50 protein-coding genes are annotated in these 57671 nt (G+C 63.9%); 25 read left to right on the top strand and 25 right to left on the bottom strand.

Features of this window, described 5'->3' with window-relative positions; all coding sequences use genetic code 11:
* Positions 1-16: 16 nt before the first annotated feature.
* From C404_RS31155 to C404_RS31075, 17 genes are all read left to right on the top strand, one after another.
* Positions 17-1132: a collagen-like triple helix repeat-containing protein gene (locus tag C404_RS31155; protein WP_374754734.1), complete on the top strand. Its 1116-nt coding sequence runs from the start codon at positions 17-19 to the stop codon at positions 1130-1132.
* A gap of 574 nt (positions 1133-1706) precedes the next feature.
* Positions 1707-1892, top strand: coding sequence for a Flp family type IVb pilin (locus C404_RS31150; RefSeq protein ID WP_021192583.1), 186 nt, complete (start codon positions 1707-1709; stop codon positions 1890-1892).
* Positions 1893-1984: 92 nt separating this feature from the next.
* Positions 1985-2449 (top strand): A24 family peptidase, encoded by a 465-nt coding sequence (locus C404_RS31145; RefSeq protein ID WP_031328643.1) that lies wholly within the window; start codon positions 1985-1987, stop codon positions 2447-2449.
* Between the two features lie 62 nt (positions 2450-2511).
* Positions 2512-3006 carry a TadE/TadG family type IV pilus assembly protein gene (locus tag C404_RS31140; protein WP_031328642.1) on the top strand — a complete coding sequence of 165 codons (495 nt, stop codon included), beginning with the start codon at positions 2512-2514 and terminating at the stop codon, positions 3004-3006.
* Positions 3007-3063: 57 nt separating this feature from the next.
* Entirely contained in the window at positions 3064-3990 is a 927-nt protein-coding gene (cpaB, locus tag C404_RS31135; protein WP_021192580.1) for a Flp pilus assembly protein CpaB, read from the top strand.
* Positions 3983-5350, top strand: coding sequence for a type II and III secretion system protein family protein (locus C404_RS31130; protein ID WP_021192579.1), 1368 nt, complete (start codon positions 3983-3985; stop codon positions 5348-5350). Before cpaB ends, C404_RS31130 begins: the two co-directional genes overlap by 8 nt.
* Before the next feature lie 9 nt (positions 5351-5359).
* Positions 5360-6715: an AAA family ATPase gene (locus C404_RS31125; RefSeq protein WP_021192578.1), complete on the top strand. Its 1356-nt coding sequence runs from the start codon at positions 5360-5362 to the stop codon at positions 6713-6715.
* Positions 6712-8073, top strand: coding sequence for a CpaF family protein (locus tag C404_RS31120; protein WP_021192577.1), 1362 nt, complete (start codon positions 6712-6714; stop codon positions 8071-8073). The genes C404_RS31125 and C404_RS31120 overlap by 4 nt, the downstream gene beginning before the upstream one ends.
* Entirely contained in the window at positions 8066-8992 is a 927-nt protein-coding gene (locus C404_RS31115) for a type II secretion system F family protein (protein WP_021192576.1), read from the top strand. The genes C404_RS31120 and C404_RS31115 overlap by 8 nt, the downstream gene beginning before the upstream one ends.
* A 13-nt stretch (positions 8993-9005) precedes the next feature.
* Positions 9006-9995, top strand: coding sequence for a type II secretion system F family protein (locus C404_RS31110; protein WP_021192575.1), 990 nt, complete (start codon positions 9006-9008; stop codon positions 9993-9995).
* Between the two features lies 1 nt (position 9996).
* Positions 9997-10917 (top strand): tetratricopeptide repeat protein, encoded by a 921-nt coding sequence (locus tag C404_RS31105; RefSeq protein ID WP_031328640.1) that lies wholly within the window; start codon positions 9997-9999, stop codon positions 10915-10917.
* A complete protein-coding gene (locus tag C404_RS31100) occupies positions 10914-11246 on the top strand; it encodes a DUF3613 domain-containing protein (protein ID WP_021192573.1) in 333 nt (110 codons plus the stop codon). The genes C404_RS31105 and C404_RS31100 overlap by 4 nt, the downstream gene beginning before the upstream one ends.
* Positions 11247-11268: 22 nt before the next feature.
* The gene (locus C404_RS31095; protein WP_235180602.1) at positions 11269-12993 is read left to right on the top strand and encodes a TadG family pilus assembly protein; all 1725 of its coding nucleotides are present in this window, start codon (positions 11269-11271) and stop codon (positions 12991-12993) included.
* A 15-nt stretch (positions 12994-13008) separates the two neighbouring features.
* Complete coding sequence (locus C404_RS31090) at positions 13009-14427, top strand: sigma-54-dependent Fis family transcriptional regulator (protein ID WP_021192571.1); 1419 nt, start codon at positions 13009-13011, stop codon at positions 14425-14427.
* A 107-nt stretch (positions 14428-14534) separates the two neighbouring features.
* The gene (locus tag C404_RS31085) at positions 14535-15335 is read left to right on the top strand and encodes a DUF2968 domain-containing protein (RefSeq protein WP_031328638.1); all 801 of its coding nucleotides are present in this window, start codon (positions 14535-14537) and stop codon (positions 15333-15335) included.
* A 148-nt stretch (positions 15336-15483) separates the two neighbouring features.
* Entirely contained in the window at positions 15484-18723 is a 3240-nt protein-coding gene (locus tag C404_RS31080; RefSeq protein ID WP_021192569.1) for a bifunctional cytochrome P450/NADPH--P450 reductase, read from the top strand.
* Positions 18724-18891: 168 nt separating this feature from the next.
* Positions 18892-19179 carry a hypothetical protein gene (locus C404_RS31075; protein ID WP_021192568.1) on the top strand — a complete coding sequence of 96 codons (288 nt, stop codon included), beginning with the start codon at positions 18892-18894 and terminating at the stop codon, positions 19177-19179.
* A 43-nt stretch (positions 19180-19222) separates the two neighbouring features.
* Here the strand turns inward: C404_RS31075 and C404_RS31070 are convergent, their stop codons facing one another.
* The 3 genes from C404_RS31070 to C404_RS31060 all read right to left on the bottom strand — a co-directional run bounded on the left by C404_RS31070 (position 19223) and on the right by C404_RS31060 (position 22039).
* Complete coding sequence (locus tag C404_RS31070) at positions 19223-20377, bottom strand: Gfo/Idh/MocA family protein (RefSeq protein WP_021192567.1); 1155 nt, start codon at positions 20375-20377, stop codon at positions 19223-19225.
* Between the two features lie 137 nt (positions 20378-20514).
* On the bottom strand, positions 20515-20859 hold the full coding sequence (locus C404_RS31065) for an antibiotic biosynthesis monooxygenase family protein (RefSeq protein WP_021192566.1): 345 nt from the start codon (positions 20857-20859) through the stop codon (positions 20515-20517).
* Between the two features lie 49 nt (positions 20860-20908).
* Positions 20909-22039, bottom strand: a complete 1131-nt coding sequence (locus tag C404_RS31060; RefSeq protein WP_021192565.1) for a cytochrome P450 — start codon at positions 22037-22039, stop codon at positions 20909-20911.
* Positions 22040-22141: 102 nt separating this feature from the next.
* Between C404_RS31060 and C404_RS31055 the strand changes: the two genes are divergently transcribed.
* A complete protein-coding gene (locus C404_RS31055) occupies positions 22142-22846 on the top strand; it encodes an ArsR/SmtB family transcription factor (protein ID WP_031328636.1) in 705 nt (234 codons plus the stop codon).
* Between the two features lie 13 nt (positions 22847-22859).
* Here the strand turns inward: C404_RS31055 and speG are convergent, their stop codons facing one another.
* The 3 genes from speG to C404_RS31040 are packed head-to-tail and all read right to left on the bottom strand — an operon-like array spanning position 22860 to position 26762.
* Positions 22860-23402, bottom strand: coding sequence for a spermidine N1-acetyltransferase (gene speG, locus C404_RS31050; RefSeq protein ID WP_021192563.1), 543 nt, complete (start codon positions 23400-23402; stop codon positions 22860-22862).
* Positions 23403-23458: 56 nt separating this feature from the next.
* Complete coding sequence (locus C404_RS31045) at positions 23459-24607, bottom strand: PepSY-associated TM helix domain-containing protein (RefSeq protein WP_021192562.1); 1149 nt, start codon at positions 24605-24607, stop codon at positions 23459-23461.
* A 22-nt stretch (positions 24608-24629) separates the two neighbouring features.
* On the bottom strand, positions 24630-26762 hold the full coding sequence (locus tag C404_RS31040; RefSeq protein ID WP_031328635.1) for a TonB-dependent receptor: 2133 nt from the start codon (positions 26760-26762) through the stop codon (positions 24630-24632).
* 248 nt (positions 26763-27010) lie between these two features.
* On the opposite strand from C404_RS31040, the gene C404_RS31035 reads away from it, so the two are divergent.
* Together C404_RS31035 and C404_RS31030 are read left to right on the top strand one after the other, a co-directional pair.
* Positions 27011-28111: an oxidoreductase gene (locus C404_RS31035; protein WP_031328634.1), complete on the top strand. Its 1101-nt coding sequence runs from the start codon at positions 27011-27013 to the stop codon at positions 28109-28111.
* Complete coding sequence (locus tag C404_RS31030; RefSeq protein ID WP_021192559.1) at positions 28108-30243, top strand: cation:proton antiporter; 2136 nt, start codon at positions 28108-28110, stop codon at positions 30241-30243. The genes C404_RS31035 and C404_RS31030 overlap by 4 nt, the downstream gene beginning before the upstream one ends.
* A gap of 6 nt (positions 30244-30249) precedes the next feature.
* On the opposite strand, the gene C404_RS31025 is transcribed toward C404_RS31030, so the two are convergent.
* The 4 genes from C404_RS31025 to C404_RS31010 form a co-directional block, all read right to left on the bottom strand.
* Positions 30250-31509: a DUF3734 domain-containing protein gene (locus C404_RS31025; protein WP_021192558.1), complete on the bottom strand. Its 1260-nt coding sequence runs from the start codon at positions 31507-31509 to the stop codon at positions 30250-30252.
* Positions 31510-31522: 13 nt separating this feature from the next.
* Positions 31523-32308 (bottom strand): 3-hydroxybutyrate dehydrogenase, encoded by a 786-nt coding sequence (locus tag C404_RS31020; RefSeq protein ID WP_021192557.1) that lies wholly within the window; start codon positions 32306-32308, stop codon positions 31523-31525.
* Positions 32309-32342: 34 nt separating this feature from the next.
* Complete coding sequence (locus C404_RS31015; RefSeq protein WP_021192556.1) at positions 32343-33086, bottom strand: acetoacetate decarboxylase; 744 nt, start codon at positions 33084-33086, stop codon at positions 32343-32345.
* A 363-nt stretch (positions 33087-33449) separates the two neighbouring features.
* Positions 33450-34862 carry an aminotransferase-like domain-containing protein gene (locus C404_RS31010; RefSeq protein WP_037010793.1) on the bottom strand — a complete coding sequence of 471 codons (1413 nt, stop codon included), beginning with the start codon at positions 34860-34862 and terminating at the stop codon, positions 33450-33452.
* Positions 34863-35013: 151 nt separating this feature from the next.
* Between C404_RS31010 and C404_RS31005 the strand changes: the two genes are divergently transcribed.
* Together C404_RS31005 and C404_RS31000 are read left to right on the top strand one after the other, a co-directional pair.
* Complete coding sequence (locus C404_RS31005) at positions 35014-36351, top strand: aspartate aminotransferase family protein (RefSeq protein ID WP_021192554.1); 1338 nt, start codon at positions 35014-35016, stop codon at positions 36349-36351.
* A gap of 1 nt (position 36352) precedes the next feature.
* Positions 36353-37876: a CoA-acylating methylmalonate-semialdehyde dehydrogenase gene (locus C404_RS31000; protein ID WP_021192553.1), complete on the top strand. Its 1524-nt coding sequence runs from the start codon at positions 36353-36355 to the stop codon at positions 37874-37876.
* A gap of 76 nt (positions 37877-37952) precedes the next feature.
* On the opposite strand, the gene C404_RS59005 is transcribed toward C404_RS31000, so the two are convergent.
* Both C404_RS59005 and C404_RS30995 read right to left on the bottom strand, forming a co-directional pair.
* Entirely contained in the window at positions 37953-38159 is a 207-nt protein-coding gene (locus C404_RS59005) for a cold-shock protein (RefSeq protein ID WP_039598639.1), read from the bottom strand.
* A gap of 204 nt (positions 38160-38363) precedes the next feature.
* Entirely contained in the window at positions 38364-38567 is a 204-nt protein-coding gene (locus C404_RS30995; RefSeq protein WP_021192552.1) for a cold-shock protein, read from the bottom strand.
* 353 nt (positions 38568-38920) lie between these two features.
* Between C404_RS30995 and C404_RS30990 the strand changes: the two genes are divergently transcribed.
* On the top strand, positions 38921-40816 hold the full coding sequence (locus C404_RS30990; protein WP_031328630.1) for a potassium transporter Kup: 1896 nt from the start codon (positions 38921-38923) through the stop codon (positions 40814-40816).
* Positions 40817-40830: 14 nt separating this feature from the next.
* On the opposite strand, the gene fdhD is transcribed toward C404_RS30990, so the two are convergent.
* From fdhD to C404_RS30970, 4 genes are read right to left on the bottom strand one after another with little or no spacing between them, the layout of a single operon-like run.
* Positions 40831-41646 (bottom strand): formate dehydrogenase accessory sulfurtransferase FdhD, encoded by an 816-nt coding sequence (gene fdhD, locus C404_RS30985; RefSeq protein ID WP_021192549.1) that lies wholly within the window; start codon positions 41644-41646, stop codon positions 40831-40833.
* A complete protein-coding gene (locus tag C404_RS30980; RefSeq protein ID WP_021192548.1) occupies positions 41643-41888 on the bottom strand; it encodes a hypothetical protein in 246 nt (81 codons plus the stop codon). Before C404_RS30980 ends, fdhD begins: the two co-directional genes overlap by 4 nt.
* Positions 41888-44227 carry an FdhF/YdeP family oxidoreductase gene (locus tag C404_RS30975; protein WP_021192547.1) on the bottom strand — a complete coding sequence of 780 codons (2340 nt, stop codon included), beginning with the start codon at positions 44225-44227 and terminating at the stop codon, positions 41888-41890. The genes C404_RS30980 and C404_RS30975 overlap by 1 nt, the downstream gene beginning before the upstream one ends.
* A gap of 27 nt (positions 44228-44254) precedes the next feature.
* Positions 44255-45910, bottom strand: coding sequence for an OFA family MFS transporter (locus C404_RS30970; RefSeq protein WP_021192546.1), 1656 nt, complete (start codon positions 45908-45910; stop codon positions 44255-44257).
* A gap of 360 nt (positions 45911-46270) precedes the next feature.
* Here C404_RS30970 and C404_RS30965 point away from each other — a divergent pair, with 360 nt between their 5' ends.
* Positions 46271-47683: an APC family permease gene (locus C404_RS30965; protein ID WP_021192545.1), complete on the top strand. Its 1413-nt coding sequence runs from the start codon at positions 46271-46273 to the stop codon at positions 47681-47683.
* Here C404_RS30965 and C404_RS30960 read toward each other — a convergent pair.
* The 5 genes from C404_RS30960 to C404_RS30940 all read right to left on the bottom strand — a co-directional run bounded on the left by C404_RS30960 (position 47680) and on the right by C404_RS30940 (position 54505).
* Positions 47680-48123 carry an Hpt domain-containing protein gene (locus C404_RS30960; protein WP_031328628.1) on the bottom strand — a complete coding sequence of 148 codons (444 nt, stop codon included), beginning with the start codon at positions 48121-48123 and terminating at the stop codon, positions 47680-47682. The genes C404_RS30965 and C404_RS30960 overlap by 4 nt on opposite strands.
* A gap of 173 nt (positions 48124-48296) precedes the next feature.
* Positions 48297-51392, bottom strand: a complete 3096-nt coding sequence (locus C404_RS30955; protein WP_021192543.1) for an efflux RND transporter permease subunit — start codon at positions 51390-51392, stop codon at positions 48297-48299.
* Between the two features lie 2 nt (positions 51393-51394).
* The gene (locus C404_RS30950; RefSeq protein WP_021192542.1) at positions 51395-52555 is read right to left on the bottom strand and encodes an efflux RND transporter periplasmic adaptor subunit; all 1161 of its coding nucleotides are present in this window, start codon (positions 52553-52555) and stop codon (positions 51395-51397) included.
* Positions 52556-52559: 4 nt separating this feature from the next.
* Positions 52560-53813 (bottom strand): TolC family protein, encoded by a 1254-nt coding sequence (locus C404_RS30945; protein WP_037010787.1) that lies wholly within the window; start codon positions 53811-53813, stop codon positions 52560-52562.
* 305 nt (positions 53814-54118) lie between these two features.
* Positions 54119-54505 (bottom strand): MerR family transcriptional regulator, encoded by a 387-nt coding sequence (locus C404_RS30940; RefSeq protein ID WP_021192540.1) that lies wholly within the window; start codon positions 54503-54505, stop codon positions 54119-54121.
* An 84-nt stretch (positions 54506-54589) separates the two neighbouring features.
* Here C404_RS30940 and C404_RS30935 point away from each other — a divergent pair, with 84 nt between their 5' ends.
* A complete protein-coding gene (locus C404_RS30935; protein ID WP_021192539.1) occupies positions 54590-55012 on the top strand; it encodes a hypothetical protein in 423 nt (140 codons plus the stop codon).
* Here the strand turns inward: C404_RS30935 and C404_RS30930 are convergent.
* From C404_RS30930 to bufB, 4 genes are all read right to left on the bottom strand, one after another.
* Complete coding sequence (locus C404_RS30930; RefSeq protein WP_031328625.1) at positions 55009-55446, bottom strand: BON domain-containing protein; 438 nt, start codon at positions 55444-55446, stop codon at positions 55009-55011. The genes C404_RS30935 and C404_RS30930 overlap by 4 nt on opposite strands.
* A gap of 84 nt (positions 55447-55530) precedes the next feature.
* Positions 55531-56016: a DoxX family protein gene (locus tag C404_RS30925; protein ID WP_021192537.1), complete on the bottom strand. Its 486-nt coding sequence runs from the start codon at positions 56014-56016 to the stop codon at positions 55531-55533.
* Positions 56013-56792: an HvfC/BufC N-terminal domain-containing protein gene (locus C404_RS30920; RefSeq protein ID WP_021192536.1), complete on the bottom strand. Its 780-nt coding sequence runs from the start codon at positions 56790-56792 to the stop codon at positions 56013-56015. The genes C404_RS30925 and C404_RS30920 overlap by 4 nt, the downstream gene beginning before the upstream one ends.
* A complete protein-coding gene (gene bufB / locus C404_RS30915; RefSeq protein ID WP_031328624.1) occupies positions 56779-57648 on the bottom strand; it encodes an MNIO family bufferin maturase in 870 nt (289 codons plus the stop codon). The genes C404_RS30920 and bufB overlap by 14 nt, the downstream gene beginning before the upstream one ends.
* Positions 57649-57671 lie beyond the last annotated feature (23 nt).

The following is a 57671-nucleotide window of genomic DNA, read 5'->3' as shown; positions in this document are numbered from 1 at the left end:
CGCCGTTGCTGCTCTCATGCTGGCAGCGTGCTCTTCGGGTGGTGGCGGTTCCGGCAGCTCGCCGAACCCCAGCCCGAACGATCTGACGGGTGTGACGCCTGTCGGCAAGGTCGCCAACGGCACCGGCAACACCGTTGTGGCGACGGGGCAGGCTATCAGCAGCCTCGGCACGACCCTGCAGAACGCGAATATTCCGGGCCTTTCCGACCAAGCCAAGGCTGGCCTGGGCGGTACGGTCAGCAACGCCGGCAAGGCCGTCAGCGATCTGGGCCTGGGTGTACAAACCGGTCTGGGCAAGATGGGCCAGAACCCGAATCCGATCGGCACGACCGTGGCCAGCACCGGCAACGTCGTGACAGACCTCGGCCAAACCACGGTTAGCGCCGGTACGCTTGTGCAGGGCCTGGGCCAAGGCTCGGGCGCGCCGCTTGCACCGATCACTCAGCCGGTCGGCGGTGGCGTGCAGCAGGTTGGCCAAGCGCTGATTGGCGGCGGCACGTTGCTGGGCAGCGCGCTGTCGTCTGGCGCGGTGCAGCAAGTCACGCAGCAGGCCAGCTCGGCCATCGTGCCGGTCACCACGCAAGTGACTAATGCAACGCAAATGCTGGGTGATGCGACTGGCCTGGGCGGCGGTCTCAATACCTTGCTGGGTGCGGTTGGCGGCGGCGTGGCTGGTGCCGGTAACACCATCACCGGGACTGGCGTGCCGGTAGTTTCAACCCTGGGCCCGGTGGTTTCCTCTGTTGGGGTTACGGTGGCTGCCCTGGGTGGCGTAGGCACTGCAGGCGGCTCGTCTGGCGGCAATCCGCTGAGTGGCTTGCTCGGCGGCGTGGGTGGTGCCGCGGGCGGCGGCAATCCGCTGGCACCGTTGACCGGCTTGCTGGGCGGTGCGGCCGGTGGCTCCAACCCCTTGGCGCCCATTACCGGCCTGCTGAGCGGCGCCGCTGGCGGCAGCAACCCGCTTGCGCCCGTTACCGGCTTGCTAGGCGGTGCCGCGGGCGGCTCCAACCCCCTGGCGCCTGTCACTGGCCTGTTGGGCGGCGTGACCAGCGCAGCCGGCGGTGCATCGGGCGGCAATCCGTTGGCGCCTGTTACGAACTTGCTGGGCGGCGTAAGCAGCCTGGCGCACTGAGCAGTACCTGTCTGTGCTCTTGAAGGTGCGCGGGCGTGTTCCCGTCGCTCGCGCATCCTTTTTTTGCCAGGACAGAGAATGGGGAGCGTTCAGATCAGCCCTTGGATTAATGGAGAACCCGTCCACTTAATGGATGTAATCTGCGGATCATTAAGGGATTTCCATTAGTTTTCAGGGGGTTGACGAGGCTTTAATAAAATTAAATAGAGACTTAACTCTAATTGAGTGCAAGTACCTCACTTGAGTTATTTTGTTTGCGGCGCCGCACGCCTATAAAACCGTTACGGAACGTTACGTGACATACGTGACATTCTGATGGTGAGGTAACGGGTTGGGGTGTGCGGTGACCATCGGGTGTTTTTGCGGGACCAGGATCACCTGATGGCGTTTGAGCTTTGCTTTGTTGGTAAAGCGAAGATGATGCAGCGAAAATATTTTATTTCGATCGTGTCATCGCTATAAATACCCAAGCGTTTTATCCGTTATTAGCCAATATGAACTGGTCGCGGCCGGAGCACCGCAGGCTGGTCAAGATCAACAGCATCCGTGGGCGAGTGCAAACAGGAGAGCAATCATGAAAAACGCCGTTTTGAAATTTCTTCGCGATGAACAAGGTGCCACAGCCGTCGAGTACGGCATGATCGCGGGCCTGATCGCAGCAGCGATTGCAGCCACGATCAAAGCGTTGGGTACCGACCTGACGAACGTGTTCAACAACATTTGCGGTGCGATCAGGGGCGGTGGTGCCACCACGTGCTGACGCACTGGTATGGCCATATAGATACCGCAGGCTGGGTCAGTGTCGTAGTTTTCGCCATTCTTGCCATCACGCTGGACTTTCGCTCACGGCGCGTGCCGAACTGGCTCGTCGCCGCTGGCGTGGTGCTGTCTATCGTGCTGATCGAGTTTGGCGGCGTGACAGCACTTGCCTATGACTGGCAGGACTTCTGGCTCGGTGGGGCGATCGCGTTCGTCTGCTTCCTGCCGCTTTATGCGCTGGGTTGGATGGGCGCAGGTGACGTCAAGTTTTTCACAGTGGCCGGGTTGCTGGCTGGCTGGCATGGCCTAGTTGCCTTGTGGCTTGTCTCCAGCATGATTTCTGGGCTGCATGCGCTTGCGATCATGGCACTGCGTCAGCTCGACGCGTCGTCGCCCTCTGCCTGGCTAGTGATGCGAGTGTGTCCGGCGATCACCCGCTGGGATACCGCGCAGGCTGGACGCCGAGGCATTCCTTACGCAGCGCATATGGCCATCGGCTTGCTGAGCCTGCCCTGGGTGCCCGCCGCGATGCGGATGCCGTGGCTGCCTGGCATGTAGCCGGGACAGTTGAAGAGCTGAAAAAGAGCCGCCAAGCGGCCTGATAAGAAAAGGAGTCGGCCATGCCGACATTGCAATGGGAACGGGAGAGTGCACGGCTGCACTCTGGCGTGCGTATGTTTGCGGCCAGGCGGCGCCGTAGCCGCGGCGCGACGGCGGTCGAGTTTGCCGTTGTCCTGCCTGTGCTTCTGGTGCTCATGCTCGGGATCGTGTACTACGGCGTAATCCTGGCCATGCAGCAAGTGCTGACGCTGGCGGCTGAAGAGGGTGCCCGAGCTGCTCTGCGCTACCAATCTTCCAATATCCAACGCGTGACCGCTGCTTACACGGCTGTCAACGCAGCGCTGCCTGTTTCCATTCGCTCGCAGGTCACAACCAACCAAAGCGGATCGCCGTTGGTTACGTGCCCAACCATCGCGAGCATGCAATGTCTGAGCGTCGTGCTTACGCTGCCGGTTACCACTGGCGCCACCCCGCTTTTGCCTTCCATTCCACTGCTGCCAGTGCCGTCTACGCTGACGGGTTCGGCGATCGTGCAGCTTGTGCCGGGCTCTTGAGGCGTAACGGCCCACCAGTTCTTCTCTACTTAGCGATTGCATCGACAGGCTGCCTAGATGACCAGCAAACATCTCCAGATCTTCGCCGCCGTGCTGTTGCTGCTTGCGGCCATTCTTGGCGCTGTGGCATGGAAGAGTGCGCATCGTCCGCCCGCGCCGGTAGCCGTGCAGAAAGACGGCAAGACGGCCTACCCGATTGTTGTCACGGTCAAACCGCTGGAGCCTGGCAAGCCCATTACAGCGGACCAACTGGGCATTGAGCAGTTGCCGATCAATCCGGCCGAGGCGTTCTCCGATGTGTCCAAGGTGGTGGGGCGCGAGCCGATTCTCCCGGTTGGCGTGGGCGTGCCGCTGCTTGCCTCCCAACTTGCATCCGGATTGGCGCAGCAGGTGGTGGCGGGGCAGCGCGCGATTGCGATCACCGTTGATGAGGTGATCGGCGTTGGCAACCGCGTGACGCCGGGTGACTACGTGGACGTGTTCCTCGTGGTGCGCAAGGATGGCCAGGAAATCGAGGACAGCCAGGCGCATCTGTTGTTGCCGCATCTGCGCGTGCTGGCGTTCGGACCGCTGGCGGTCAATGAGGGGCCGCAAAAGCAGCCGGATGGCAACACGGTCACGCGAAAGGTCGACCAGGCTAGGACAGCCGTGCTGGCGGTGCCTGTGGAAGCCGTCAGTCAACTGGCGATGGCTCATCAGAGCGGCCGCCTCCTGCTTGCCTTGCGCAACCCAGGGGACGATGCCGAACCCACGGTGAAACCGCAGGACGCCGCATTGTTGGCTGCTGCCAATCGCAACCCGATGGACGTGGCACAGGCTGGCGTCTTGATGTCCAGCCTGACAGGGTCGCCGCGCCGCCCTGTCCTGACGCAGCCAACACCGTTGCCCGCAATTGCGGCAGCACGCACGACTGTGCGCAGCAGCACTGCCAGCACCGGTGTCGAGATCATCCGTGCAGGTAAACGTGAGGAGCAACATGACTGATGCCGCCGTGGTTCGCGGTTGGGCGGGCGCACTCGCGTGGGGCTGCGCCGCTTTCGTATCGACTGCATTTGCCGAGACGGTGCCGGCTGGGCAGACGCTGCATCTGCTGACCGGCAGTCAACGCGAGGTACGCCTGGGCAAGCCGCTCGAGCGCATTGCGATCGGCAATCCCGAGATTGCGGACGCGCTCTTGCTCAAAGGGCGCGGTGCGGCGAACAGCCTGTTGATCATCGCCAAGAAGCCGGGTGCGGCCAGCGTCATGGTCTGGACGCAAGGCGGCGCCGCCACGACCTACAACGTTCAGGTTGATGCTGCGGTGTCTGAGCCAGGCGACCCCAATGTGACTACGCAGGGCGACACCGCCGTGGTGTCTGGTCAGGCCAAAGATGTGTATGCGCTGGCACGTGCCCGCCGCTCGGCCGCGGCTGCCAGCGGAGGTGAAAAGCCAAAGAATGGCAACGTGATCGACAACACCTCGATGAATGTGCCCGGCACGGTGCAGGTCGACGTGCGTGTGGTGGAGTTCAGCAAGACGGTGCTGAAGGAGTCGGGCCTGAACTTCATGCGCACAAAAGGGGGATTCTCGTTTGGCACGTTCTCACCGTCGTCGCTTACACAGGCCACGTTTAGTCCGTCGACGGGGCTGAGTGCGCAATCGACCATGCCGCTCAGTTCGGCTTTCAACCTGCTGGTCGGCTCTGTTAGCAAGGGCATTTTCGCCAACCTGAGCCTGATTGAATCGAACGGCATGGCACGCGTGCTGGCCGAGCCCAGCCTGGTCGCGCTCTCAGGGCAGAGTGCCAACTTTCTGGCTGGTGGTGAGATTCCGATTCCCGTGCCGCAGGCATTGGGCACGACCACCATCGAATACAAGCCATTCGGTATCGGACTGACGGTGTCGCCCACCATCCTGTCGGAAAACCGCATTGCCCTGAAGGTGGCGCCAGAGGCCAGCGACCTCGACTTCAGCCGCGGCATCACGCTTAACGGTGCGACGGTGCCGGCCATCGTCACACGTCGCGCGGATACCACTGTGGAGCTGGGCGACGGCGAAAGCTTCGTCATCGGCGGGCTGGTCAGCCGCTCCACGCTTTCCAACGTCGACAAGGTGCCGTTCCTAGGCGACGTGCCGATCATCGGGACGTTCTTCAAGCGCCTGAACTACAACCAGGAGGAGCGTGAACTGGTGATCATCGTGACGCCGCATCTGGTCAAGCCGATGGCACGCAACGCGCCCATCGAGAAGATGTTGCCCGGCCAGATTGGCGGCCAGGATCGTGACACCGCAGGCGAGGCCGTCTGGCGCCCGTTTGCACTGGGGGTGGCGGATCCGGCCACCATGCCCGGCTTCTCGCAGTAAGGGGCGGGCATGGACTACTTCCTTCTGCACGGTGGCGCACGTGGTGGTGTGCAGGGCGATGCACAGGCGGCGGGCGTGCACCGCTGGCTGGCCGCTGCGATTCGCGAACTGGGTGTACTGGTGGCAGAGACCACCGGTCACGACGCGTTTCTGGAGCAGATCGGCTCGGTGAACCCCGAAGTGGTGTTCGTGCGCTTTGCGTCGTCCCCCACACTGATCGACGTGCCAGACCAGGATCAGAAGCTGGGCGAGGGCGCTGACGACATTGGCGAGGCGACGCAACTGGTCGGACAGCTCTCGCGCTTGTTTCCGGGGCTGCCGCTGGTGGCTGTCGGCTCGGCCACCGACGGCCGTGCCATGCTGGCTGCACTGCGCGCTGGCGTGAAGGATTTCGTTGACGTGGAAGGCGCTCCCGCCGAGGCCGTGCGCGTGGTGCGCCGCCTGCTGGCCGAGCGCGCCTCCACTGAGCCGACACGTCGTGGCCGCGTGCTGGCCGTGCTCGGCGCACGCCCCGGCGTGGGCGCCACAACGCTTGCCACCAATCTGGCCACGCTGGTGCGCCGCACATCGGCCAGTGATGTGATGCTGATGGACCTCGGCCAGCCGCTGCGTGACGGTGCGCTGTACTTGAACGTGCAAGCCAACTTCCATTTTGTGGAAGCCGTGCGCAACCTGCGCCGTTTTGACCAGGTGTTTGTACAGACGGCCCTGTCGCGCCATCCAAATGGACTGGCGGTGCTCCCGCTGCCGATCTCGTTGGCGGAAATGCGCGACATTTCGTTCTCCGAGGCACTCGGGCTGCTAAACCGCCTGCGTACGTTCTTTGATCTGCAGGTGGTTGACCTGGGCGGTTTCGGCAACATCGACTTCATTGCCCAACTGGTCAAAGCCGCCGACGACGTGATGCTGGTGACAGAGCAGAGTGTGGGTGCGATTGTCTCGGCAGCTGAGTTGATGCAGGAGCTCAAGAAACGCGAGATTGATCGCGATCACCTGCATCTGACCATCTCGAAGTTCGACACGCGTCTTTCACTGGACGCAGCACAGATTGCCGAACGACTAGAGATCCCCTCGGTACTGACTGTACCGAGCCGCCGTGAGGCACTGGTGATTGCCTCCAACCAAGGCGCAATGCTGGCGGAAACCCACCCGACCGACGTCTACGTGAAGGCGCTGGCCCACATTGCGCAGACACTGGGCTATGCGCAGCAGAGCGAGCGTGCTTCGGGCATGTCAGGTTGGGTGGCGGGTGCACGTGCGCGCTTGGGAGGGCGGCTCAGCAAAGGCCGGGCCGAGCGCCTCAAACGTAAATCGTCAGACCAGGACGAACTGGATCTGGGCACCACTGGACGGAACGCGACATGACACAACCCATCGAGTTTTCCAACCAGGCGGACGCAGGTAACGGCGCGTTTGCTGTCACGCAGGCCTTCCAGGACATCAAGGAAGCAGCGCACGAGCATTTGCTCACGCGCATTGAGGAGCTGGGTGCAGAGTTCGGGCGCTGGTCGCGTACGGCTATCCAGCGCTTTGTCGATCTGGAAGTTGAGGGCTTTACGCGCATGCGCCGCATTCCCGTCAACGAGACGGAGGTGCGGCAGATTGCCGAGGCGCTGACCAAGGAACTGGCGGGCTTCGGCCCGATTGAGGATCTGCTGGCCGACCCTGCGGTGGAAGACATTCTCGTCAACGGCCACCTGGATGTGTACGTGTCGCGCCACGGCGTGCTGGAGCGCATTCCGGTGCGTTTTGCCGACAACAACCACCTGCTGCGTATCGTGCGCCGCATCCTCGCGCCGATTGGCCGCCGGCTGGATGAATCCAACCCGATGGTGGATGCGCGCCTGCCGGACGGCGGCCGTATCAACGTGGTCATTCCGCCGTTGGCGCTGGAAGGGCCGGTGGTGTCGATCCGCAAGTTCCGCAAGGACCCGCTCAAGCCCGAAGACCTGCTAGGCCTGGGCACCATGAATGAAGAGATCGGCGCGCTGATCGAAGCCGCCGTGCGGGCACGCTGCAATATCCTGGTGAGCGGCGGCACGAGCTCGGGCAAGACCTCGCTGCTCAACGCCATGGCGTATCACATCCCGACCACCGAGCGCGTGATCACCATTGAAGACACGGCGGAGTTGTCGCTCAACCACCCGCACGTGGTACGGCTGGAAAGCCGGCCCGGTGGTTTTGAGGGCACTGGTGTGGTGACGATTCGCGAGCTTCTGCGCAACAGCCTGCGTATGCGCCCGGACCGCATCATCGTGGGTGAAGTGCGCGGTGGCGAAGTGCTGGAAATGCTGCAGGCCATGAGTACCGGCCACGATGGCTCGATGGGCACCATCCACGCCAGCAGCCCGCGTGAATGCCTGTATCGGCTGGAAATGCTGGCGGGCTTCGCCGGCTTCCAGGGAAGCGAGGTGAGCCTGCGTCGCCAGATCACCAATGCCATCGATTTCATCGTGCAGATCGGGCGCTTGTCCAACGGCAAGCGGCGCATCCTGTCGATTACGGAAGTCACGGGGCTGGGCGACAACATCATCTCTACGCAGGAGCTGTATCGCTACGAGCCTTATACCGGCCCGGACGGCGAAGAGGTTGATCGCTGGACGGCGCTCGGCCTGCAACCGCATTCCCCCAAGCTGGCACGCATGCGCAACAGCGGTGTGGAGGGCGGTGGCATGGACGGTGGGATGAGCGGATTCGGAAACGGAGGCCGCTTCCATGTCTAACGCGACGCTCTGGTTCGGCTGCCTGGCACTCCTGCTGATGGGCGCATCGCTCATGCTGTGGGCGGAGTCCGTGCGCCGACGTGAGCGCGAGGCATCGCGCAGTTTTGTGCGCGCGCAGACCGAGCAGATCAATGCACGCTATCTGCCTAATGCAGAGGCGGTGCCCGCCAGCGTGCCCGACTCCATCACTCGGGCCTGGAATGACGCGCTGCGCCGCGCCGACATCGAGCCGGGTCGGCGCTTCTACATGCTGTTGATTGTCCCGGCGCTGGTCATCGTACTAATTGCATGGGCCGTGTCGGGCCTGCTGTCTGCGGTGATGGCGCTTGGGCTGTACGTTCTTATTGCTGTCTTCCTCTTCTGGAACCGCACACAGAAGATGAATGAACGCCTGCTGCAGCAACTGCCGGGGTTCCTGGATGGCGTGGTGCGCCTGATGAGCATCGGCAGTGCGGTGCCGGCGGCATTCCAGGCTGCCAGTGGCAATACCGAGCAGCCATTGCGCTCATGCCTGATTGCCATTACGCAGATGCAGCGTGCTGGCAAGGATCTTGATGCGGCGGTATTGGCAGTGGGCAAGCAGTACCGCGTCAATGAATTGGTTCTGCTGTCGTCTGTGCTGCGTTTGTCACTGCGTTATGGCGGACGCGCAGACATTGTGATGGAGCGAACCGCGGCTTTCATGCGTGACCGCCAGCAGGCGCAGCGCGAACTGTTCGCATTGTCGGCTGAGACGCGCATGTCGGCATGGATCATCGGGCTGCTGCCGGTGGTGGTTGGGGGCCTGATCATCATGTCCAACGCCGGTTACATCATGTCGATGTGGCGTGATTCGTTCGGTAAGACGTTGATCCTGACGGCGTTTGGCATGGAAGTGCTTGGTGCGATCTTGCTCGCTAGGCTGGCGAAATCGGTTTAGGGAAGGGGACGACATGGACGATGCGCTCATTACCCTCAGCCTTACTGCCGCAGCCGCCGGCGTGCTGGTTTTCGGCGGATTGGCATTGCGAGCAACGCTTACCCGCCATCGCAGCGCGCGCAAGCTGGATACGGCTTTGTCCAATATGCGAGCGACGACGGCCCAACCAATCGCCGCTTCGGCAACGCCGGCGATGCCGCCAGTGGCCAAGGCGAGCCCCCACGGCGCGCGTGAGGCTCAGCAGATTCAGCAGCAGATTGCCAAGGTGGGCCAGCGCTGGATTGACACTGCCCTGGGGCGCCGAATCGTCACCGATGAAGACCGCAAGCTGCTGGAAGAGTGTGGCTACTACGGAGAGCACGCTCGCACCGTGTTCGGCGGTACGCGCATCGTTCTGCCTCCATTGCTGGCTGTTGTCGGTGTGCTGCATGCGTCTTCGATACTGTTTGGATTCATATGGGGTTTCGTCGGCTTTGCGCTGGGCTATCTGGGGCCAAAGTGGTTGCTCGGGCGCCGTAAGGAAAGCCGCCGTCGCTGCGTCGATGAGGAGTTGCCCGTGATGGTCGATATGCTGCGGCTCTTGCAAGGCGTAGGTTTGTCGATCGACCAGAGCCTGCAAGTGATTGCCAATGAGTTTCACAGCATGCTGCCTGTGCTGGCTGGGGAGTTCGGCCGGGCCAACCAGCAGTTTGCGTCGGGCCGTCCGCGCGAGCAGACACTGCTGCGTATTGCCCGGCTGTTCGACAACGAGGATCTGAAAGGCCTGATCACGCTGCTCACCCAGGTTGACCGTTTTGGCGGCGCCGTGCAGGAGCCGCTGCGGCAGTTCGGCGGTCGCCTGCAGGAGAATCGCCGCGCCCGCCTGAAAGAGCAGGTGGGCAAGCTGACCGTCAAGATGACCATGATCATGGTGATAACACTGCTGCCAGCGCTGCTGATCATCACCGCAGGGCCGGGCTTCATGAGCGTGATGCGCAGCCTGCAACAAACCGGGGGACATTGAGATGACACGAATCCCGAAGGCGGTCCACATACGGTTGGCTGGCTTCTCCATCCTGACGGTGCTGATGGCCGGTTGCGGCTCGATGGCCACCTCTGACATGAGCCTGCGTGCTGATGCCGACATTGAAATGGCACGTCAGCGCCAAAGCCAGGAGAAGGCAGAGATCACCAACCCGGCGACGTATCTGTCATTGATCCGCCGGATGCAGGAGCAGGGGCTGTATTACGCGTCGTTGGCGCATATCGATGCTTATCAGCAGCGCTATGGCCGCACGCCGGAGGTGATGCTCTTGCATGCCGATGCGTTGCGCGAGACCGATCAGCTTGCAGCGGCTGACGGCGAATACCGCGCGGTGGTGGGGGCGACCTCCGCCATGGGAGCGGGCACGCAGGGCGCATTGCTCAATGCCGGCGCCTGGCGCGGGTTGGGTATCACCGCAGGCCGCCAGGGCAACTTTGTTGAGGCTGCGCGCCGGCTGCAGGTGGCGGCCCAAGCCAACCCAACCGACCCCAACACCGCAAGCGACTACGGCTATGCCCTGATGCGCGCTGGCGAGGTCGAGCAAGCCCGCGTGCCCCTGATGCAGGCGCAACAGATGGCTGCCGGTAGCCCGAAGATTTCCGGAAACCTTGTGATCTGGCTGACCGTGAACGACCGCAAAGACGATGCCGCATCGCTGGCTTCCCATGCGCAATTGACACCGTCGGCGCGCAAAGCCATCGACGACGACGTGGTGCGTGTACGTAGCGCTTGGCGTGATCGCCGCATTGCTCGTGAGACTGCACCGGTGGCCCCGCGAACTGTGGCGGCAGCTTCGTCGACGGGGGCACCTACCGCGGCTGCCAATGCTGTTCGCACTTCGGTCGGCCCGTTGGCGCTACAGCGCGGCCGCCTGCTCGATACCTTGGAGGCGGCGCAATGATCGATCGCATTTTGATGGCTGCCGGTTTGACGGCATGGTTGGCGTGTGGCATGGCTGCCGCCCAGGGTTTCTCTGGGGCAGACGCGCAGAGTGCTGCATTAACGGCTCCCAAGGTCGGAACCAACGTCAATGACGCCACGCGCGCGTTACTTAAAGCCCAGCGCGATGGGGCATATGCGGGCGAATTGGTGCCGTTGCGAGGTGAGCAGGCTGCGCTGGCTTACCAGCGCTACCTCAATTCATTCAACCAGCCGATGCCAAGCCTGGCCGCGCAGAGCACAGGCACGCGTGCTTCTACCCAGAGCGCGGCACAGCCGTCGACGCGTTGAGCTGCAATCAGTCCCCGACGTGATGCGATCCACCACCCGCCTTCGTCGACCCGCCACTCCATTGCGCCGCATGCGCGGTGCCGTGAGCGTGATGACGGCCATTTTTGTCGCCACCGTTGGTTTGGCGGTGCTGGTGTCGATCGACATTGGCAATCTCTTCTATACGCAGCGCGCGCTGCAGCGTTCCGCTGATCTTGCGGCAATGGCAGCAGTGCAGCGGCTGGATTTGCCCAATGCAGCGCAGCAGTCGGTGGTGCAGAACGGTCTGACCGTCGACGGCACCAACGTCACGCTGACGGTCGTACCCGGGGTGTGGGATGCCAGCGCCGGTACAGCACCGACGTATTTCACCGCGCAAGCTGCCGTAGACGGCAACACCAATGCAGCGCAAGTGACGATCACCAAGAAGGTGCCGTACTTCTTCCTCGTCGGAAATAGGCAGTTGCAGGCCACCGCAATCGCAAAGAACACGTCCATCGTGTCGTTTTCACTCGGCTCTGGGCTGGCGTCCATCAACAACGGATTGCTGAACCAGTTGCTCGGGTATTTGCTGCACACCAACCTCAACCTCGACGCTGTCTCGTATCAGGGGCTCGCCACGACCAACATCCGCCTCGCGGATCTGGCCGTGGCGCTCGGCGCGGGGTCCATGCAGCAGTTGCTGGCGCTGTCGCCCAATCTGGGGACGTTCTTCAATGCGGTCATTTCCGTTGCGTCGCAATCCGGGCTGGCGGGTGTGTCAGTGGGCGGGGCAGGGGCCAGCAACACGCTGTCGTTTGGCAACGACTTGAATTTGCCAATCAACATTGGCGATGGCGGAGCGTCGTCTCCGGGGTTGCTCTCGGTGCTTGCCCTCGCTGGCAATGAGCAGGCCGCGCTCGATGCCACGGTCAATGTGCTGGACTTGCTGACGACCGCCGCACAAATTGCCAACAGTCAATCGGCGGTGAGCGTGGCGCCGGTCACGTTGAACCTTCTCAACCTGGGGGCGGTGACGCTGTCGCTGAAAATCATCGAGCCCCCGGTTATTGCTGTTGGGCCACCGGGGCAATTCCTTTCGGGGCCAAACGCGGGGCAGTGGAAGACGCAGGCGCGCACGGCCCAAGTGCGGTTGGGGTTGGACGTGAACGCCAATCTGCTCCTCGCAGGCCTTGATTTGCCGATTGGTCTACAGGTGGCTGGTGCACAGGCACACGCAAAATCGACCAGTTGTACAGTCCCTCGCAAGAATTCGACTGCCACCATCTCAGCCCAACCTCAGCCTGTGTCGTTATGCATCGCAGCGGGCGCGGCTACCGCAGTGAATGGCGCAATGAACTGCGCAGCAGCATCGCCTGCGCCTTTGGTGGACTTGGGCCTTTTGGGAGCAGTAACTATCAAAGCCAACGTATCGCCCACCGCCAATTCCAACTGGAGCGACGAAACCATTGCCGCATCCCAGATCGGATTGAATCCTCAAACGGATACGAGCGGTAACTCTCCACCGCGCGTTGCGACGCAATCTGTCTTCGGCTCAATCTTGAACAGCAATCTGAATCAACTTCAGTTGAACGCCACACTCCCGCTTGTGGGAACCATTCCGCTCGGTGCGGCGGGCGCGGCCATCCTTGCGCCGGTAGTGGCGTCGATCGGCCTGACGCTCGATACCGTTCTCACACCTCTGCTCGAACTACTCGGCATCCAACTCGGCTATGCCGACATCAAACTCCTCTCGCTCGACTGCGATTCCGTCGAGCTGGTTTTCTGACATGGAAGCGATGACATGAAAACCGATCGCTGGGCGTACGAAACGCTCGATATCTTTGTCTGGGAAGGGCGCTACGACATTGCCGATCGTGTGGCGCGCTTCATGGCGCCGTTTGGTGCGGAGGTGATCCGCGCAGGCGGTATCGACTTCCAGCCGGCTGAGCCACGCGCCAAGCCTAGCGTCGCCATCATCAGCGCGTCGGTGGTGGAAAGCGGCGGCTTTACCGTGCTGGATTGGCAAGCCGCGCAGGGCATGCCCGTGATCTGGGTGGCGGCGGACACGCAGCACGATTCGAGCCGCTTCCCGCCCGAATACACCTACGTGCTTGGGCCGGATTTTGGCGCCACCGAGCTGCGCGCGCAGATCAGCAAGGTCTTGCCGTCGATGTCGTCGGCGCAGGAACAGGCGCCCGACCAGAGCGATCTCGTCGCGGCATCGCCGGCCATGCACGGGCTGCTGGAGCAGGTCGACACTTTTGCCGACTGCGACAGCAACGTCATGCTCTACGGCGAGACTGGCGCCGGCAAGGAGCGCATCGCCCGCCTGCTGCACGACAAGAACCGTATGTACGGCAAAGGCCCATTCGTGGCGGTCAACTGCGGCGCCATTCCCGATGGGCTGTTCGAATCGCAGTTCTTTGGTCATGCCAAGGGCGCGTTCACCGGTGCCATGTATGCGCACCGCGGGTATTTCGAGCAGGCCAACGGCGGCACGCTGTTCCTCGATGAACTGGGCGACCTGCCGCTGTATCAGCAGGTGAAGCTGCTGCGTGTGCTGGAAGACAGCGAGTGCACGCGGCTGGGCTCGACCGTGCCCGTGAAGCTGGATTTCCGTCTGGTGGCGGCCACCAACAAGAACCTGCGCGAGATGGTCGCCAGAGGGCAGTTCCGGGCAGACCTGTACTTCCGTCTGGCTGTGATCGAGCTGCGGATCCCCAGCCTGGAGCAGCGCGGCCCAGACGACAAGGTGGCGCTGCTGCTGTCGTTTCTGCGGCATTTGCTGGGTGACAAGACCTACGAGAGCATGCCGCCGGTGCCGGAATGGGTGAGGGCGTCAGTCGGCCGCGCGTACTTTGCCGGCAATGTGCGTGAGCTGCGCAACCTGGCTGAACGTCTCGGTATCACCCTGCGCCAGTTCGGCCGCTGGGACGAGGCTCGCATCCTGCCCCTGTTTGCCGGCCTCCAGCGCGACGCATTCGAGCGCGAGACCAACGGCGGCAACGGTGGCAATGGCGGCAACGGCCATGATCGCAGTGGTGGCAACGGCAGTGGCGGCGATGAGGAACGCCGCCGCATCCTGGCCGCGCTGGATGCCAACAACTGGCGCCGCCAGGACACCGCCGCCACCTTGGGCATCAGCCGCAAGGTGTTGTGGGAGAAGATGCGCAAATACCAGATCGCTGACGGCGAAGCCGAGTTGCGTGAGATGGAGTGACGCCATACAACACCCTCCCACCCGACGGGACCCCCGGCACGCCACTCGGGCAGCGGATCGCGTATAGTTTTCGGCTGCAACACCTGCGCAGAATCCACAGGGTCGAGATGACAACAACAAAACAGTCAGGGAAAGCGTCGCAACAGGCGTTTCAGAGGGGATTGGCCATCGCGGCCGCGGTGGCAGTCATGGTGGGCGGTACCGCCTGCACATCTGCCGTGGCGCAGAGCCCGGCTGCAGCACCCACCGCCATCGCGCCGATTGCCGCAGCCGCGCCGGTGCCAGCACTGACCGCCACCGTTGGCCAGACCACCGCAACGGCTGCCACCAGCACGCCTGCAGCCAGCAACAGCACCGCCCGTGCCGAGAGCCCGGCCAGCAATGGAGCCGGCAACAGCACCGTGCTGGATCTGCAGCGCCGCATGCAGGCTCACGAGTTGTCGGAGCTGCGCACGACCTACAACGGCGCCTACGGCGCCAGCCTGCTGTTTGCCCAAAGCGACCTGACGTATTACGTGACGCTGTTCCAGCAGAAAGACCTCTGGCGCGTCATCAAGACCACCAACGAAGCCGCTGCAGAGCGCCTCTACAACGACTTCGCCAAGCAGACGCGCACGATGGCCGATCTGGAGCTGCAGCGCATTCGCCTCGAAGCCCAGAAGGAGCGCTCCGAGCGCCAAATTGCAGCGCAGGAAGAAAAGCTGCGCGGCCTGAAGACTGACCTGGACATCCAACGCCAGCAGCAGGCCCAGGCGCAGGAGCGCCAAAAGGTTGCCCGCTCCGAGGCCGACACGCTGGATGTGGAGCGCCGCGCCGCCCGCGCCCGCGTGGACGAACTGCAGCGCCAGATCCGCGCGCTGGAAGCGCAGGTCAACGCGCCGTTCAATTCATTGCAGCGCAATCGCTGATCACCACATCGCAGTACCCCAGATCGGGCGACCCACGGGTCGCCCGATGCGCTTTTAGGGGGCGGCATTCAAACACGGCAATGGCGTTTGATACTGCGCCGGGCGGCGCGTACATTGGCAGACAACCCATTTTCGCAGTCGACCGCGCATGCGTTCTGCCTCTGAGTTGCCCTCCAACGCCTCCTCCGCAGCGGCGGAGCCCATCCCGCAGCCCAAGGGCCTGCCGTGGCTGGGCAACCTGCTTCAACTACCCAAAGACCGCGTAGCCCAGACGTTTCTGGAGATCAGCCGGCAGTTTCCCCAAGGTCTGTACCAGCTCGACTTTGTCGGCCGCTGCGTCCCGTTCGTCTATTCCGCCGACTTGGTGGCCGAGCTGTGCGATGAAACCCGCTTTCGCAAGCTGATCGGCCCGCCACTGTCCTTCCTGCGTGCCGGGGCAGGCGACGGCCTCTTCACCGCACATCAGGACGAACCCAACTGGGGCAAGGCCCACCGCATCCTGCTGCCGGCCTTCAGCCAGCGCGCCATGAAGGGCTACTTTGACGTGATGCTCGAAGTGGCCAGCGCGCTGGCCGATAAATGGACGCGGCAAGGCCCCGACGCCGACATCTCCGTCGCCGACGACATGACGCGGCTCACGCTCGACACCATCTCGCTGGCCGGCTTCGGATACCGCTTTGACTCGTTCAAGACGCCCGCGCTGCATCCATTCCTGGAAGCCATGGCGGGCGTGCTGTCCGAGGCGATGGGCAAGCTCACGCGCTTGCCGTTCAAAGACCGGTTCATGCATGAGCACCATCGCCGCTTCGAGCGGGATGTGGCCGCCATGCATCAACTGGTGGACGAGGTGATCCGCAAGCGCCGCCACGCGCAGGATGGCGGCACGGGGGCAAGCGACCTGCTGGGGTTGATGCTGAATGCGCGCGATCCGGTGACGGATCTGCCGCTGGACGACACCAACATCCGCTTCCAGGTCATCACCTTCCTGATTGCCGGGCATGAGACCACGAGCGGGCTGCTGACGTTCGCGCTGTACATGCTGCTGCGCCACCCGGCCGTGCTGGCGCAGGCGTATGCCGAGGTTGATCGCATACTCCCGGGCGACACCGTGCCGCAGTACGCGCACCTGGCGCAGCTCGACGTGATTGAGCGCGTGCTGAAGGAAACGCTGCGCCTGTGGCCGACCGCACCGAGCTTTGGCGTGGCGCCGTACGAAGACACGCGCATCGGTGGGCGCTATGCCATCCGCAAGGATCAGCGTGTGGTGACGCTACTGATGGCGCTGCACCGCGACCCCGCCGTATGGGATCGCCCCGAAGTGTTCGACATCGATCGCTTCCTGCCCGAGAACGAAGCCCGCATCCACCCGCATGCCTACAAGCCCTTCGGCAACGGCGAGCGCGCGTGCATCGGCCGCCAGTTCGCGCTGACCGAAGCCAAGCTGGCGCTGGCCGTGATTCTGCAGCGTTTTGCGCTGTCCGATCCGCACGACTATGCGTTCCACATTAAGGAAACGCTGACACTCAAACCGGACGGTTTTCGCCTGCGTGCGCGGCTGCGCAACGCGCGGGAGCGGCTGCTGGTTTCGGTGCCGTCGCAGGCCGACTTGACGGTGGATGCCGATACACAAACCACGCTGGCCGGCGGTGGGGAGCCGATGCATGTGCTGTACGGCGGCAGCCTCGGTACCTGCCAGGACATTGCCGAGCAGATTGCCGCCACCGCATCGCGCGCCGGCTTTGCTGCCAAGGTGGCGCCGCTGGATGCCATTGCCGATGCGTTGCCGCAGCAAGGCACGCTCGTCGTCGTGGCGGCGACTTACAACGGCCGTGCGCCGGACAGTGCCCGCACGCTGGAAGGGCGCCTCGATTCTGCCGATGCGCTGGTCCGGCTTGCGCCCGGCTTGCGCTATGCGGTGCTGGGTTGCGGTAACTCGCAGTGGCCGGCGTTCCAGGCGTTTCCCAAGCGGGTGGACGCCATGCTGGCCGCCGCGGGTGCACAGGCCGTCGTGCCGCGCGGTGAGGCCGACGGCAATGGCGGTTTCGATACGGCCGTCGATGCCTGGACGCGCAGTCTGTGGGCGGCCCTTGGCGCGCGGCAGGTGCAGGCCGACGCTGCCGCTGTCAGCGTGCAATACCTCGCGCCGGATGCCGTACGTGCCACCGTATTGCCGGCTGCCGCACGCAGCATGACGGTGCTCGCCAATGAGGAACTCGTCTGCGATCCCACCGGCCTGTGGGATTTCACCCGTGAGGCGCCGCGTGGCCCGACGCGTCATCTGACCGTGCGGCTGCCCCAAGGCGTGACCTATGCCACCGGCGATCACCTCGCCGTCTATCCGCGCAATGCCGATGATCGTGTTGAGGCGGCCATCGCCCGGCTCGGCCTGGAAGGCGAGGCGCTCGTCACGCTGACGGCGCAGCACGCCCATGTGCGGCACTTGCCGCTCAACCAGCCAGTGACCGTGCGCCAACTGCTGCGCGACTTTGTCGAGCTGCAGGACACGGCCACCGCGCGTGACATCACCGCATTGCATGCGATAACGCGCTGCCCGTTCACGCGCAGCCAGCTTGCCGTGTGGATCGACGGGGAGGCGGCAGCACAGCGTTTCGATCAGGACATCCAGGCTGCACACGTGAGCGTGCTGGATCTGCTGATCCGCTTTCCGGCCATCGAGCTGACGCTGGAGGGCTTTCTCGCGCGTCTTGGGGCGATGCGCCCGCGCTTCTATTCGATTGCCTCATCGGCGCGCGTCTCGCCGGATGTGGCAGCGCTGACGGTGGGCACGGTGTCGGGGCCGGCATGGTCGGGCGTCGGCACGTATCGCGGTACAGCGTCGAACTACCTGACGCAGTTGCCGGCCGGCGCGGAGATCGCTGCCACCGTACGAACCCCCAATCCGCCATTCGCGCCCGATGTGGATGCCAGCAAGCCGATGGTGCTGATCTGCGCCGGCACGGGCATCGCGCCGTTCCGGGGTTTTCTGGAGGAGCGAGCCGCACAGCAGGCGGCAGGTGAGGCCGTTGCGACATCGCTGCTGTGTTTTGGCTGCCGGCATCCCGAGCACGATTTCCTCTACCGCGATGCCCTACGCGCCTGGGAAGACGCTGGCGTGGTGCAGGTCTTGCCCGCGTACTCATGCGTAGACAGCCACCCGCATCGCTTCGTGCAGCACGCCCTATGGGATCCGCGCGAGGCAGTCTGGGCCGCATTCGACGCTGGCGCCACGTTGTACGTTTGCGGTGACGGCCGCGCCATGGCACCGGCCGTGCGCGACACGCTCATCCGTATGCATCAGGCGCGCTACGGGAGTGATCTGGCCACCGCATCGGACTGGCTGACCGAGCAGATGCAGTCCGGACGCTACCGCCAGGACGTATTCAACTGAGGTCGCAGAGGGCGCTTGCGCATCGCTGCACCGCCGCACCGTCCGGGCCGCCGGACAGAGGCGGGCACGCCGCATGTTACGATTTGCGTTTGAAGCACCGCGTTTTTTGAGCTTGGCGACGCACTGTCTGACGCGTCCGGCGCGGCGCTTCTGCGAGGAGAAATGACAATGTGGCGCCGAATCAAAGCGTCCTGGATGGCGATCCTGGTAATCACCCTGTTGGGTCTTGGGTACTTGTGGATGTACCGGTTTGAACCGCTGCTCTCCGGCGAGGCCGGCAGCGATGTGTTCGTGTGGGACCGCTGGACCCACCGCGTCTGCGCGCTGACTGAGAGCGGTGCAGCCACCGAATGGCGCTGCGACAACGCCATGGAAACCGATGGCGGCAATAACAACAACTCCGACGTTTCCACCCGCCTGCGCATGCGTGACGCTGTGCAGCGCATCAAGCTGTAACTCCCTGCGCCTGCCGTTCGTTGCGGGCGCGGTTCCTTCCGCTTCAACCCACGCTTGGCTCTGCCGCATCCACCAGTTCCGGTGCCGACACGGCCGGCAGCTTGCGCACCTGTGCGGCCTCCATGCGGCCGTGGCGATGAAACGGCCCCAGGCTTTGCGGTTGCCCTGATTCCAACGCACGCTCGATGGCGGCCAGGATGCGCACGTCGGCCAAGCCTTCCTCGCCGTTCGGTTCCGGCTCCAGGTCGTTCAGGATGCAGTCGGAGAAGTACTGCAGTTCGCCGCCAAACTGGTTGGTGGCATCGAATGCGCGTTCCTGCGTCTGGCCGGTGAGCGTGAGGCGGTGCCGCAAGCCCGATCCAAACGTAAAACCCGGTGAGACTTCCAGGTCGCCTTTGGTGCCGAGAATGCGGTATTGGTCCACCCACGTTGCGCTGTAGCTGACGGTGAATTGCGCGACGCGATGGTCGGCAAAGCGCAGCGTCACGGCCACCGTGTCGTCAAAGTTGAAGGTCAGGTCCGGATCACGCACACCGACGGCGGCCACTTCCACGGGTTCTTCACCAAACAGATTGCGGACAGCGTTAATCGGGTACACGCCCATGTCGGATACCGGCCCCGCCCAGTAACCGTGGCGGGCGCGGTGATTGGACGGCGCAACCGACTGGCTGAACACCGCCGAGAACGCACGGATGCGCCCCAGCGTGCCTGCACGCACCAGTTCGATGGCGGCCAGCGTGGCCGGCTCGAAATGCAGCCGGTACGCGATCATCAGCTTGGCGTTGCCTAGGCGGGCTGCTTCGATCATGGCTTCGCAGTCGGCCTCGCTGGTGGCCATGGGTTTTTCCAGCAGGACATGGATGCCGCGCTGCAGCGCGGGCAGCGCGTACTGCCGGTGCATGTCGTTGGGCAGGGCGAGATAGATGGCGTCGATCTCTCCGCCGGTCAGCAGGTGCTCATAGTCGGCATAGTCGCAGACGTGCTCGATGCCATAGCGCCTGGCCAATGCGTTGGCCTTGGTGGCGTCGCCTGTGACCAGTGCGGTGACAACGGAGTTGCCGCTATGCGCCACGCCCGGCAGGAAGGCGGCCTGGGAGATCCAACCGGCCCCCACCACGGCATAGCGTACTGGCCGTTGCGTGGTGCGGGCGGATGTGGCCTGCTGAGCAGGTTCGGCCTCGTGAAAAGCGGTAGACATGACAACTCCTTTGCAATCGTTGCGCACGGATGTGACGCGGGATGGTGCGATGCGTCATTCCGTGCCGGCTCCGCAATGAAGCAGCAAAGGAGATGCCCACGGACGCCCGAGGGCGCCACACAGGGCTTGGCGGCAGGTCAGGCGTGTTCGGTGCGGCTGTCGGCAGGAGCCTGTTCGCGCTCGTTCAGGCCGTAGTCGCGCACGACGTGGGCGATGCGCAGGCGGTAGTCGGCAAACGCGCTCTCGCGGCCGACGTGCTGCGCGCTGCGGTGTTGCTCCAGATTGCGCCAGGCCTTGATGGCCTCTTCATCGCGAAAGAACGACAGCGAGAGCAACTTGTCGGGGTTGGTGAGGCTCTGGAAACGCTCGACCGAGATGAAGCCGTCGATCTGCTCAAGTAAGGGCTTCAGGCGCGCGGCGATGTTGAGGTAGGTATCGCGCTGGCCCGGGGCGGGTACGACTTCAAAGATGACGGCGATCATGGTGGGGCTCCTGTGGAGAATCGAATCGTTGCGTTGTCGAAACGTCAGATCAGGCTTGGAAGACGGGGATGCGTGCGTTGGGAGATGGCCGGTACGTGATCTCGCCCAGGTTGGCGAGCCATCGCGCAATGCCGGGCAGACGCAATAGATGTTGTACGGTTTCGCGTGCAATCACCACCGCCAGGGTTTCCGCCGGGCAACGGTGTGCGCCGCCGCCGAAGGTCCAGAGGCGCGGCTGGGCGCGATCCACGTCAAAGCGCAATGGATTGGGGTTGGCTGCGGCATCCACGTTGGCTGCGGCCAGCAGTACGAGGATGCGATCACCTGCGCGCATCGGTTGTCCAAGCAATTCAGTGTCCTGTGCGACAAAGCGGCGGGTGTTCTGCACCGGTGCGTCCAGGCGCAGGACTTCTCGCACGAAGGGTTCAATCGCCTCCGGTGCGGCATGCAGGCGTTCGACCAACTCCGGATGCCGGGCCAGCGTGACGATGCTGTTGCCGAGCAGCCCGGCGCACGCATCATAGGTTTGCGCGAGCAGGGCGGCAAGGTTGCTGATGTCGGCATCGTCGTCGCTGGTGGCGAACGGCGAGTCGGCAAAGCGCTGCTGCAGGCGGCCGACGGCAGCGTCTGCACGTTCGACCACCGATGCATCGGCATGGGGGCCGAGCGCTGCCAGGTAGGCGGTGATGTCGTTCTGGCAGGCGTGTGTGTCGGCCTGATCGGCCAGCAGCGTTTGCGCGATGGTGGCCAGCGGCACGCGGAAATGAGCGTCGGTGCTCAGCACGGCGTCCAGGGCGGTTGCGTCGGGCAGGGCGGCATGCGCTTGTTGATGCGCGCGGTTGGCGAGCGCGGCCACATCCAATCGGCCCAGCGCAGCCATCACCGTGGCTTTGCGCGCAGCGTGGTCCGGCCCGTCGATTTGCCGGACGAGGCGGCCGAAGAACGTGCCCGTTGGCGAGGCGGCTACCGCTTTGGGGACGGGCTCCTCTGCGGGGCGGACACGGCAGGCGGAGCTGCACAGTACGGCCTCCACCGCATCGGCGCTGGCGGCTACCCACCAGCCGAGCGCGGCATCGAAAAAGAACGGGCGTGTGGCGGCAAGCTCGGCGTAGTACGGCGTGGGGTCGGCATGCACGATGGCCTGCAGTGGATCGGCGGGCGGGGCGGAGGTGATGTTCATGGCGGCGGTCGGCCTGATAGAGGGGGCGGGAGTAAGATGGCCCCTATTGTCTGGATTGGCCCCGCGCCTGTCACGCACCAACAGTTTGGTCTGCATCGAACCATGACCGCATCTTCCCCAGCGACACAACCTGATATCGGCCGGGTGGCCGCCACCATTGGCGATCCGACGCGCATCCGCATGCTGCTGCTGTTGATGGAGGGCCGCTCGCTCACCGCCAAGGAGCTGGCCTACGGTGCTGGCGTGGAGCCCGCCACCGCCAGCGCACACCTGCGCAGGCTGGAGGCGGATGCGCTGATCACGTCGCTGGCCAGCGGGCGCTACAAGTATTTCGGGCTGCGCTCGCCGGCGGTGGCGGAGATGATCGAATCGCTGATGGTGGTCGCGCCGGAAAAACCCGCAGACCCACGCCGTTCGACCGTGCCTGAAAACCTGCGCGCGGCACGGCTGTGCTACGACCATCTGGCCGGGCAGCTCGGCACGGAGGTATCAGAGAAGCTGCTGGCACGCGGCTGGCTCGAACAGCTTGATGCAACGCATGCCGCCTACGACGTTACGTCCGAAGGCGAGCGTGCTTTTGCTGCCATCGGTGTCGACGTGGTGACCTTGCGCAGCGGGCGCCGCCGCTTTGCTTACGGCTGCATGGATTGGAGCGAGCGCCGCCCACATCTGGCGGGTGCGCTCGGTGCGGCTGTGGCGGAGCGTTGCATTGCGTTGGGTTGGCTGGCGCGGCAGAAGCATTCGCGCGCGTTGCAGATGACCGAGCTCGGGCAGCGCGAATTGCACGCGTGGCTGCGCACAGCGTAGGCGCCTGCCTTCGTCAGTTGGCGCCGCGCACTGCGCTCACGTAGTCGCGCTGGAACACGCACATCCGCAAGGCGTTGTGATACGCGCCGTTGCTGAAGAACTCTTCGATCAGTTCACCTTCACGCTGAAAGCCGCATTTCTCGTACACGTGAATGGCACGTTCGTTTTCCACATCGACGACCAGATACAGCTTGTGCAGATTCAGCACCATGAAGGCGTAGTCGACCGCCAGCCGTGTCGCAGTTGATGCATAGCCGTGACCCTGCCAGCCGGGCGCGATGATGATCTGGAACTCGCCACGGCGGTGGATGTAGTTGAGCTCCATCAGCTCGACCAGGCCAACGGCTTCACCGGCATCGTTCTCGCAGATGAAGCGGCGCTCGCGCTGGTCGTGCACGTGGCGGTCGTAGAGCTGCGAAAGCTCGGTGAAGGTCTCGTACGGTTCTTCGAACCAGTAGCGCATGATCTTCGCGTCGTTGTTCAGCTCGTGCACGAAGCGCAGGTCATTGCGCTCCAGCGGGCGCAGGGAAAGGTCGCGGGCTTTTTCAATCACCATGATGTTGTCCTTGTTGTGTTGAGGGCGCTCGACATCGCGTCGATGTTCCTCCCTTGTCAGCAAGGACGTGTCGATACGGATGTGTGTTTGCGCTGCGGTTGCGCGCGCTTGCGCCGATCCAGATACAGCCACCACCCCGTTATCGCAAAGACCGGCAGCATCAACGCGCCGATCAACACCAGCACAATGCCGACGGGCCCGAAGTAGCGCCCATTGTGTAGCGGCAGCATGCCGGCCAGCAGGCGTTGCATCGGTGGCTTGTCAGTGAAGGATTCCTGGCGGACAACCGCGCCAGTGGCTGCGTCGAGCGTCAGGCGGTTGAAGGCGCGGTCGTGCGGTGCGTTGAGCGGCAACCAGTTGATGTCAACCTTGCCGGTGCGCGCATCGTCGATGCGCAGGGTGGCACTCGTATAGTTCGACGCGTTGGCGAGGAAAGCGTTCCAGGTGCGCTCCAATGCCGCACCGTCGAGCGGTTTGCGTGGGCCCGAGGCCTCCATTGGCTTGGTCTTGGCGGCAACCGACATGCCGGCCATGTGCTGCAGGCCTTCGCGATACCAGTCATAGGCCCAGTTCAGTCCGCTGAATGCCGCCAACAGATAGAGCGGCAGCACCAGCGTCCCGATGACGGTATGCACATCCCACCAACGGATGCGCCCGCTGCGGCTCCAGCGGATGACGAGCCAGCTTCGCCAGTTCGTCACGCGGCGCGGCCAGCGCAAGTACAACCCTGACAACGCCATCACCACCAGTGCAATCGTGCTGGCACCGACGATCTGTTTGCCGACCTCGTCTGCCAGCAATGTACGGTGCAGCAGTTTGACGGTGGCGAAGAAGCGTTGCCCACGCGCCTCGGGCAGCAGGGTGCCCGTGGCCGGGTCGAAGTAGCGCAACTCGCCGCGGCTGCTGCCGCCGTGTTTGCCCGGCGGCCACGCGTACCAGATGCGCCACGGCTCGGTGGGCGCCGAGGCTGCGGTGATGAACGTGACGGGGCGCTCTGGGATGGCGGCCCGCGCCTGTGCGGCCACCTGCGGCAGCGTGGGCGCCGGGCCGGTGCGTGCTGGCAGGCTGAGCACGCCGGGGTTGAGCCAGCGCAGCAGCTCTTCGTCATACGCCATCAGCGCGCCGCTGATGCCGACGACGGCCAGCACCACGCTGGCCGACAACCCGATCAGCCAGTGCAGGCGGAAGAGCACCCGTCGCAGCATCGCGTGTTTGCCTATTCCACGCTTACATCTTGTACCGCACGCCCAGCAGCGCCATGCGTGGAGCACCCGGCATGTTGTAGTTCTCGGCGCCGCCGTGGGCCGAGACGTAGTACGCGCGGTTGAACAGGTTCTGCAGGTTCAGCGTCACGTCGACGTTCTTGCTGCGATAGCCCGCACCCAGATCGACCGTCATATAGCCGGGCAACGTCGTCACGTTGTACTGCGATGCATAGCGCGAGGCCTCTGCACGCACACCACCGGCCACATAGAAGCCATTGGGCAGATCATGCTTGAGCCACAGCGAACCGCTATGCCGCGGCGTGAGCGACGGCTGGTTGCCGTTGACGGCCACGCCGGCGCTCTTGTCGAGCGGGTTGGTCAGCACGCCGTTCAGATAGGCATAGCTGGCGATAAGGGACCACGTCTTCACCACCTCGCCCGTGAACGACAGCTCCAGCCCGCGCGTGCGCTGCGTGCCGATGGGCACTGCCAGCAGTGTGGCCGGGTCTACGCCGGTCAGGTTGGTCTGCTTCATGTCGAACAGTGCGGCGGTCAGGCTGGCGTTGGCCGACACATCGTATTTGGCGCCGATCTCGTAGTTGGTCGTGGATTGCGGCGCCAGTGCACTGCTGTTCGGGTACACGCTGAAGCTGTCCGCCACCGGCTGGAACGAGCGGCTATAAGACGCGTAGAGCGAGAGCGGCTCCACCGGGTGATACACCACCCCCAGGCGCGGGCTGACCGGTGTGTCGGTGCGCGCGTAGTTCTGGTTCTTGGGCGTAAGGTCTGTGCGGCTCTGCTTGAGCGCTTCATAGCGCAGGCCGGCCAACACTGTCCATTGCGGCGAGAACTTGATCAGATCCTGCACATACGCGGCGTACGTCTCGTTGTGCGAGAGGCCGTAGTTGGTGGGCGTGGCGTTGGCCGGCACCGTGGGCAGCAGCGGCAGCACCGGGTTGAACAGGTTGACGTTGAAGTTGCCCGGGGTGGATGCCACGCGGTCGCTCTTGTCCTGATAGCCCAGTTCGATGCCGTACAGCAGCGTGTGCTGGATGCCCCAGGTCTCGGCCTTCTGCGTCAGCTCGTTTTGCCACACGGTGCCGCGATCGCTGCGGTTGCGCTGGTTGACGTTGAGCGTGACGGTCGGGATCGGGCTGTCGTTCACGCTCTTCACGGTCGTGTAGTTGTTGCGCCCCAGCGAGTACTCGTAGTTGCGCACCACGCTGTGGAATGACCACTGATCGTTGAAGCGGTGGTCCAGCGTGCCGGTCACACTCTTGACGGTGGTGTCGATGTTGCCCGCGCCCGCATCGGCCGAGCCGTAGCGCGTGCCGATGGGCACATCCACGGGGCGGCCGTGGTACGACGGTACACCCTGGTCGGCAATGCGCTTGTCGTGCAGGTAGTCGAACTGCACCGTCAGCTTGGTGTCGGGTGACAGGTTGAACAGGAACGACGGCGAGATCGCCTGACGGCGCAGGAAGTAGTCGTTGCGGAAACCGCCCGAGTCTTCCACCGCGCCGGTAATGCGCGCGCGGATGGCGTCGTCGTTGATGGAGATGTTCAGGTCGAACTCGGCGCGCTTCTGGCGCTCGGTGCCCACCAGCACGCCAATCTCGGCCAGCGGCGTGGCCAGCGGTTTCTTGGTGACGCGGTTGATGATGCCGCCCGACGAGCCGCGCCCATACAGCACGGCGGCAGGGCCCTTCAAGACTTCAATGCGGTCGATGTTCGACAGATCGCGGAAGTACAGCGAGTCATCGCGCAGGCCGTCGACGTACTGATCGTTGATCGACGAGAAACCGCGAATGGTCACCTGATCGCGCTGTGCATCGCCCAGCGAGGCCGATACACCCGGCACATTGCGCAGGGTGTCGTTGAGCGACAGCGCGCCTTGGTCCTGGATGACCGCGCGCGGCACCACGTTGACCGACTGCGGAATCTCGCGCAGCGGCACGGGAATCTTCGTGGCCGTGTTGGCGACGGGCGTGTCGTAGCTCGTGTTGCTGCGCGTGCTCTTGGTGGTGGTGGTCGGCAGCGTGCCGGCATCGGCGGCCGCAATCGTGTCGGCAGCAGTTGCCGCGTGCATCAGCGGCAGGGTTCCAAGGACGGCCAAGGACAGGCACAGGCCATCTCGTCGAAAATTCGGCGGCATTGCAGTTCCCGTAAAGTAAAAAGCCCCGGTATGGGGAAGGGCGCCGTCTTCTGCGACGCCTTCACTTTGTGAAGGCGAAGATAATAATGAGAACAATTCCCATTCACAAGAGAGTTAAGTCATGCTTTTGACGAGGGGTAACGTTTGCAGGTACAAAATGCAGCAACTTTTCACGAGTCGATTGCAAATTGGCGGCACCAAGTTGCGTGCACGGCGTCTGACTCAGCTGCTTTTCGCCTTTTCTTGATATGTCGTCTTCACCACATCCATCGACTCCCCTGCGTGTTGCCCTGGTGGGCTATGGTTATGCGGGCAAGCTGTTCCACGCGGCGCTGATCGACGCCACACCCGGCCTGCGCCTGCACGTGATCGGCTCGAACCGCCCGGACGCGGTGCTCGCGGATCGGCCTGACGCTGTGGTTTGCGCGCCCGAAGCGGCGGCGGTGCACCCGGATGTCGACCTCGTCGTCATTGCCGCCCCCAACGACCGCCATGCGCCGTTGGCCGAAGTGGCGTTGCGTGCCGGCAAGCACGTTGTGGTGGACAAGCCCTTTACCGTCACACTGGCCGAGGCGCGGCATCTGGCCCACGTGGCGCGGCAGACCGGGCGTTTGCTGTCGGTTTTCCAGAACCGGCGTTGGGACAGCGATTTCCTGGCCGTGCAGGCTGTGCTCGCCAGCGGTGCCGTGGGCGAGGCGATGCACCTGGAGGCGCATTTCGACCGCTACCGCCCGCAGGTGCGTGCGCGCTGGCGCGAACAGGCCGGGCAGGGCACCGGCATCTGGTTTGATCTCGGCCCGCATCTGATTGACCAGGCGTTGCTGTTGCTTGGCCTGCCTGACGCGGTGAGTGCCTCGTTTGCCCGGCAACGCCCCGGCGCGGAGACTGCCGATTGGGCACACGTGGTTCTCCACCACGGCGAGCGCCGCGCCATCCTGCACGCCAGCATGCTGGTGGCCGGCGGCGCACCGCGCTGGATCTTGCACGGCACGCGCGGCTCGTTCATCAAACGCCGCATGGATCAGCAGGAGGCGCAACTGCTGGCCGGCATGACGCCCGGCCAGCAAGGCTGGGGCGTGGATGACGATGCAGGCATCCTCATCGACGGCGCAACGTCATCGGCAAGCGATGTCGCCACACCGGCCGGCGATCAGCGCGCGTACTACGCCGCCGTGCGCGATGCCATCCTCGGACAACGCCCCAATCCAGTTCCTCCGGTGCAGGCATTGGCGGTGATGGCGGTGCTCGAAGCCGCCATCGCAGCGGCCGAGACGGGCACAGCGGTTGTGCCGGACCTGACCGATACCGAGCGTGCCGATTGGCTTGCCGTGCGGGAGTCCACCTCGTGAACGGCGTCGTCATTCTCTTGTTGGTGGCGGGCGGCTTGCTCGCCGTGGTGGCGTTGGTGCAGATGCTGGCGTCGCGGTTGACGCTGCCCGAATCGACGTTGCTGGCGTTGGCGGGTATCGGCATCGGCGGTGCGTATGTGGGCTTGCAGAACACGGCGCCCGCATTTGCGACGACCTTCTTTGCGCCGCTCATTGATCCAAGCTGGCCGGCCGAGGCTTATCTGTGGCTGTTCCTGCCGCCGCTGCTGTTTCAGGCGGCGTTGTCGGTGGATGTGCGCAGCATGGCGCCGGATGCCGCGCCCATCCTCATGCTCGCCATCGTGGCGGTGGTCGTGGCCACGGGCGTCATCGGTTTGGCAGCGGCGGCCGTCACGCCGTTTGGCATCGTCACGTGCCTGCTGCTGGGGGCAATGATTGCCACCACCGACCCGTCCGCCGTGATTGCCGTGTTTCGCGATGTGGGCGCACCGGCGCGGCTGATCCGGCTGGTGGAAGGCGAGGCGTTGCTCAACGACGCAGCGGCCATTGCCATCATGGGCGTGCTGTTGGCCATGCTCACGGGCCACGGCACCGATGCGACGGTCAGCGGTGGCCTGCGCGAACTGGCGAAGGCATTCGGCGGCGGCGTGCTCTTTGGGCTGATTGCAGGGCGCATCGCCGCATTCCTGCTGCCGGCACTGCGCGGCATTGCGCAGGCAGAGGCCGCATGGACGCTCGCGTTGCCGTATCCGCTGTACCTCGTGGCGGAGAACGTGCTCGATGTATCGGGTGTGGTCTCGGTGGTGTGTGCGGGGCTGGTGATCGGCGCGCTGGGGCGCACGCGCTTGACGCCACGCAACTGGTCGCACCTGCAGCTGATCTGGGAGCAGATTGCGGCGCTGGCGGGGGCGGTGGTCTTCCTGTTGGCTGCGGTACGTGTGCCGGAGTTGCTGCACGGCGTGGTGTGGAAAGACGCGCTGTGGCTGGCGGTGATCGTGGTGGCTGCATTGGCCGCACGTTTGGCGGTGCTGTTTGGCCTGCTGCCTGTGCTGGCGTGGTTCAAGCTGTCCGCACCGGTCAGCCATGCCTACAAGCTGGCGATTGCATGGGGTGGCCTGCGCGGTGCCGTCACCTTGGTGCTGGCCTTGGGCGTGGCCGAGAACCACGCCGTACACGCGGCCGACCGGCATTTCGTCACCATTCTCGCCACGGGTTTCGTGCTGGTGAGCGTGCTCTTCAACGGTGCGACGCTGCGCTGGGTCATGCGCCAGCTCGGGCTCGATCAGCTCTCGCCGCAGGAGCAGGCGCTGCAGCGGCAGGCACTGAACATGTCGACGGAAGAAGTGGAGGCGATCATGCGCCGCATTGGCGGGCACTTCCACTTTGCGGCGGGAGCGGCGGACCAGGCGGCGGCTGCGTATCGGCTGGAAGTGGCAGCCGGCGCTGCAGAGCTGAACCTGGACGATGCCTTGTCCGAGCGCGACCAACTCACCATCGGCCTGGTGTCATTGGCCACGCGTGAGCGCGAGTTGATTCCCGAATACGGCAACGGCCTGATCTCCATCCGCAACCTCGACGCGATGATGCGCAACACCGCCGACATGATCGACGCAGCACGTGCCGAAGGCCGCGTTGGCTACAAGCGTGCATCGCGCCGGATTCTTGCCAAGAGCTTCGGCTTTCGTGCTGCGATTTGGCTCCACCGCTTGATGCATATCGATCGGCCGCTCGCCAACGCGTTGGCCGACCGCTATGAACTGCTGGTCTGCCGCCAGACCGTGCTGGAACGCCTGCGTGCTTACAACCGTCTGTCATTGCAGCCCGTGCTGGGCGAGCGCATGGCCGATCTGCTCGACGGTGTGCTGATCGCGCGGATCGAAGCTGCAGAAGAGGGCCTGGCCGAACTGCGCGAGAAGTTTGGCGACTACAGCGCCGCGCTTGAAAAGCGCCTGTTGCTGCTGTTCGCGCTACACATCGGCCAAAACAAGATCGACACCATGCTGGCCGAAACGGTGATCTCAAAAGAGGTCTACAAGCAGATCAGCGGCGTGATCCGCCGGGCGTGGTCGGCCGCGCTGCCGCGGCCGCCGTTGGGGGTGTCGTTGCGGACGCTGCGCGCGCAGCAGGCAGATGCGTCGCAGCCGCCCGGGTAACGCGCCTTAAAGCCGCTTGCTGCGCCGCTCGGCGTGCGGGTGGCGGTGGATGTCGTGCGTGACAAAGCCGGACTCATCATCCGGCATCGCCAGCCACTCGGGGTGCGAAAGCGATTCGCGGATGTCCGTCAGACCCGATCCCCAGTGGTCACGCATGGTGGACGGCCCGAACTGGATGTCCTTACCCGGCCCTTCGTGTTCCTTGGCCGCGTAGATCAGGTGGATCACGTTGTAGCGCTTGGAGCAGGCGAGCTCCTGCGCATGCTTGTACCACTGCGTGCGCTCGAATTCCTTCTCCGGCAGATGCTCCAGCAGCTTGCGCACCAGCCGGCGCGTCGATTGCGAACGCTCCATCCAGTCGGTGATGAGCCGGGTGCGGCTGGAGTACTGCAGATCTTTCTGGCGGCTGGCGACACCGATCATGGTGTTGGGCACCGGGCCCAGCGCGCTCCACAGGTCCACCTGGAACACCAGCGTGTCACGGCGCGGCTGGGCGCCCAGCACGTACGACAGCGGCGTATTGGAAACGACACCGCCGTCCCAGTAGTAATCGCCGTCGATCAGCACGGGTGGGAAGCCCGGAGGCAGCGCGCCTGAGGCCATGAAGTGTTCGGCGCGCAGGCGGCGCTCGGTGTTGTCGAAGGCTTCCAGGTTGCCGGTGCGCACGTTCACCGCGCCCACCGATACGCGGATGCCACCGTCGTTGATGCGATCGAAATCGCACAGGCGTTCAAGCGTGGCTTTCAGCGGCGTCGTGTCGTAGTAGCTGGCGTCGAGCGGGTCCATTTCATTGGCCGGCAGCGGCGCGGGAAAGCGCGGCGTGAAGAAGCCACGCTGACCCTCGACGAGGGTGTTGGCCGCCTGCATGGCGGTCAGCCACTTGCGCATATGAACATGGCCGTCAAACCAGGCGTTCTCCAGGATGTCCGGCAGCGGTGGCGAGAAGCTCGGCTGCGTGATGATCTGCCAGAACTCGCGCAGCTTTGCCAACCGATGCTCAGGCGCGTTGCCCGCGATGATGGCCGTGTTCAGCGCCCCGATGGAGATGCCCGCTATCCAGTTCGGCATGATGCCGGCCGCGTCCAGCCCCTCGAACACGCCGGCCTGGTAGGAGCCGAGCGCGCCGCCGCCCTGCAGCACCAGCGCGATGTTTTCGTAAGGCGGCAGCGCGATGCGCGACGGCGAGCTGCCGGCGGCTTCTGCCACTGCGTCAGGACTGTTGGACTTGGCGCGGCTGGCCGCCACGCGTAGCTTGGGTGCGGGCATGTCTTCTCCAGTCTTATTGCATGAACCAGCCGTGGCTGACCACGAACGACTGGCCAGTCAGCGCCGCGCTCGGGAAGGTGGCCAGGAAGCGCACCGTTTCGGCCACGTCTTCCACGGTGGTGAACACGCCGTCCACGGTGTCGCCCAGCATGACCTTCTTCACGACCTCTTCTTCGCTGATGCCGAGTTCCTTAGCCTGCTCGGGAATCTGCTTTTCCACCAGCGGCGTGCGCACAAAGCCCGGGCACACCACGTGCGAGCGCACGTTATGCGCCGCGCCTTCCTTGGCCAGCACCTTGTTCAGCCCCAGCAGCGCATGCTTGGCGGCCACGTACGCCGACTTGAGCGGCGAGCCCTCGTGCGAGTGCACCGAACCCATGTAGATCACCACACCGCCGCGGTCGTCCTTGTACATGTGCCGCAGCGCTGCGCGCGTGGTCAGGAAGGCGCCGTCGACGTGGATGGCCTGCATCTTCTTCCAGTCGGCAAACGAGTAGCTCACGAACGGGTTGACGATCTGGATGCCGGCGTTTGAGATGAGGATGTCGACCGAACCCAGCTCTTCCGCCACGCGGTCGATGCCGCTGTCGACGGCTTGTTCATCGGTCACGTCCATGCGCAGGCCGATGGCGTGGCCGCCCGCATCGGTGATCTCCTTGGCGACGGCCTTTGCACCATCTTCGTTCAGGTCAACGATGGCGATGGCGGCGCCCGAGCTGGCGAGCGTCAAGGCGATTTGCTTGCCGATGCCGCTGGCGGCACCCGTGACGACTGCGACTTTGCCTTTCAAGTCAGACATGTTGTGTACTCCGTGAGGGTTGGGGGAAAGCGTGTTACTTGGCGAGATAGTCGAACACCACCTCACCCATACCGAGGGTCAGGTCTGCAATGATGTGCCGAGCTTCGACAATTTCCAGTACCGGCAGTTCGGCCACCGGTGCCAATGCGTGATGCGCGAGTTCCAGCGACGCGGGGCCGGTCCAGGCGCCTTTCATGTCGATGTCGACCATGTAGTTGCGCGACAGCTCGCAGATACGTGCGGTCTTGCCGTCCACGTGCGGGATGATCTTGAGCAGGTAGTTGGGCAACTCCAGCCGGCGCTTCTGCTCGGCCAGATCCAGCTCGCGGTGCTTGTAGCCCATGGTGCCCGTGGCGACGCGCACGGGGCCGTAGTCCAGCGTGCCGATCAGCGTGTCTTTGTCGGTTTCAAGCTTCGGGCTGGCGAGTTTCTTCGGGAAGCCCCACATCTCGCGGCCGCCGGCCAGGGGCGGGTGGTCGTCCAGGTACATCGCCAGCGTGTAGGTGCCGGGCTTGCCCTCGTAGGTGACGGGGATGACCTGGCCGCTCTCGGTGTAGTCGCCAAAGCCGGTGGAGTCGGCCATGCGGATGAACTCATAGGCGACCAGCGGTTCCGGCACTTCCAGTGGCTCGGGCACCATGGCGCGCAGCTTGGCCGGGTCGGTGCGGTACGTGATGATGAAGAACTCACGGTGAATGAAGCGATACGGGCCAGGCGGGTAGGCGGGGCTTGTGATCGGCATCGCGAACGCGGTTTCGCGGATGGTCTTGATATCCATGGCACTCCTTGTGCGGTGAGGGATCGAGGAGGGAGGGGGGCCGGACAGCGGGAAGAGCAAGAAATCTGCCGGCCTTGGAATTGGGTCGTGTAAGGCACGACACGTCTGGAACACGATAGACAAAGCCCGACGGTGGTGCGCGTGCCGGCACGCAGCTGACGCACAAGCCGATGCTGCCGGGCTTATGTGACAGGATGGTCAAACTGTCACATGCGGCTGAGGGTGACTGATTTTGCGAGCGGTTTCCGGCGTCGATTTATGTAATTGCATAGGCAATAATCGTAGCCAGAAGCCGCATGGATAGGGGAAATCCGCAACCTTAGTTGACGGGCGCAATGCGTTGTTGCACTGGCTTGAAAGGCGTTATTGCTGGGCAAGGAATGCCCACAGCGCGGGCTCGGCGGAGTACGCCACGTTAAAGCGCAGCCATGGGTCGACTGTCTCGTCGGTGCGGAAATACTGGCCTGGTGCCAGCCAGATGTTGTGCCGGATGGCCTGGTCGGCCAGCGCGGAGGCATTCGGATGGCCCGGCAGGCGTGCCCACAAGAAGAGGCCGCGCCCCGGCGTGTCGAACGCGACGGCGCCGTGCGTGCGCATGAGTGTTTCCGCATCGGCATGCGCCTTTGCCAGGCGCGCGGTCAGTCGTGCCACGTGTTCCGCGTAGACGGGCCGGGTAACGAATGCGTGCACGATGCGCTCGGTGATTTCCGACGAGGTGAGGGCGACGGCCATCTTGGTGCGCGCCAGTTCGCGTGCGATGGCTGCATCGGCCACCACGTAGCCCGCGCGCAATGACGGCGAGATCGTCTTGGAGAAGCCGCTCACATACAGCGTACGGCGCAGGCCATCGAGCGCGGCCAGCATGGGTGCGGCGGGGTCGGCCAGTTCGCGGTGCAGGTCGTCTTCGACGATCCACAGGCCGTGCTGCTCGGCCAGCTGCAGCACGCGGTAGGCGTTCTGCGCGGTCATCGATGTACCGGTCGGGTTCTGCAGGACGGAGCTGGTGAAGAGCGCGCGCGGGCGCTCGGCATCGTCGGTGCGCAGGATGGCTTCCAATGCGGTGGTGTCCAATCCATCTGGCGTGCGGGGTACGCCCACCACGCGCAGGCCGGCCAGCTTGAGCACCTGGAGCACATTGCAGTAGCCCGGTTCATCCACAGCCACCACGTCACCGGCCTTGAACAAGGTGCGCACGATCAGGTCCAGCGCCTGTGTGGCTCCGCTGGTCAGCAGGACCTGGGAACGCTCGACCGGCAACCCCCGCAGCGTGAGCGATTCCGCCACGGTTTCGCCCAGTGGCGCATAGCCCCAAGGGTGCCCATAGCCCGCCACACGCAGCGCAGAGACACGGCTCACCGCGCGCATCGCCTCCTGCACGCCGCGCTCATCCAGCCAATCGTTCGGCAACCAGCCGCAGCCGGGTTTGATGGCGATGGAGCGGTCGGCAAACACGTCCGATAACAGCCAGGCCGCATTGAGCTTGGGTGGCTCCCATCGCGGCGCAACGGACGCGGGTTGTGCTGGTGCACGCGCGGCGACCAGATAGCCGGAGCGCGGCCGCGCCACGATGGCCCCCAGCGCGGCCAGCCGCGTGTAGGCCTCGGCCACGGTGAACGTGCTGACGTCGTGCGCCTGAGCAAGCTTGCGCACCGAGGGCAACCGTGTGCCCGGCGGCAGGCTGCGGTTCTCGACGGCGGTACGAATGCCTTGGACTATCTGATCGACCAACGTACGCTGGGGATGATGGAGATCGAGTTCGAGGTGTTCGAGTGGCATGTTGCGATGCGGCATGTGACGGTATGAGCGCGGCGCGCACCTATACAGTTTCGTACAGAACCGTCATCTGTGCATGTCCGCAGTGCGTTTGGCTCTGTACAGTTTGCTCGAACCGTTGATTTGCTTGCCTGATTTTCTTTCGGAGACGCCGATGAAACCCGCACCGCACCCGCTGGAAACGACTGACCTGTCCTACTTCTGGATGCCGTTTACGGCCAACCGCCAGTACAAGGCCGCGCCGCGCCTGCTCACGTCGGCACAAGGCATGTATTACCGCGACGCCGACGGCCGTGAAGTGCTGGACGGTACGGCCGGCCTGTGGTGCGTCAACGCCGGCCACAGCCGCAAGGAGATCGTCGACGCCATTGCCACGCAAGCAGCTACGCTGGATTTCGCACCAACCTTCCAGATGGGCCACCCAATGGCCTTCCGCGCGGCCGAGAAAGTGGCCGAGCTGATGCCGGAAGGACTGAACCGCATCTTCTTCGTCAACTCCGGTTCGGAGGCGGTGGACACCGCGCTCAAAATTGCGCTGGCCTACCACCGCGCGCGCGGCGAGGGGCAGCGCACCCGTCTGATTGGCCGTGAGCGCGGCTATCACGGCGTGGGCTTCGGCGGTATTTCGGTGGGCGGTATCTCGCCGAACCGCAAGGCGTTCTCGGGCAACCTGATCCCGGGCGTCGACCACCTGCCGCACACGCATGCACCGGAGCACAACGCATTCTCCAAGGGCCAGCCGGCATGGGGCGAGCACTTGGCCGATGAGCTGGAGCGCCTCGTCACGCTGCACGACGCGTCGACCATTGCCGCCGTCATTGTCGAGCCGCTGGCCGGCTCCACGGGTGTGCTGGTGCCGCCCAAGGGCTATCTGCAGCGTTTGCGCGCGCTGTGTGACAAGCACGGCATTCTGCTGATTTTCGACGAGGTCATCACCGGGTTTGGCCGCCTGGGTGCCGCCACGGCCGCAGAATTCTTTGGCGTGACGCCGGACCTGCTGACGATGGCCAAGGGTATCAACAACGCCGCCGTGCCAATGGGCGCCGTAGCCGTACGCCAGTCGCTGCACGACACCATCATTGACGCCGGTGCGCCGGGCGCGATCGAGCTGTTCCACGGCTATACGTATTCCGCGCACCCGCTGGCTGCTGCCGCTGCGGTTGCTGCCATCGACCTGTATCGCAGTGAGGGTTTGTTCGAGCGGGCACGCGCGCTGTCGCCGGCGTTTGAAGCCGCGGCGCATTCGGTCAAGGGCGCGCCGCATGTGAAGGACATCCGCAACCTGGGGCTGGTGGCCGGCATCGAGCTGGAATCGCGCCCGGGTGCGATTGGTGCACGCGCGTACGAAGTCTTCCTGAAATGCCTGGAGCGTGGCGTGCTGGTGCGCTACACCGGCGACATCCTGGCGTTCTCGCCGCCGCTCATCATCGACGAGGCGCAGATCGCGCGCATCTTCGACACCGTCCGTACCGTTCTGCAAGAGGTAGCTTGAGATGAACCGACCGATTGATCCTGCCGTCACCGAATCTGTGGTCAGCCACTACATCGGCGGACAGCGCTATGCCGGCGCAGGCACGCGCAGCGCCGACGTATTCAACCCCGCCACCGGCGCCGTGAGTGCGCAGGTACTGCTGGGTGGTCAGGCCGAAGTGGCCGCCGCCGTTGCTGCTGCACATGCCGCCGCGCCCGCCTGGGCCGAGACCTCGCCGCTCAAGCGCTCGCGCGTCCTGTTCAAGTTCAAGGAACTGCTCGACCAGAATCACGACGCTCTGGCTGCCGCCATCACCCGCGAACACGGCAAGGTGTTCTCCGATGCCAAGGGCGAAGTCACGCGCGGCATTGAGGTGGTGGAGTTCGCCTGCGGCATTCCGAACCTGCTCAAGACCGAGTTCACCGACAACATCGGCGGCGGCATCGACAACTGGAATCTGCGCCAGCCGCTGGGCGTGGTGGCCGGTATCACGCCGTTCAACTTCCCGTTCATGGTGCCGATGTGGATGGCACCCGTGGCGCTGGCCTGCGGCAACACGTTCATCCTCAAGCCGAGCGAACGTGATCCGAGCCCGAGCCTGATGATTGCCGACCTGCTCAAGCAGGCCGGCCTGCCCGACGGCGTGTTCAATGTCGTGCAAGGCGGCAAGGATGCGGTCGATGCGCTGCTGGCGCATCCGGACGTGCAGGCGCTGTCCTTCGTCGGCAGCACGCCCATCGCCGAGTACATCTATACCGAAGGTACGAAGCACGGCAAGCGTGTCCAGGCCCTGGGTGGTGCGAAGAACCACTTGGTGGTCATGCCCGATGCGGATCTCGATCAGGCGGTGGATGCGCTGATCGGCGCCGGCTACGGCTCGGCCGGCGAGCGCTGCATGGCGATCTCCGTGGCCGTGGCGGTGGGCGACGTTGCCGACAAGCTTGTGCCGCGCCTGGCCGAACGTGCTCGCGCACTGAAGATCGGCAACGGCATGGAAGCCGACAGCGAAATGGGCCCGCTCGTCACGGCGGCGCATAAGGCCAAGGTGGAAGGCTATATCGCCAAGGGCGTGGACGAGGGCGCCAAGCTGGTGGTGGATGGTCGTGGCCACACGGTGGATGGCCATGAACAAGGCTTCTTTACCGGCGGCACGCTGTTCGACCACGTCAAGCCTGGCATGACGATCTACAAGGAAGAGATCTTTGGTCCGGTGCTGTCAGTGGTGCGTGTGCACGACTTTGCCGAAGCCGTTGACCTGATCAATGCGCACGAGTTCGGCAATGGCGTGTCGTGCTACACCAGCGACGGCGGCGTGGCGCGCGCGTTTGCACGGCAGATTCAGGTGGGCATGGTCGGTATCAACGTGCCGATTCCGGTGCCGATGGCGTGGCATAGCTTTGGAGGGTGGAAACGTTCCCTGTTTGGCGATCACCACGCCTACGGCGAAGAGGGTGTGCGTTTTTACACACGCTACAAGAGCGTGATGCAACGCTGGCCGGATTCGATTGCCAAGGGTGCCGAGTTCGTCATGCCTACGGCCAAGTAAGCGTCGTACGCAGCAAAGAAGAAGGGAGGCGATGCCTCCCTTTTTTCTTTGCGCATGCGGTTGGTCAACCGCGCTGTCATATTGGTTTGATATTCACCGCGATCGGCTCGCCATCGGGGCCAATCTCGATATCGAAACTCACGCGCTGACCCTCATGGAAAGCAGGTGTGCGTGAAAACTGGATCTCCGAATCCCGAATAAAACGCGGGGCAGCATGCATTTCTGCAGCTGCCCCGGCGGGCGGATCATATTGAACGGCGTTATCTTCAATTCGGCTGGCCATTGCATTCTCCCGAGAGGGACTTCGTCAAACCGGAGCGCTGTTTCCAGCAACCCTTCGACCGCTTGATGGCAAACACGTACTGAACAACCCTTACAACCTGACTTCTAGGGGCTTTTGACCGGCGCGCCGCCTGCCCGGAAGGATGGCGCGCCGTCCTGCAATCGCAATGACGATCTTGGCGGTGCCTGTGCCCCGGCCTTTGACTTACTGCGGCACGATATTCGACGCCTGCTTACCCTTCGGGCCTTGCGTGACGTCAAACGATACCTTTTGACCTTCCTTCAGGCTTTTGAAGCCCGCCGCATTGATCGCAGAGAAATGCGCGAAAAGGTCCTCACCGCCGTCATCCGGGGTAATGAAGCCGAAGCCCTTTGCGTCGTTGAACCACTTAACAGTACCAGTAGCCATGATCTTGAGTCGTAAAGTTGAGAAATCGATCGGCCGCCGGCCAAGAGAAACATAGCAGGCAGACCCGGCCAAACCGGCCAAACGATCGTTTGGTGAATATATGCTTGGCGCGTCTCCTCGTCAAAGTCTGTTTTTTTCATTTCTCTTGTTTAGATCAAGCATAGGCGATGCCTGCTGGGCACATCAGGGTCCGGGCGTTCTTGCCATCGGTGCAAACACTCGCACAAAACCGAGTGTTTTCACCTAAGCTTTAGTGGCTTCTGCCGCACTCCAATGCCGCGCCAGGCGTGGGCGGCATGGCAGATCGTGCACGAAAATTGCGCGTGCTCCCGCAGTTCCAGTCGCAGGCAACCATGACGACAGCCACCGCCAGCACAATCAGAAAAAAACCCGCGTTGATGGCCACCATGGTGGGCGCAATCGGTGTGGTCTTCGGGGACATCGGCACCAGCCCCTTGTATGCATTAAAGGAATGCTTCAACCCCGAGCATGGGGTTCCGTTCTCGGACCAGACCGTTTTCGGCATCCTGTCGATGCTGCTCTGGGCGATGACGCTGGTGGTCTCCATCAAATACGTGGTGTTCGTCATGCGCGCCGACAACAACGGCGAGGGCGGCATTCTTGCATTGACAGCGCTGGCCATGCGCGCCAGCAGCGGCAGCGCCCGGTTCACCCGCACACTCATGATGCTCGGCCTGCTGGGTGCCGCCATGTTCTACGGCGACGCGGTGATCACGCCGGCCATTTCGGTGCTTTCCGCCATTGAAGGCATGGAAATCATGGCGCCCGCGCTGCAGACGTGGGTGTTGCCGCTGGCGTTGATTGTGCTGATTGGCTTGTTTCTGCTGCAGAAGCAGGGCACGCATGTGGTCGGGCGCCTGTTCGGGCCGATCATGTTGATCTGGTTCGTGCTGCTGGGGTTGATCGGATTGGCGTCGGTGGTGAAGTCTCCGCAGGTGCTTGTGGCCTTGAGCCCCACGTATGCGCTCGAATTTGCGTTCCGGCACACCATCCTGGCGTTCATCGTGTTTGGCTCGGTGTTCCTGGCATTGACCGGCGCAGAAGCGCTCTATGCTGACATGGGCCACTTTGGTGCACGGCCGATCCGCTTTGCCTGGTTCTACATCGCCATGCCTTGCCTGTTGCTGAATTACTTCGGGCAAGGGGCATTGCTGCTGCGCGAGCCTTCCGCCGTGCAGAACCCCTTCTTCCTGTTGATGCCGAACTGGGCCGTCGGGCCGATGGTGGTGCTGGCGACGGCCGCCACCGTGATCGCATCGCAGGCGGTTATCTCCGGTGCGTTCTCGATGACGGCGCAGGCCGTGCACTTGGGCTATGCGCCACGCATGAAGATTCTCTACACGTCGGATGTGGAAATCGGCCAGATCTATGTGCCGGTCGTGAACTACATCCTGCTGTTGCTGGTGGTGGCCGTGGTGTTGGCCTTCGGCAAGTCCGATAACCTGGCCGCGGCTTACGGCATTGCCGTGACGACCACCATGCTGCTGACCACGGGCCTCGTGACTGTGGTTATGCACAATGCGTGGAAGTGGAGCCTGCCCGTGGTGGCCAGCCTCGGTGCCGTGTTTCTGGCGGTGGACCTGTCGTTCTTCAGCGCCAACCTGCTCAAGATCGCGGCAGGTGGCTGGTTCCCGCTGCTACTGGGTGGCCTGATCTTCTTCCTGATGGTGACGTGGCATACGGGCACGCAGTTGCTCAAGGCGCGCAACGTGGAGGGCGGCATTCCGCTTGAGCCTTTCATGGAAGGCCTATTGCGCCATCCGCCATATCGGGTGGACGGTACGGCCGTGTACCTCACGCCGAGCATCGAGTTCGTGCCGCTGGCGCTGTTGCACAACCTCAAGCACAACCACGTGCTGCACAAGCGCGTGCTGTTCATTCACTTCCGTACGCTGGCCGTGCCTTATGTGGAGCCCGCCAAGCGGATGGTGCTCAAGACCATCGGCGAAGACATCTACACCGCAGTGGTGGACTTCGGCTTCAAGGAAACCCCCGCTGTCGACGACATCGTCAAGAACGTGGGCCAGCGCTTGAATATCGTCTTTGAGGATATGGAAACATCGTTCTTCATTACGCGCGCCACGGTGGTGCCGTCGCCGCTGCCCGGCATGGCGATGTGGCGCGAATCGCTGTTTGCCTGGATGCAGCACAACAGCGCCAAACCGTCGGATTTCTTCCGGATTCCAGCCAACCGGTTGGTTGAGTTGGGGAGCAAGGTGGAGATCTAGTCCGCGCGCGCGTTCTACGCGAATCGGGTTGCGCTGTCGCCCCGGCAGAACGCCAGCAGCATCAGGTTGCCCGCCTTGGCATGCTGGATCGCGAGTGACGACGGCGCAGAGATCGTCGCGAGAAGCGGTACCTCCATCTGCACGCATTTGCGCGCCAGCTCGAAGCTCGCGCGGCTGGTCATGACGATGAAACCGTCGGTCGGGCGGATGCCGAGCCGGGTCAGCCGGCCGATCAGTTTGTCCAGTGCGTTGTGGCGACCGACGTCTTCCAGTACATGCAGTGGTGCATTGCCATCTGCAGGCACCCAGCCTGCCGCATGCAGGCCGCCGGTGAGCGCGTTGGCGGGTTGATGTGCGGTCATTGCCTGCATGGCGTCGAGCACCTGTGCATCGGCAAGTGATGCCATCCACGTTGGCTGAGCAAGGGGTGTCGGCGAAGCTTCAAAGGTCTGCAGGCTCTCGATGCCACACAGGCCGCAGCCCGTCGGGCCAGCCAATGCGCGGCGTCGTTCCTTCAAGCGGACGAAGCAGTGCGAGGCGATTTCGATGTGAATCTCGATGCCGTGCGCGTGCGTTTCGACATCGGCGCCGCGCCAGTCGGCACGGCTGTCGATGATGCCCTCGGACAGCGCAAAGCCCAGTGCAAAGTCTTCCAGATCGGCGGGCGAGGCCATCATCACGGCGTGCGTGATGCCGTTGAAGACGAGCGCCACCGGTGTCTCATCAGCAACGGCGGTGGTGGCGTCTTCGTGTGCGCCAGTACGTGTGCGCCGCGTCGCCGAGGTGGAGACGACGGGCAGGCCGGCAGGGTGGCGGGTCAGGGCGGTCATGTGGTGGTACTCTGTACAGCGCGGCCAGCATCGAGCAGCACGACCAGCCAGCGTGTGTCATCCATGGTGACGCGCAACAGGCCCGCATTGGCCAGCGGATGCAACGCGCGCAGCACGGTGCTGGCGCGTTCGCCTACGCGTTTGGTCAGCCAGGGTAGCGACACCGGTTTGCCGGGTTCGGTCTCGTGCAGTGCCGTCAACAGCGCAAGCTGCAGCGCAGACCACGCCGGTTGGTTCGACATCAGGCGTCGGCTGCAGCGGCAGCCTGCGCGTCGGCGGTGCGTTCAACTTGGCTCGGCACCAGCATCACCGGAATCGACTTGGACGTTGGCGTACGTGCCTGATCGGCCACGGAAGACAGCGGCACCAGCGGGTTGGTCTCTGGGTAGTACGCCGCAAGACAGCCGCGCGGAATGTCATACGCCACGAGGCGGAAGCCATCGGCACGGCGCGTGGTGCCATCATCGGATAGCGTGATCATGTCGATCCACTCGCCGTCCTTCATGCGGATGGTGTGCAGGTCTTCTTTGTTGATGAAGACCACGCGGCGCTGGCCGAACACGCCGCGGTAGCGGTCATCCATGCCGTAGATGGTGGTGTTGTACTGGTCGTGCGAGCGCACCGTGGCCAGCGTGAAGACGGTGGCATCGGCATAGCGCTCACAGGCGCGGTGGATGGGCGTATCGGTCGGGATACCGTGCGTGTGGAATTCCGCCTTGCCCGATGGCGTGTTCCAGACACGCTCCGATGCGGTGTTGCGCAGGCGGAAGCCACCCGGCACGCGGATTTTCTCGTTAAAGCCCGCAAAGTCATCAAACACGGCTTCGATGCGTTCGCGGATGCGGTCATAGTCTTCCACCAGCCAGCGCCAGGGGATGGTGCTCTCGGGCAACGTCGCCTCGGCCAGCCGCGCCACGATGGCGGGTTCCGACAGCAGGTGCGGCGATGCGGGCGGGTTGATACCCGCTGACATGTGGACCATGCTCATCGAATCTTCCACCGTCACGCCTTGCGTGCCGCCGGCTTGCTGATCGACTTCGGTACGGCCCAGGCAGGGCAGGATCAGCGCAGCCTTGCCGTGCACGATGTGGCTGCGGTTGAGCTTGGTGGTCACGTGCACGGTCAGGTCGCACTGGCGCAGGCCGGCCCACGTCGCAGCGGTGTCCGGCGTGGCCGCGGCAAAGTTGCCGCCCATGGCGAAGAACACGCGGCCCGCGCCGTTGCGCATTGCTTCGATGGCACCGACGGTGTCGTAGCCGTGTTCACGCGGTACTTGGATGCCGAAGACTTGCTCCAGCCGATCCAGGAACGCCGGGGCGGGTTTCTCGTAGATGCCCATCGTCCGGTCGCCCTGCACGTTGCTGTGGCCGCGCACCGGGCACGCACCGGCGCCCGGTCGCCCGATGTTGCCGCGCAGGAGCAGCAGGTTGACGATCATCTGGATCGTCGCCACCGAATGCTTGTGTTGCGTTATCCCCATGCCCCAGCAAGCGATCACGCTGCCGGCCTTGATGTACGTATCGCCAGCCTGGCGGATTTCGTTTTCCGGCAGGCCGGATTCGGCTTCGATGGTCGCCCACGATTCGGCGCGTACATCGGCGGCAAACGCATCGAAGCCGCCGGTGTGCTGGGCGATGAACGCGTGGTCGATGATGGCGGGCTCACCGCGGCTGCGGGCCACGTCATCGCGCTCGATCACGTGTTTGATGATGCCCTTGACCGTTGCCAAATCCCCGCCGATGCGGACCTGGTGGTACTCGGTGCTGATGCGTGTGGAGCCCAGTGTGAGCATCTCGATCTTGCTTTGCGGATCGGCAAAGCGCTCCAGCCCGCGCTCGCGCAGCGGGTTGAATGACACGATCTTCGCGCCGCGCTTGGACGCTTCACGCAATTCACCGAGCATGCGCGGGTGGTTCGTCCCCGGGTTCTGGCCGAAGATGAAGATGGCATCAGCCTTGGTGAAATCGTCAAGCGTGACAGTGCCCTTGCCAACGCCGATGCTGCCCCGCATGCCCGTGCCGGAAGGCTCGTGGCACATGTTGGAGCAGTCGGGGAAATTGTTCGTGCCGTATGCGCGCACGAACAACTGGTAGAGGAAGGCCGCCTCATTGCTGGTGCGGCCAGAGGTGTAGAAGATCGCCTGGTTCGGATCGGGCAGCGCACGCAGGTGCTGTGCGACGAGCGCGAAGGCGGCATCCCATTCGATCGGGACGTATTTGTCGCTGGCGGCGTCGTAGACCATCGGGTGTGTCAGGCGCCCCTGGTCTTCCAGCGCGTAGTCGGGCCACTCGGCCAGTTCGCGCACGGTGTGCTGTGCGAAGAACTCCGGCGTGGTGCGGCGTGACGTGGCTTCAGCGGCCACGGCTTTTACGCCGTTCTCGCAAAACTCGAACGTGGAGGCGTGGTCACGATCGGGCCATGCGCAGCCGGGGCAATCGAAGCCATCGGGCTGGTTGGCGGACAGCATGGTCTTGGCGCCCTTGGCGGCGATGCCCTGCGACAGCAGTTGATGCGCAACGCTCTTGAGCGCGCCCCAGCCACCGGCCGGATGACGGTAAAACTCGATTTTCTGATGCTTCATGACGGCGCGGTGGCTTGATTTCAGGCGTTAAGAGAACAGAACAGCAGCTTTTTGGAGTGTAATCCAAACCCCCCAGCCCAACGGCAGGCCAACGGCTGCCCAGGCCAGCACCACAGCCACGGCCGAACCCGGATGTGCCGCCCATTCCAGTGACGTTTCCGGAGAAGCTACCGACGGCGTCGGATTCTTGGCGGCTGCTGCACGACGCAGCTCGTCGAGCTGCGCGTCGGTCATGAAGTGCTTCGCGTTCACCGGGCGCACCAGCAGGTTGCAGACAAAGCCCAGCACCAGCAGGCCGGCTAGGATCATCATCGTGATGTCGTACACGGCGGCACGTTCCACACCATGGGCAATCTGGTACTCACGCAGATAGTTCACCAGCACCGGGCCCAGAATGCCGGCCGTCGACCAGGCGGTCAGCAGGCGGCCGTGGATGGCGCCCACCATTTGCGTGCCGAACATGTCGGCTAGATACGCTGGCACGGTGGCAAAACCACCGCCGTACATCGACAGGATCACGCAGAAGGCCAGCGCGAACAGCGCAATGTTGCCGGTGTGCGAAGTCCACGGAATCGATGCATAGAGCACGAAGCCCAGCACGAAGAAGATCGCGTAGGTCATCTTGCGACCCAGGCGGTCCGACAGCGACGCCCAGAAGAAGCGGCCGCCGATGTTGAACAGGCTCAGCAGGCCCGTGAAGCCGGCTGCGATGGCGGCGATCTGACCCTTCTGCGCAGCGGTCAGCTCAGTGAAGGCTGTGGTTACGCCCAGCAGCTTGCCGCCAAACACTTCCTGCAGCAGCGGCGAAGCCATGCCCAGCACGCCAATGCCGGCCGACACGTTCAGGCACAGCACGGCCCAGATCAACCAGAACTGCGGCGTCTTCAGTGCCTCGTTCACGTGCACATGGCGCTGCGTGACCATGGTGTCCTTTGCCTTGGCCGGCGAGGGCGTCCAACCGGCCGGTTTCCAGCCAGTGGGCGGCACGCGATAACCCAGTGCGCCCGCCATCATGAACACGAAGTAGATGCCGGCCAGCACGATAAACGTTTGCGCCACACCCACGGAATCCGGCGTGGCAAACAGCTTCATCAGGCGGTCAGCCAGCGGCGCACCGATCATCGCGCCGCCGCCGAAGCCCATGATGGCCATGCCGGTCGCCATGCCGCGCTTGTCCGGAAACCACTTGATCAACGTCGACACGGGCGAGATGTAGCCCAGCCCCAGGCCAATGCCGCCGATCACGCCGGAGCCGACCCACAGCAGCCAAAGCTGGTGCATCTGGATGCCAAGTGCGGAGATCAGCAGGCCGCCGCACCAGCACACCGCCGACACGACACCGGCCTTGCGCGGGCCGGCGCGTTCCAGCCAGCCGCCCCACAACGTAGCAGACAGGCCGAGGAAGACGAAGAACAACGTGAACATCCAGCCCAGGCTGGAGATGCGCCAGTCGCAGGTGGTGGTGAACAGCTCGGCAATCAGCGAGACATCGGCGCCGCAGGTTTGCGGCTTGGCAATGCCCAGTGCACGCCCGAGCGGCAGCCAGAAAACGGAAAAGCCATAGGCCATGCCGATACACAGATGGATGGCCAAGGCGGCAGGTGGAACCAGCCAGCGGTTGAATCCCACCGCGGCGATGGTGCGCTCGCGCGAAAAAAACGGATGCAGTACTGCTTCGGACATCGAAATCCCCCCGGATGCGTTGATGTGCCTGGTTGCTACGGTATGAAGTGAGTTGGCCGCACCAGTCATGGCTGGTACGTACCCGCCGGCCGCAGAGGGACTGCGCCGACGTTGCCCGCGAAGATAGTGATGCGCCCTGTTCTAAATCAATAGTTGTAGAAATCCGTTGTATTGCGGGATACGCAACATGCAGCCTAACCAAGTGATTTATGTGATCAAAAACATAAATAATCCTTAGGAATGGCTTTGCTGATGCCCGGCTTGCGCTTGACATCAAATCGGTTGGTGTTGTGGTTAGGAGCGCCAATACTGCAGTGGAAGACGGGCAGTGCCTGAGCAGCCGGACAACGGAGGTAGGGGATGACGACGCGTACAACGGATACGCCCGCGCAGCCGGAGCAGGCTGGGCTCGACACCCAGGCCTTGGGTGTCGGCGAATCCGTTGTGATGGGCGTAGCGGGCACCGCGCCCGCCTTCAGCATTGCCGCCACCACGGCCACGTTGATCGCCGCGGTGGGTGCGCTCACGCCCGCAAGCCTGCTGTATTGCGGGCTGATCATGTTTGGTGTGACCTTTGCCTACCTGCACCTGAATCGCATCAACCCGCACGCAGGCGCGGCGTATGCCTGGGTGGGCGCCATCTTCAACCGCACGCTGGGCTTCTTTACCGGCTGGGCGCTGCTGGTGGCCTCTGGCGTGTTCATGGTGTCTGGCACGATCCCGGCGGCAACCGCCACGCTCACGCTGGTGGCGCCGTCGCTGGCCGACCAGCCCGCCGTGGTCGCGCTGGTGGCTGCCGCGTGGCTGCTGGCGGTGAGCGCCGTCATCATCAAGGGCATCAAGCTGACGAGCTATTCGCAGGTCGCCATGACGGTGGTGGAGACCGTCATCCTGATTGCGCTGATTGCACTGGCGGTGTCGAAGTTCGGTGCGCACCCGGCACATGCGCTGTCGTGGGCTTGGCTGTCACCGGGCGCATTCACGCCGCAGCTTTTCGCCACGGGGGCGCTCACGGCATTGTTCTTCTTTTGGGGCTGGGACGTGACCGTCAACCTGACGGAAGAAACACGCGACGCCAATCACGCACCGGGCCGCGGCGCGCTGTGGGCCATGGTGATCGTGCTGGCGCTGTTCATGGGTTTTGCCGCCGTGATCCTGCTCGTGCTGAGCGATACAGAGATCGAGCAATCCAGCACCAACGTCATCTTTGCCGTGGCCGACAAGCTGTTGCCGCGCCCCTGGAGCTACGTGGCCGTGGTGGCCGTCATGCTCAGCACGATCGGCACGCTGGAGACCTCCATCCTGCAGTTCACGCGCACGCTCTACGCCAAGGGGCGCGACGGCATGCTGCACGCCCGCTATGCCAGGCTGCACAAGACCTGGCATACGCCGTGGATGGCCACGGCTGTGATCACCACGATTGGGCTGGTGCTGCTGTTTGGCGCGTCGTTCTTTCCAAGCATCAACGCGATCATCAAGGATTCGGTCAATGCCATCGGCTTTCAGGTGGCGTTCTACTACGGGCTGGCCGGCTTTGCCTGTGCGTGGCACCACCGGCGCGATGCGCTGCGCTCGGTGTTCGATGCGGTGTTTCTGGTGCTGTGGCCGCTGGGCAGTGCGCTGTTCTTGTGGTTCATTGCGGCTTACAGCGTGCCGACGTTCGATTGGACGACCAACCTGATTGGCCTGGGCGGCATTGCGATCGGTATCGTACCGTTGCTGCTCAATCGGCGGCTGGCCGAGCGCAATGGCCGTCTGGCTGGCAACCCTTAACCGGCAACGGCCGAGTCCGGCCAGGCGCAGCGGCTGATCTGCTGGCGGAACGCATCTGCCAGCGCGTACAGGTGCGTGAAGTTCAACCGCATCTCCGCCGCGCGCTCGTGATATGGCCCGACGCTTTGCGCAATGCGCTCAATGGCACGTGCGGCATCACCGATGGCCACATGCCCCAGCATGCGGGACGAGCCCACGATCCTATGCGAGGCTTCGATGATCTGCGCATCCACACCGTTGCGCAGGGCCTGATCGAGGTTGGCGAGGTCCTGTTCGACCGTCTCCGTAAACAAGTCGACGATAAAGCGCCACTGCTGCAGGTCGAGGCCGAACAGCTCGGTCAGCGTGCAGATGACCTGGGGAGGAAGCAGGCCGGCGATGATGGCGTGACTGGCCTCGTCGGAGGTGGGGGCTGCGGGCGTGTCGCGGAAGGGCTGCATGGGGTGGCGCGTGGATTTGGACTCGAACCACACTTTGCGTGCCGGGCCTGCCTGCAGCAATGAGATTCGTCCGATTTGGAGGCGCGCCAAGTACGAACGTGCAGGCCCAAAAAACAAATCGGGCGTACCGCTTGTGAGGCGATACGCCCGACCGGGCTGTGCGCGCTTGAGGCTCAGGGCAGCATGGCAGCAGTTGGCGTGACGTCCGGCTCGCGCGGCGGCGTGCCGCGATTGCGGTGTGCCCACGTGAACACCACCGGCAGCACCAGCAGCGTGAGGATCGTCGTCGTCACCATGCCGCCGACGATCACCAGCGCCAGCGGGCGCTGCGCCTCGGAGCCGATGCTGTGCGACAGCGCCGCCGGCAACAGACCGAGGCCTGCCAGCATGGCCGTCATGATGACCGGGCGCAGGCGCAGCGCGGCACCCTCTACCGTCGCTTCATGCAGGTTCTCGGAGTGCGCCAGGCGGTTGACGTACGAGATCAGAATCACCCCGTCCTGAATGGCAATCCCGAATAGCGACAGGAAGCCGATACCCGCCGAGATCGACAGCGTCTCGTTGGCGATATGCAGCGCCAGCAACCCGCCGATGGCCGCAAACGGCACGTTCAGCACCACCATCAGCGCGTCCTTGAAGTTGCCGAACGTGCTGTAGAGCAGCAGGAAGATCACCAGGATCGTCAGCGGCACGATCACCATCAGCTTGCCCTGGGCGACCTTCATCTCGTTGAACTGGCCGTCCCATTTGACGGTGTAGCCCTCGGGCAGCTTGACGTTGTTGCCCACCATGCGCTGCGCCTCATCTACGGCGCTGCCGAGGTCGCGCCCACGCACCCCGAACTTGATGGCGATGTAGCGCTTGCCTTCTTCGCGGTAGATGAAGAACGGGCCGTCGGTCATCTGCACTTTGGCGATCATCGACAGCGGGATGTGCTGGCCGTCCGGCGTGTCGATCAACAGCTCGCGAATGGCGTCGTACGAGGCGCGCGACTGCTGGTTCAGGCGCACCGCCAGCCCGAACGATTTTTCGCCTTCCAGGATCTGTGTGACCGGCGAGCCACCAATGGCGTACTGCACCAGGTTCTGCACGTCGCTCACGTTGATGTTGAAGCGCGCAGCAGCCTGGCGGTCAATGGTGACGTTCAGCGTCGGCTGACCCAGTTCGCGGAAGATGCCCACGTCCACCAGACCCTGCACCTTCTTGAGCTGCGTCTGGATTTCGGTGGCCTTGGCTTCAAGCATGTCGAGGTCGTTGCCGAACAGCTTGACTGAGTTCTCGCCCTTCACGCCCGAGAGCGCCTCATCCACGTTGTCCTGGATGTACTGCGAGAAGTTGTATTCGATGCCCGGAATCTTCTCCAGATGCTTGGCCAGACGCTCGACCAGATGTGCCTTGGTTACGCCGGGGCCCCACTTGTCGGGCGAAGAGAAGTACAGGCCGTATTCCTGGTTGAACACGCCGGTGGAGTCGGTGCCGTCATCCGGCCGGCCGATCTGTACCGAAACCTTCTCAATTTCCGGTTGCTTGCCGAAGTACGTGCGCAGGTCGTTGGCGACCGAAGCGGAGTAGTCCAGGTCCACCGTGTTCGGCAGCGTGATGCGCAGCCAGAGGTTGTTCTCTTCCAGCGTCGGCAGGAATTCCGTGCCCAGGAAGCTGGCGCTGTACAGCGTCAGGCCCAGTGCGGCGAGGGCAGCGGCAAACACCGTCTTGGGGCGTGCGATGAGGCGGTGCAAGAGCGGCTTGTACCAGCGCAGGATCGCGCCCACAAACGCCGGCGAATGCGGATGCAGCGACTTGCCGAACACGAACGACGTGGCGGCCGGCACGAAGGTCAGGCTCAGCACGATCGAGGCCATCAGCGCAAAGCCCATCGTGAACGCCATCGGCTTGAAGATGATGCCTTCCACACCGCCGATGAAGAACAGCGGCGAATACGCCACGATGATGATGCCCGTGGAGAAGATCATCGCGCGCTGCACTTCGTTGGTGGCCTTGACGATGGCGTCTTCCAGCTTGTCAGCGCCTTCTTCCAGGTGACGCATGATGTTTTCCATCACGATCACCGCCGCATCCACGATCACGCCAAAGTCGATCGCGCCCAGCGAGATCAAATTGGCCGGCACATGGAAGTGCTCCATGTTGATGAACGACACGCACAGTGCCAGCGGAATCACCGCCGCCACCACGGCCGCCGCACGCAGGTTGCCCAGGAACACGAACAGGACAGCCAGTACCAGCGCAATGCCCACCACCAGCGTGTGTTCCACCGTTCCCATGGTGATGTCGAGCAGCACCTGGCGGTCGTAGAACGGCTTGATCTGGATGTCCTTCGGCAGGATGCTGTTGTTCAGCTCGGCAACCTTGTCGCGCACCTTGGCCAGCACCTCGGTGGCATTGGCGTCGCGCTTGAGCAGCACGATGCCTTCCACCACGTCGGGCTGGTCGTTGTACTGCACCATGCCCAGACGCTGCACGTTGCCGACTTCCACTTCGGCAATGTCGCGCACACGCACCGGCACGCCGTTATTGGCGGCCACCACCACGTTGCGGATGTCTTCCACCGTCTGCAGCAGGCCCACGCCGCGCACCACGAACTGCTGCTCGCCGTCGCGCAGCAGGTTGCCGCCGGTGTTGTTGTTGGCATTGCCGATGGCCGTGATGAGCTGCGACAGCGTGATGCCGTATGACTGCAGCTTCGCCGGCGACGGCACGATGTGATACTCCTTCACCTTGCCGCCGAAGGAGCTCACGTCCGCCACACCCTGGACGTGCTTGAGCTCCTTGGTGATGTCGTAGTCCTGGTAGCTCTTGAGCGTGGTGAGATCCACGCCGTCGCCCACCAGGCGGAAGCGCATGATTTCGCCGGTGGCATCTGAGTCCGGGCTCAGGGCAGGTTGGATGCCCGTGGGCAGATTGGCCTGTGCGAGGTATTGCGAAAAGTTCTGACGCGCCTTGAAGCTGTCCGTGCCTTCCTTGAACTTGAGCGTCACCACCGACAGGCCGAACAGCGACACCGAACGGAACGACTGCACGTCCGGCACACCGGCCAGCGCGTTCTCGATGGGGATGGTGATCTGCTGCTCGACTTCGGTCGTGCTGCGGCCTGGCCACTGCGTAATGGCCTGTACCGACAGTGGCGCCACGCCCGGATACGCCTGCAGCGGCAGCTCACGGAACGACAGGACGCCCGCGACCAGCAGCGCGATCGCCAGGAAGACGATCAGCAGCCGCCGCTTGAGAATGCCCGCGATCGGGTTGAAGCTCATGCCTACGCCCCCGCCTTCACGATCATTTCATTGAGCAGGGCGGCGCCGCGCACCACCACTTGCGATGAAGCATCCAGACCGGCTGTGACCGCAAAGCTGCCATCGGCGCCCGTGTCCTTGCCTTGCACCTGCACGCGCTTGAAGTGCTTGGCATCGCTTTGCACGATCACGTAGTAGCTGCCGCGCTCCTTGACCAGCGCGGACTTTGGCACCACCGAGGCCATGCCTGTGCCGATCTGGATGCGCGCGGTCGAATACATCTCGGGGCGCAGCAGGCCGTCGGGGTTGGGCACGTCGCAGCGCACGGTCAGCGTGTGCGTGGCGGGGTCGATGTTGGGGGCGATGAAGCTCACGCGGCCGGTGAAATCGCGGTCCGGATACGCTGCCGTGTGCAGCGTGATCGGCTGGCCGATGTGCACGCTGGCAATGTCGTTCTCATACAGATTGCCGGTGAACCACAACTGGCGCGTATCGACGATGCTCATGAACGAGTCACCCACGTTCAGGAAGGCACCTGGGTCCATGTTGCGCTTGACGATGGTGCCCGAGATGGGCGCACGCAGCGTCATGTGCTCGGCGGGCGCGCCACGCTTGGCAATCTGCGCAACATCCGCGTCGGTCAAGCCCAGTACGTGCAGTCGACCCGCAGCGGATTGCACGGTGGCCTCCGCATCTTCCTGCAAGTCTTTCATGTTGGAGCCCTTGAGCTGGCGCGCGGTGCTGAGCGCAAGCAGGTACTCCTTCTGGGCAGAGATGAAATCTGGCGAGTACAGCTCCGCCAGCGGCTGGCCTTCCTGCACCAGCGCGCCTTCGAATACCAGGATGCGATCCAGTCGGCCCGCCACGCGGGAAGACGCCAGCTTGGTGCGCTCCGCGTTAAAGGCCAGCTTGCCGGGGCTGGACAGCTCGACCGGCACAGTGCGCTGGCCGACTTGCACGACCTGCACCTGCTGCGGGTCGAAGCCGCCGGCCGGGATTTCCACGGAATCGGGTTTCGGGCGCGCAGCGGCTGCAGCGGGGGCAGATGCTGCGTTGCTTGCAGGCTTGGCGGTGTCGGCAGCGTTGGGCGACGGGGCGGCGGGCCATTTGCGCCCCACCACCACGCCAACGGCAACAGCGGCAGCCAGGGCAATCACGGCAACGGTAGGAGAGAACTTCTTCATGGTCTTATTGAGCTTGAACCGGCGAACGGCCGGTGGCCGCGAGCAATGCGTGATAGGCCTGCAGGGCCGTGGCCTGCGCCTGGGCGACCGCCAGTTCGGCGTTCTTGAGTGCGCCCTGCGCGGTCAGCAGGTCATTGAAATCGGCGTTGTTGCTGGCGTAGTTGGTCATCGTCACGCGATAGGCCGCCAGCGCCTGCGGCAGTTGTCGCTGCTTGTTGAAGTCGAGCTGCGCGAGCGTCTGGCGCAGCGTGTTGTACGAGGTATCAACGGCCAGCAGCGTCTGCTGACGCACGGACACGTCATTGGCCTCGGTGGCGATCTGGCTTTCCACCGCCTGGTTCACGCCGTACTTCTCCTTGGTGAAGAACCAGAACGGGATGATCAGATCCAGCTCGATCTGATAGCTGTTCGGGCGCACGCCGTACGGTGGGTTGTCGGTCGTGACCGTGGCGATGACCTGGAAGTCAGGCAGGTACGCCTTGCGCGCCAGCGTCACGCTCTTGCGTGCGGCGTCGATCAGCTCGGCTGAGGCCTTGATCGACGGGTGCTCGCGCAGCGCCTGGTTTTCCAGCTCCGGCAGCGGCTCGTCGGGCAAGCGCACAGATTCGTCGTCGGTGCGCAGCTCCAGCGGGAAGCTCGGCTCTTTGCCGATGAGGGTGTTGAGTGTCTGCAGCGTGATGTCGTACTGGCGCTGCGCGGCAAACAGATCGTTCTGCGCGCTGCTCTGCATGACCTGCGCGTTGAGGAAATCGGCATAGGCCGCCGCATTGTTGGCGTAGCGCACGCGCGTGATCTGCTTGACCTGCTCCAGGCGCGTGATGGTCAGTTTCTGCACGTCGATCTGCTTCTGCAGCGAGATCGCCTGGTAATACGTGGTCGAAAGCTGTGCGTAGAGCTGCAGGTACAACGCGTCGGACTGGGCGTTCAGCGATTCGGCCTGTCGGTCGGCAATCTCGGCGGCCAGCGATTTCTTGCCCGGAAACGGAATCTGCTGCGTCAGGTTGTACTGGCTGCCGCCCGCCCGGTTGACTGCCAGCGGAAACCCCTTGGGGATGCTGTTCCAGATGTAGCCGAGCTGCGGGTTGTTGGGCGCGGCCAATTGCGGTGGCACAGACTTGGCCGCCAGATAGGCATGGCGGGCCTGCATGAGCTGCGGATTGTTGCCTTTCAGTTCCTGCAGCAGCTCAACCAGGTTGAAACCAGGGCCGGTCACGCCCGGCACGGCCGACTTGACGGGCGGCATGGTGGCCACGGGCATGCTGGCGGCAACCGGCGTGGTCGGCATCGGTACCGGTGTGGCCGGTTTTGACGTGGCTGCCCATGCCGCTGTGAGCGGCAGGCTGGTCGCCACGCACAGCGCGGCCCAGGCACGTGGATGGATTGCACCCCAATGTTTCACTGCAAAGACTCCCCTTGAGACGGGTGCGTTTTTACCGACGCGATCTTTCAAGCGCCTTTCACGACTCAGCAAGCCGTCAGGAGGTAGGAAAACGCGAAAAACCGCGGCAAATCGCTCCAAGGCGGCAGTCTGCGTCAGTTATATGACAAGACATGCTGGCTTTCTCAGGTTGGCGCAAGTGGGCACGGCAGGCCCAACCGCGTGGCCAGGGCGTCGCGCATGGCCTGCAGGCTGGCGATGCGGGCGTCGATGCTGGACAGCTTTTCGCGCAGCAGGGCGGTGACTGCGGCATCCGTGTCGGGTTGCTGCCACACCAGGTCCATGCCCTCGCCAATTTCGGCCAGCGTGAAGCCGAGTTGCTGGGCCGTGCGCACGTAGCGCACCAGTTCAACGGTTTCGGGCGGGTAGGCGCGGTAACCGTTGCTGCGTCGCCGCGCACGGATCAGGCCGCGCGCCTCGTAAAAGCGCAGGCCGTCGCGCGAAACGTCGGTGGCGGCGGCCAGATCGCCAATGGAAAGATCGTCGGCGCGGGCGGGGAGGGTGGCGGGCATAGGGTCTCGCAACAGAAACGGGCTTGACCTTGGAGCGTACACCAGGGTTTACGGTGATGCTTCTTTCACTTCTGGAGTGTTGCCGTGGTTTCCGAATCGACTTTTCTACGCATCGTGCGCGCCAGCGCCTGGTACGACCTGATCGTGTCCGCACCGTTTGCCACGCCTTGGACGTTCGCGCTGCTGCACCAAGCCTTGAATGCGCTGGCCGGTGCGCTGGGTATCGGCAGCCTGCCGGCGTTCGAGCCGGCGCATCTGCTGATGGCCAACCTGATGGGGTCTGTGGTGTGCGTGTGGTCGGTGCTGCGACTCCAGCAGGCCAGTGTGACGCTGGGCCGTTACGACGCCGTTGCGCGTTGGCTCTTTTCAGCCTGGCAAGCGTTCGCGTTGATGTCGGGGGCCACGCTGCTGGTGGTGCCGTTCCTAATCGCGGAGGTGAGTTTTGGGCTGTTGCAGTTGATGCCGGTGGGGCGCGTGCCCGCCCGTACGGGCACGCAACACGCTTAGCGTGCGGCTGGAGCGCTGGCCGGTGCTGCGGGCGGCAGGCCGGCCGGGATCAGCGGGCCGCCGCCGAGCACCTGGCTGCGTGAGAGGATTCGCAGCTGGTTGTCCAACTTGGCCGGATCAACGAAGCGCTTGACGTCTTCGCCTGCGCGGCGGGCCATTTCAGCGGAATCGACCCAGCCGGTGAGGGTGACCTTGCCTTCCGGCGTGGTGTGGATGCGGATCTGGCGGGTATTCAGGGCCGTGTCCTGATCAAGTGCGGCCTTCACCTGATACGACAGCAGGGAGTCGTCGGTCATGCGGGCGCCAGTGCGGTCGGGGCCATCGCCCCAGGCGCAGGCCGTCAGCACCGATGCGGCACCGATTGCAGCCAGTACGCCGATCCGCTGACGTGGCATACCGGCCCGGACTACCAAGGACAACGAGGGGAAGCGCATCGATGCTCCTGAAAAAAATGGCGACAGGCCCACATGATAAGCCTGCCGCCCTGCACCGAAACTGCGCGTCTTACGCTCTGCTGGTCAATATGCGTGACCCGGCGCGGCGGTCTGCTTGCGCTGCCACAGCGTCTGCAACGCCAGCCGGCCCGGCCCAACCGTCGCCACGATCGCGATCAGCACACCCCACACGAAGTGAAACTCGATGGCCGAGGCCGACAGGTTTGCCCAGTACGACAGCGCGGCCACGACGTTGACGAAGAACAACCCTGCCGCCGCCAGCCGCGGCACGATACCGATCAACATCAACGACGGGAGGACCACTTCGCCAAAGGTGCCCAGCGCCGCTGCCAGCATGGGCGGCAGCAGCGGGACCTTGTACTCCTCGGTGAAGAGCAGCACGGTGGTGTCCCAGTCGTGCAGCTTGGTCAGGCCCGAGCGGAAGAACACGTAGAAGAGGTACGCCCGCACGATCAGCAGGATGAGCGAGCACAGCCCGCTCTGGGGGCCGGCAAAGCGATCGAGCGTGGCGCGGATGCGTGTGAGCGGGGCAAGGGTAGCGGTGTTCATGGTGTGTCTCCAAGGATCGAGCCCTGGGGTGCAGGGTGCGTGGACAGCGCGAGCAACCCCGCGCGATAGAGGCCGGCCAGGCAGGCGGTCAGATCGAAATCCGCCTGCGCGGTCAGTGTTTGCGTGAGGGCCGCCTGCAATGACGGTGTTGCATCGCAGGCAGCGAGAAATACGGCGGTGCTCGGATCGAGGTCGAGCACGACGACGCGGTGGTCTTGCACAGTGACGACCGCCGCTTCAGGCGTGCCGAGGTCGATGCTGCTCAATGCGATGGCTGCGTCGGGCTGATGCGCCCGCCAGATCGACACAACCGGCCACGGCGAGGCCACATACCAAGCCCCGTCGACGAGACCCGCGCGGAGGGTGTCCGCCGGCTGTGCGAGCAGCGTGCCGAGCGCGACAGCGTCCAGCGCCTGGGTGTGCGCATCCGGTGCGTAGTGCGCCCAGTGCACACGCCATTCCAAGCGGGCCACGTCAGCCAGATACGGCACGCTGCCTGCCAGCGGCGATTGCGCGATGACTTCGGGCAATGCATCGCCATAGCGATGCAGGTTCGCAGAGCTCGAGCCCTGCACCGCCAGCGTGTCGCGCACGATGGCATCGAAGCAGTCGTCGCCGACGAGCGCTCGGCAGACCGGATACGCACCGGCCAGCGTGTTGCGCAGGATGGCCAGGCGCGCGTTGCGATAGACGGCCACGCCGCGCGCGTCGTCATCGCCCGTGGGTGGTGTTGTGAGCGTGCTGATCAGATGGGCTTCCCAGTCAGGCAGGCGCATGGTCGCTCTCCGTGACGGTGGAACTTGCATGCCGGTCAAGAATGACCTGCGCGCGTTCAGCTTCCTGCAGCAGCACCTGCACGGGCGGGATGTCGGCATCCCACTCGATGAGCGTCGGACGCGCACCGTGCGCGGCGATCCACGCTTCGTAGATCGCCCAGACAGGCGCATGGACCGGCGCGCTGTGCGTGTCGATCAGCATGCCGTCTTCCACACTGAAGCCTGCCAGGTGAATCTCACCCACCAGCGCGGGGGCGATGTCGGCTAGCACCGATTCGACTGTCACGCCGTGGTTGACGCTGTTGACGTAGAGATTGTTGAGGTCCAGCAGGATGCCGCAGCCGGTGCGGCGCGCGAGTGCAGTCAGGAAGGCGCCTTCGGAGACGGCCTCCTCGGCATCGACCAGCGCGCGGCAATCGATATACGCGGCGATGTTTTCGATCAGCAGCGGCCGCTTGAGGATGTCCTGTGCGCGCATGACGTTGGCGCACACGAGGTCGAGCGACTCGCGGGAATAGGGCAGGGGCAGCAGGTCGTTGACGACCTGGGCACCGCTGCGGTTGAAGCACAGGTGCTCGGATATGGCGTTGGGCGCAACGGCATCGGCCAGCGTGGCAATGGCGCGCACGTGGTCCATGTCCAACCCATCGGCATTGCCGAGCCCCATGCCCACGCCGTGCAGGCTCACGGGCTGGTGCGCTCGTGCGGCTAGCAGCGCGGCGCGGGCCGGGCCGCCATACAGGTAGTTCTCGCTGTGCACTTCCACCCAGGGGAAGCGAGCCTCCCCGTGCAGCAGGGCGGGAAAATGCGGGGCGCGCAGGCCTGCGCCGGCGCACGTGGGCAGAGTGGTCTGCATGGCGGTCACCCGGTTCGTCGGCT

The organism is Ralstonia sp. AU12-08, assembly GCF_000442475.1.
GTDB classification, from domain to species: Bacteria; Pseudomonadota; Gammaproteobacteria; order Burkholderiales; family Burkholderiaceae; genus Ralstonia; species Ralstonia insidiosa.
This window is presented reverse-complemented; position numbering and strand designations above follow the sequence as displayed.

Coding starts and splice junctions, on each gene's coding strand:
- C404_RS30920 (WP_021192536.1), bottom strand. CDS start 56,792: ATGCGCCTGCCTGACTGGGAAGCCCATCTGATCAGCACGCTCACAACA.
- C404_RS31020 (WP_021192557.1), bottom strand. CDS start 32,308: ATGTCTGACTTGAAAGGCAAAGTCGCAGTCGTCACGGGTGCCGCCAGC.
- C404_RS31095 (WP_235180602.1), top strand. CDS start 11,269: ATGCGATCCACCACCCGCCTTCGTCGACCCGCCACTCCATTGCGCCGC.
- C404_RS31115 (WP_021192576.1), top strand. CDS start 8,066: ATGTCTAACGCGACGCTCTGGTTCGGCTGCCTGGCACTCCTGCTGATG.
- C404_RS31100 (WP_021192573.1), top strand. CDS start 10,914: ATGATCGATCGCATTTTGATGGCTGCCGGTTTGACGGCATGGTTGGCG.
- C404_RS30975 (WP_021192547.1), bottom strand. CDS start 44,227: ATGAAGCATCAGAAAATCGAGTTTTACCGTCATCCGGCCGGTGGCTGG.
- C404_RS31140 (WP_031328642.1), top strand. CDS start 2,512: ATGCCGACATTGCAATGGGAACGGGAGAGTGCACGGCTGCACTCTGGC.
- speG (WP_021192563.1), bottom strand. CDS start 23,402: ATGGTGATTGAAAAAGCCCGCGACCTTTCCCTGCGCCCGCTGGAGCGC.
- C404_RS31005 (WP_021192554.1), top strand. CDS start 35,014: ATGAAACCCGCACCGCACCCGCTGGAAACGACTGACCTGTCCTACTTC.
- C404_RS30940 (WP_021192540.1), bottom strand. CDS start 54,505: ATGCCCGCCACCCTCCCCGCCCGCGCCGACGATCTTTCCATTGGCGAT.
- C404_RS30980 (WP_021192548.1), bottom strand. CDS start 41,888: ATGTCGAACCAACCGGCGTGGTCTGCGCTGCAGCTTGCGCTGTTGACG.
- C404_RS31070 (WP_021192567.1), bottom strand. CDS start 20,377: ATGTCTACCGCTTTTCACGAGGCCGAACCTGCTCAGCAGGCCACATCC.
- C404_RS31110 (WP_021192575.1), top strand. CDS start 9,006: ATGGACGATGCGCTCATTACCCTCAGCCTTACTGCCGCAGCCGCCGGC.
- C404_RS30995 (WP_021192552.1), bottom strand. CDS start 38,567: ATGGCTACTGGTACTGTTAAGTGGTTCAACGACGCAAAGGGCTTCGGC.
- C404_RS31000 (WP_021192553.1), top strand. CDS start 36,353: ATGAACCGACCGATTGATCCTGCCGTCACCGAATCTGTGGTCAGCCAC.
- C404_RS31010 (WP_037010793.1), bottom strand. CDS start 34,862: ATGCCACTCGAACACCTCGAACTCGATCTCCATCATCCCCAGCGTACG.
- C404_RS31105 (WP_031328640.1), top strand. CDS start 9,997: ATGACACGAATCCCGAAGGCGGTCCACATACGGTTGGCTGGCTTCTCC.
- C404_RS30970 (WP_021192546.1), bottom strand. CDS start 45,910: ATGTCCGAAGCAGTACTGCATCCGTTTTTTTCGCGCGAGCGCACCATC.
- C404_RS31040 (WP_031328635.1), bottom strand. CDS start 26,762: ATGCCGCCGAATTTTCGACGAGATGGCCTGTGCCTGTCCTTGGCCGTC.
- C404_RS30955 (WP_021192543.1), bottom strand. CDS start 51,392: ATGAGCTTCAACCCGATCGCGGGCATTCTCAAGCGGCGGCTGCTGATC.
- C404_RS31125 (WP_021192578.1), top strand. CDS start 5,360: ATGGACTACTTCCTTCTGCACGGTGGCGCACGTGGTGGTGTGCAGGGC.
- C404_RS31120 (WP_021192577.1), top strand. CDS start 6,712: ATGACACAACCCATCGAGTTTTCCAACCAGGCGGACGCAGGTAACGGC.
- C404_RS31015 (WP_021192556.1), bottom strand. CDS start 33,086: ATGGATATCAAGACCATCCGCGAAACCGCGTTCGCGATGCCGATCACA.
- C404_RS30925 (WP_021192537.1), bottom strand. CDS start 56,016: ATGAACACCGCTACCCTTGCCCCGCTCACACGCATCCGCGCCACGCTC.
- C404_RS30945 (WP_037010787.1), bottom strand. CDS start 53,813: ATGCCCGTGGCCACCATGCCGCCCGTCAAGTCGGCCGTGCCGGGCGTG.
- C404_RS31060 (WP_021192565.1), bottom strand. CDS start 22,039: ATGAACATCACCTCCGCCCCGCCCGCCGATCCACTGCAGGCCATCGTG.
- C404_RS30930 (WP_031328625.1), bottom strand. CDS start 55,446: ATGCGCTTCCCCTCGTTGTCCTTGGTAGTCCGGGCCGGTATGCCACGT.
- C404_RS31065 (WP_021192566.1), bottom strand. CDS start 20,859: ATGATCGCCGTCATCTTTGAAGTCGTACCCGCCCCGGGCCAGCGCGAT.
- C404_RS31150 (WP_021192583.1), top strand. CDS start 1,707: ATGAAAAACGCCGTTTTGAAATTTCTTCGCGATGAACAAGGTGCCACA.
- bufB (WP_031328624.1), bottom strand. CDS start 57,648: ATGCAGACCACTCTGCCCACGTGCGCCGGCGCAGGCCTGCGCGCCCCG.
- C404_RS31045 (WP_021192562.1), bottom strand. CDS start 24,607: ATGCTGCGACGGGTGCTCTTCCGCCTGCACTGGCTGATCGGGTTGTCG.
- cpaB (WP_021192580.1), top strand. CDS start 3,064: ATGACCAGCAAACATCTCCAGATCTTCGCCGCCGTGCTGTTGCTGCTT.
- C404_RS31130 (WP_021192579.1), top strand. CDS start 3,983: ATGACTGATGCCGCCGTGGTTCGCGGTTGGGCGGGCGCACTCGCGTGG.
- C404_RS59005 (WP_039598639.1), bottom strand. CDS start 38,159: ATGGCCAGCCGAATTGAAGATAACGCCGTTCAATATGATCCGCCCGCC.
- C404_RS31155 (WP_374754734.1), top strand. CDS start 17: ATGCTGGCAGCGTGCTCTTCGGGTGGTGGCGGTTCCGGCAGCTCGCCG.
- C404_RS30950 (WP_021192542.1), bottom strand. CDS start 52,555: ATGAAGAAGTTCTCTCCTACCGTTGCCGTGATTGCCCTGGCTGCCGCT.
- C404_RS31055 (WP_031328636.1), top strand. CDS start 22,142: ATGACCGCATCTTCCCCAGCGACACAACCTGATATCGGCCGGGTGGCC.
- C404_RS31075 (WP_021192568.1), top strand. CDS start 18,892: ATGTGGCGCCGAATCAAAGCGTCCTGGATGGCGATCCTGGTAATCACC.
- C404_RS31085 (WP_031328638.1), top strand. CDS start 14,535: ATGACAACAACAAAACAGTCAGGGAAAGCGTCGCAACAGGCGTTTCAG.
- C404_RS30965 (WP_021192545.1), top strand. CDS start 46,271: ATGACGACGCGTACAACGGATACGCCCGCGCAGCCGGAGCAGGCTGGG.
- C404_RS31035 (WP_031328634.1), top strand. CDS start 27,011: ATGTCGTCTTCACCACATCCATCGACTCCCCTGCGTGTTGCCCTGGTG.
- C404_RS31080 (WP_021192569.1), top strand. CDS start 15,484: ATGCGTTCTGCCTCTGAGTTGCCCTCCAACGCCTCCTCCGCAGCGGCG.
- C404_RS30960 (WP_031328628.1), bottom strand. CDS start 48,123: ATGCAGCCCTTCCGCGACACGCCCGCAGCCCCCACCTCCGACGAGGCC.
- fdhD (WP_021192549.1), bottom strand. CDS start 41,646: ATGACCGCCCTGACCCGCCACCCTGCCGGCCTGCCCGTCGTCTCCACC.
- C404_RS31090 (WP_021192571.1), top strand. CDS start 13,009: ATGAAAACCGATCGCTGGGCGTACGAAACGCTCGATATCTTTGTCTGG.
- C404_RS31025 (WP_021192558.1), bottom strand. CDS start 31,509: ATGCCCGCACCCAAGCTACGCGTGGCGGCCAGCCGCGCCAAGTCCAAC.
- C404_RS30990 (WP_031328630.1), top strand. CDS start 38,921: ATGACGACAGCCACCGCCAGCACAATCAGAAAAAAACCCGCGTTGATG.